We start from the raw sequence: 56,942 nt of genomic DNA on the forward strand, positions 1-56,942 counted from the left end.
GATCGTCGGCGCGTTGTTCGCCGGATTCGTCGCCGTGCTCATCGCCCTGGTCTCCAACGGCCTGACCGACGCCCTGATCGTGCTCGCGATCATCGTGGTGGTGCAGCAGCTGGAGGGGAACGTCTTCCAGCCCATGATCCAGAGCCGCGGTCTCGGACTGCACGCCGCCGTCGTCCTGCTCGCCGTCACCCTCGGCGGCAGCCTCGCCGGCATCGTCGGCAGCCTGCTCGCCGTGCCCGTCGCCGCCCTCGTCGCCGTGGTGTGGGGGTACGTGCGCGAGCAGCTCTCCGAACCGCCGCGGCACGACGCCGACGGTGGCACGAGGCCCGACCCCGACGATGCCCCCGAGTCCGTCGTCCCGGCGGAGACCCCGGCGTCCTGAGCGAACCGGCGCCGTCCGCGCCCGCGGGCATCCTCGCGCGACCGTCACCATGGCGAGGGCGGCGATCGGACGACCGCCGGCGACGCCGGCGGTCGTCGGTAGGGTTGGCCGGTCCGCCGACAAGTGCGAAGGAACGGTGCTCCATGCTCGACAGGATCGTGCGCTACCTCGCCTGCCCGCACTGCGGTGCGTCGCTGGCTCAGGGCGACCGCGCACTTCTCTGTCCCGCCGGACACTCCTTCGACATCGCGAAGCAGGGTTACGTGAATCTGCTTCCCAGGGCGACGAAACTACGGGCGGACACCAAGGAGATGGTGGAGGCCCGGGACGCGTTCCTGTCGGCGGGTCACTACGCCCCCGTGATGGACGCGCTGGTCGATCTGGCGCGGCGGACGGCCGATCCGGCCGTGCGCGGCTGTGTGGTCGACATCGGTGGGGGGACGGGCCACTACCAGGCCAGGGCCATGGACGCGTTCCTCGATGCCGAGGGACTGCTGCTGGACATCTCCAAGTACGCCGTGCGGCGTGCCGCGAAGGCGCATCCGCGGATCGCGGCCGCGGTCACCGACGCCTGGCAGACGCTTCCGCTGCGGGATGACGCGGCCGCCATGGTGATCAACACGTTCGCTCCCCGCAACGGTCCGGAACTGCGTCGCGTTCTCCATCCCCGTGGCGTCCTCCTCGTCGTCACTCCTCTGCCCGATCACCTTCGGGAGGTGATCGGCGCGCTCGGCCTGCTGCGGGTGGACGAAGGGAAGCAGTCGCGTCTCGCGGAGCAGCTCGCCCCGCACTTCTCGGCCGTCGCCACGGAGGAGCTGACCCAGACCATGGCCCTCGACCACCAGGCTCTGGCACACCTGGTCGGTATGGGACCCAATGCCTGGCACCGTGACGCGCAGCGGGACCTGGAGACGATCCGGGGGCTGCCGGTGCCGTCCCGGGTCACGCTCTCCGTGCGGCTCGCCGCCTACCGGCTGACGGCGTAGCGGCGCGGTCCCCGCCGGCCCGCCCGGGCCCTCCTGGGACGCACCGCGCTCTCCGCCGATGAGATGCGGACCCCGCCCCCTCCGGGCACAGTGGGAAGGACCTGTTCGTACCGAGGTGGTCCCCTGTGGTCCCGCGTGCTGGAGACGGGACGGAGTGATGCGAGGATTGTCGTGACGTCGGAGTGATCGATGTTCCGCAGACGGCCGGCCGACAGCAGCGAGGACCTTCTGGTCCGGCTCGGGTCGCTGACCGCCAGGGCGCGGGAGCTGGCCGAGACGCAACGGTCCCGTGTCGAGCTGGCCGTGGCCCTGCAGCGCGGCATGCTGCCCTCGGACCTGCCCAGCCTTCCGGGTGCCCGGCTGGCCGTGCGGTACGAGCCCGCCAACCACGGGCTCAACGTCGGCGGCGACTGGTACGACGCCTTCTCCCTGCCTGGCGGGCGGATCGGCATGTCCATCGGCGACGTGCAGGGACACAACATCGAGGCCGCCGCCTTCATGGGACAGGTCCGCGTGGCACTGCGTGCGCTGGCCTCCGTCACCGCGGACCCGGGAGAACTGCTCGGCCGCACCAACGACCTGTTCGTCTCCCTGGGCGCCGACCTCTTCGCCACCTGCACCTTCCTCCGGCTCGACCCCGCCGCCGGCACCCTGGAATGCGCCCGGGCCGGTCACATCCCCCACATCTGGGCCACCGCCGACGGCCGCTCCGGCATCGACGACAGCGAGGGCGGGCCTCCTCTCGGCGTGCTGAGCGGCGCCGACTACCCGGCCACGCGCCACCGGCTCACCGCCGACGGCGTCTTCGTCCTCCTGACCGACGGGGTCGTGGAGGGGCCCTCGCTCCACATCGACGAGGGTCTCGACCGGGTGACGAGACTCGCCGGGATCACGGCCGTCGCCGGGCTGGGCGTCGACGCGCTCGCCACCGCCGTCATGAAACTGGCCGCCACGGTGGGGCACGAGGACGACGCGGCCGTCCTGGTCGTCGGCCACGACGGCGGTCCGCCCCGGCCGGCGACCGGGGAGTGAGCGAGGGGACCCGCCTCGGGCCGGGTCTCCCCTCGGACCGCCCGGACCCGTGCCGGCCCGTGCCGGACGGCGGCGCCCGACACGCAGCGGGCCTTGCCAGGTCGTGGCAACCCGGCCGGTGTCTGATGGCAGACGTGTTGGATATTCGGCAGTACCGGTCCCCCGCGGCGACGGCTCTGATGTCGCTGGCCGTGGCGGTGCTCTACTACGCGGCCGGACGACTCGGCCTGATGAGCCGCCTCGTCGTCGAAGGCGTGGTGGTCACCCCCATCTGGCCTCCCACCGGCGTCGCCGTCGCCGCCCTGCTGCTGCTCGGCGCGCGGGTCTGGCCCGGGATCGCCCTCGGCTCCTTCCTCGTCATCGCCTCCCTCACCACTCCGGGGCCCACCACCGTGGTCACCGTGGTCAGCAACACCGTCGCGCCGCTCTGCGCCTTCCTGCTGCTGAGACGGTCCGGCTTCCGGCTCGACATGGCACGGCTGCGGGACGGACTCTCCCTGGTCTTCCTCGGCGGCTTCGGCGCCATGCTGATCAGCGCGACCGCGGGGGTCGGACTGCAGGTGGCGAAGAGCTCCCTGGACACGAGCGAGTTCTGGGCCGTCTGGCTGGCCTGGTGGGTGGGCGACACGATGGGGGTGCTGCTCGTCGCCCCGCTCCTGCTCGTCCTCGCGGGGCCGGCCGGACGGTTCCGCGTACGGCGCTGGAAGGAGGCGGCCCTGCTGGGTCTTGCGACCCTGATCCTCATGCCCATGGCCGTGCTCAGCCCGGTGGGCATGCTCTTCCTCGTCTTCCCCCTGCTGATCTGGGCGGCGCTCCGCTTCCAGCTCGCCGGAAGCATGCTCTGCGCGCTCTTCGCCTCCGTGCTCGCCACCTTCGAGGCGAACGCCGGACGGGGAGCGTTCCTCCACCTCTCGGACGTCGAGATCATGGCCAAGCTCCAGGCGTTCAACGGTTCCGCCGCACTGACCGCCCTGCTGCTCGCCTCCGTCATCACCGAGCAGCGTGCGACCCGCCGCTCGGTGCGCCGCGCCTGCCAGGAACTGGCCGAGGTCCTGGAGCACCTCACCGCGGGAGAGCCCGCACCCGGTCCCCCCGGCACCACCGAGAGCCGGTCAGCCCGGTCCGGCGGCCACCGGAATCCGTGATCCCCCGCGCCGCAGCCGCACGGGCGGAGGAACCGTACGGACCCCGGTGTTGATCGTGACGGCCCGGTGCCGCACTTCTTGCGCAGCGCCCAGCTTGTGCATGGTGCGGCGCACGTTCTCCTTCATGGTCGCCGCGCCCACCGCGCCGCCCGAGAAGCCCGAGCCGTCCGTGCTCTGGAACTCGGAGGACTCGAAGTGCGCGGTCGAGCCGTCGGAGCTCTCCAGCGCGTTGAGCCGACTGAAGGTCTGGGGGCCCGGCACTCCGTCGGCGGAGAGCCCGTACGCCGCCTGGAACAGGAGAAGCGGCCGACGCCCACCCCGGGCGCCGGGCGCACCAATCCTCCCGCCCGCCGCCCTGTCGGCAGCCGACCGCTGCTTCAGGTCCTCCACCTCCGCTTCCGGGGGTGCACCCGACGGCGCACCGACCGGTTCGCCGTCCGTTCATCCCCAGCGCGATACCGGCCGCGCCCCCGGCGACGGTAGAGGCACCTGTCCTGCGCACGTGCGCGCCCCCGGCTGGGCCTGTACCTGGCGGGGCTCGACCTTCACCCGTCCGCCGGCAGTCCTGTCCTACGCAGCTCACCCACCGTCCGTGCGGAGACGGCTCGGGGTGCCTGCGCCGCCAACGCCGACAGCAGCCCTTCCCAGGCGTGGGTGAGTCCCGCGTCCACGGCCGAACGGTAGGCGGCGCAGGCCTCTTTGGACCTTCCCTGTTCCAGACGCAGAGCGCCCAGCGCGGAGTACGCCTCTGTGTCACCTGCCTCGCAGCCACGTACGTAGGCACGTTCGGCGGCGGCCGTGTCACCGGTCTCCTCCCGCACGCGCCCCAGTGCGGTCCAGGCGTCGCGAGCTCCGAGGGCGGCTGCCCGTAGCACCGCTCGCCGCGATCCGTCGCGGTCCCCCACCCTTTCCCGCATCCGGGACAGGGCCGACCAGGCCGCAGGGGAGCCTCTTTCAGTGGCCTGATCTGCAGCGAGCTCCGCTCCCGCGCCGTTACCGACGCTCTCCCGGTACCGGGCCAGGCCGATCCATGCCTCCACGTCACCGGCGCGTGCCGCCTCCGTCGCGGCACGAGCGGCGCCAATGGCCTTCCCCCGTTCCGCTCGGACCTCGGCCAGTGCGCTCCAGACCTGCGGATCGCCGGTGCGAGCCGCCTGTGCGGCTGACTCGTCCGCGCCGTCGTCGTCACCGTCCGCTTCGGCGAGCAGGGCCAGCGCGCGCCAGGCCGCGCCGCTGCCCATGGCGGCCGCCTCACGATGGGCAGCGGCGGCCCCCGGCAGGTCTCCCTCCCGGTACCGCAACCGGGCGAGCACCGACCACCCCTCGGGGTTTCCCACGTCAGCGCCGCCGGCAGCCGCTGCCAGGGCCGACTCGCGTGCTCCGAGCGCCCAGTGCAGCCGCACCAGATGCGCCCAGGCCTCACCAACGCCCGTGTCGGCCGCCCGGGTGGCGTGCTCCACCGCGTCTGCCAGGCTGCCGACCCGTTCCGCCATCTGTGCAAGGCCGATGTGCCCCCAGCCGTCTCCAGCCCTCACCGCCTGCTCGAACGCCGTGGTCGCCGTGGATCCCTGGTTCGCGCGCATGCGACCGAGCGTCCGCCAGGCGTGCGTCTGCCCCGCCGACGCTGCCTGGGTGGCAATGCCGTCTGCGGCGGCCGAGTCCCCCTCGGCCTCGCGTATCCGGGCCATGGCCGACCATGCCCACACATCCCCCGAATCGGCTGCGCGGCGGTACGCGTCGAAAGCGGCGCCGACATCGCCGTCGGACTCGCGCGACACGGCAAGGGCCGCCCAGGCCACGGGGTCCGCCGCCGCCTTCTCCTCGGCGGCGGTCCTGCCGTCGGTGGTTTCGAGCAGCACGGCCAAGGAGGCCCGGGCCCGGCCGTGGCCCCTTTCGACGGCCTTCTCATACAGCTCGGCGGCACAGGCGTAGCGGCGCCGCTGCTCGGCGGCTGCCGCGAGGGCGTAGAGGTCGTCGGCGGTCCTGGCAGACACAGCGTCGCTCCAGAATGCGGCCGGTGGCACCAGATGAGCCCTGATCCGGCGTATGTGCTGCTCAAGGTAGTCGTCCGGGCGGTAGCTGTCCGGGTCGCCCACGTCCGTCGCATACCGCTCCGCGATCAGCGGCACCGGACCGCCTGTTGTTGTGGTCAGTGCGCTGATGGCAGCCGGGAACCACTCCTTGCCTGCTGCCGCCCGTGCCGTGGGGTCCATGAACCTGGTTGCGGCCTCCCTCAACAGCAGGGCCGGCACGGCGCCCGCGTGGCCGAGCCTGCGCGCTTCGACCGCCGCCGTGAGAACGGCGTGCTCGGAGGCCGTGAACCACAGGCCGGGGCCCATGTCCCAACGACGAACAAGCTCCGGGCCACCGGTGAGGTGTTGCAGCACCCGGTTGCCGGTCCCAGCGGCCCGGACAGCGGCGGCCATCCGCGGGTCGCGGGCCGCTGCCGCGGCGACGGCTGGGGCAGCGGCGGACAGGGTGTCGGGCACCATGATCCTCGGATGGCGGCCCGTGAGCAGAGCCCGAACGTGCGGGGCTTCATCCCCGCGGCCTTCCGTCAGTCGTCTCAGATGATCCGGCCACACGGTGCCCACCACGGCCAGTGGCGCGATCCGGTCCAGGAGCCGGCCCAGTTCCTTGGCTGCACGCTCGCCTTGGGCGCCGTCCAGGTACCGCTGAGCCTCGTCAAGCCACAGCACTGTGCGCGGGCCGACGAGCGACGCCTCGGCCCAGGCACACAGCTCTTCGGCGTCCGCCGGGCGCATCAGCGGCCAGTCGGGCAGGGCGACCGTCACCGCCTCATAGAGAGCGCGGGTCTTGCCGCTCGCGGAACTGCCCACCAGAAGGATGAACGAGGCCCCGGCCCTGGACGCCGTGCGGGCCAGTATCTGCCGCAGGGTCTGATCGTGGGGGCGAGGAAGGTACTCCGTCAGTGGCAGGTCGGCGATCTCGTCGGAGCCCAGCGCGGGGTGCACTCCCAAGCGTTCGGGGTCCCATCGGGCGGCGGGGCGGTGAGCATTCTCGCTTTCAGCCATGCGCGCGCAGGGCCTCCCGGCCGAGGAACTCGACGGCCCGGTCCACGGTGGGGAAGGTGGGGAACACCTTGAACAATCCTTTGATCCGGAGCTGTTTGAACACCTCGTCGGATCGTGCGACGAGCGCCAGCGCGCCCGAGTGAGCTCGGACCCGTTTCACTCCGCCAACGAGGACGCCCAAGCCTGTCGAATCGAAGAAGACGACGCCCGTCAGGTCAACCACCAGGAAGTACCGTCCCTGATCCACCAGATCGACCAGTATCTCTCGCATGGACGACGCGGAATAGACGTCTAGTTCCGGCGCCGAAGTCACCAGACTGATGGTCTCGGTCAGGTGCTCGAAGAAGAATCCGTCCTGCCCGAGGACACGTGTCTCGGCACCCATGGCTTTCCTGGCGAGCCGTTCACGGGACCGCAGTTCCAGGGCCGCGCGCCGCTGCTCGATGGGCTCTTCCTCGTAGTCCCTGAGTATCGTCTCGACGGCGCTGGGCACACTTTCATGGAAGCGGAAGATACCGGCCAGGCCGGCCCCGCCGAAGGCGGAGCGCACATCTGCGCTGGTGATGACCAACGAGATGGTTCCCCCCTGCCATTGCACAGTCTCCAGGGCATCGACCAGCGCGCTCGGGCCTCTCCTCCCAACACGGGACAGGCCACTGAAGTCGACGACCAGGAGCAGCCGCCCCTCCTGGAGAAGCCGGGCCAGCACTCCGCGCAGTTCCGGAGAGGAGTCGAGGTCAGGTACGCCCTCCGGCTCCTGGCTGTCGACCCGGACGACGGTGACGCCGTCCTCCCGGTCCTCGTACGAACCCGCAGCTGCACCAGGCCCCCCTTGGTCTCGAATTCTTCGGACCCTATCGACCGGCCCCCTCTACGAGGGAGTGAGCGCGACTCGGGCCGCGTCCAGGAACGCCCGCTGTGCCGACGCATGCTGAGTTCCTGCAGTGCTGGAGGCGAGGGAGCTCCGTAGGGCCTGCGCTGCCGCCGTCACGGTGTCCGGCCCCTCCAGGCACACGACGTTCAGCGCCTCCCCCACCGCCGCCATCGCCGAGTCGTACTCCCGGCGACGAGGCGACTCGTCCGTCGTTCCGATGGCACTCCGCCAGGCCGCCAAAGCCAGGTGAGCGCTATCGGTGCGCCCCAGGAACGTCACGTACGCGGCCCGCCGCACCGCCCTCTGGTTCGCCAGCGCCTGTTCCGTGAGCGTAGGTCCGTCATCCTGCCCAGCCGGATCCGCGGTAACCCGCGCTGCCTTCTAACGCGGGACGACTCGAACGCCCCCCTTCAACTCCTGTGACTCGCACTTGTCGGATGCAAGTGGTGACGCAGACCGTTCAGAGCCTCAGCCCGTATCGAGACACCAGGCTTCGGACGGTCCAGGGACGCCGTCGCACAAGTCGGGGCCACCGTCTGTTTGAAGGGACGGCCCGCCCTCGGTGGCCAACCGGACCGCAGTGTCACCGCGTTGATTTCGCTCGCCCTCCCGTGACACCGGGTTCGCACTCGCATTCAGGTGACGTCGGTCAGTCCTCAGCCTCCCGGTCCCGCTTCGCGGCCACGTGGCGGGCCGCCGCCACGGCGGCCTCGACGAGCGGTTCCCTGCGGTTCTCCCTCAGCCAGGCGAGGCCCGCCGTCGACGGAGGGAGGTCCGTCACCTCGACGTAGCGGATGCCGGGGCGCGGGAAGAGGTCGCGGGCGGCGGCCGGCAGGAAGCACATGCCCCGGCCCTGGGCCACGAGGTGCAGCAGGCCCTCCAGGTCGGAGGCGACGGGGCCGTAGCGGACCGGGGTGCCGTCGGGCCGCGGATCGGCGGCCCAGAAGTCCCACCAGAGCCGTGGCACCTGCGGCGGGACGTCGACCACCGGGTGGCGGGCCAGTTCGGCGAGGGTGATCCGGTCGCGGTCCACGAGCGGGTCGCCCGCCGCGAGGCAGGCCAACCGGGGTTCCGTGGCCAGGTGCTGCACCTCGACGCCGGGCGGGACCGGTGGGCGGAGGAAGACGACGTCGACGTCATGGCGGAACAGGGCGTCGAAGTGGTCGGCGAAGTGGAGGCTGCGCAGGTCGACCTCGACCAGCGGGTGCCGTTCGGTGAGGAGACGCAGCACGGCCTGGGTGTAGGGCATCGCCGCCTCCGCGCCGATGGTGCCGACGACGAGCCGTCCGGAGAGGCGGCGCGCCTGGGTCGAGGCGCTGCGGCTCAGCCGTTCCATCGCCGCCACGACACCGCGCGCGTCCGCCAGCAGCACCCGGCCCTGCGGGGTGAGCGTCACGGCGCGGCTGGAACGGTCGAACAGCTTGACCCCGAGGCGTCTTTCCAGGTCTCTGATCTGCTGGCTCAGCGCCGACTGCGTGATGAACAGCCGGGCGGCGGCGCGCGAGAAGTGGAGCTCCTCCGCGAGGGCGACGAACAGCCGGAGCTGATGGGCGCTGGGCGTCTTCGGGTCGGGACCCGTCGGCGCGGCGCCTCCAGCGGCCGCTTCGCCAGTAACCATGATGAATCCCTTATCGATCGTCTTCCATGTCGCATGGCCACACGCGATGACACGGACGGAGTGGGGGTGGAAGGCTCGGCTCTCAAGCGACGTCCCGTGCCTCCTCATCGGTTCCACGGGGCCGTCGCGACCATTGCTTTCTCGACAACGGGGGCCGAAACATGTCTGTGAGACGAGCGGTGGCGTTGCTCGCCGCCCTCCTGGCCGTACTGTTCGGCGCCGGCGCGGTCCAGGCGTCGACGCCGCAGGCCGGTACGACCGACCGCGCGGTGCTGAGCGCGTCTCCCACGGCGGGGGCCGCGCCCCTCGCGGTCCAGGCGTCGTGCACCGCGCGGAACGTCAGTCACTACGACGCGTACACGGGGCGCACCTGGACGCGTGACTGGGTGTGCGGCAACCGTGCCGGCGCCCCGCTGCGCGCCTGCGGCGGCTTCATCCCCGCGTGCTCGGTGATCGCCTGGCTCGACACGTCGCCGAGCTGGTTCGTGTGCTGGGCCAGCGGTCCCCCGCACAGCGGTGGGAACAACATCTGGTACTACACCATGGGCGACCGCATCGCTCCCGGTGGCGAGCGCAACCACGGGTGGGGCTTCATCCCCGCGGTCGACGTGTGGACGTCGACCGATCCCTGGCCCGGCATGACGGAGTGCAACATCCCGTAGTGCCGCCGGACGCCGCCCCGACCGCACCCGCGGAGCCCCTCGCGCATCGCCCGGGGCTCCGCGCCGCGGTCCCGGCACCCCGTGCCGGCACCCGGGCACCCCGCTCTCCTACCCAGCGAGGACCCCTCACGCCATGCTCCGTATCGCAAGGAACTCCCCCACCAGCGCTCGCCGTACGTCCCGGCGCCTGCTCGCCGCGACCGTGGCCCTCCTCTCCCTCTCCTTCGCCGGCACGGCGCTCCCGCACTCCGCCGCGGCCGCCGCGGAACCGTCGGGTGACGCCCCGCCGGTCACGGCCGCGAGCCCCCGGGTGCCCGCGGGGGTCACGGCGGGCGTGGCGGTGTTCGACCGGCAGACCGGGACGTTCACCGAACAGCTCGCCCCGGCCGCCACGTTCCGGTCCGCTTCGGTCGTCAAGCTCCTGATCGCCCTCGACTTCCTGTGGACCCGCAGCCCCGACACGATCCCCTCCGCCGACCGCACCCGGCTGGACGTCATGCTCCGCAGCAGTCAGGACGCCGCCGCGAGCCACTACTGGTCGGCGTACGGCGGCCCGGCGATCGTCGAGCGCATGGTCACGCGGCTCGGACTCGCGGACACCGCTCCCCCGCCGGCGGGTTACGAGGGGTACTGGGGCTACACGGCCATGTCGGCCCGCGACACCGTGAAGACCTACCGGCACATCCTGGAGTCCGCTCCCGCGCCGGTGCGTGACTTCGTCATGCAGCGTCTGCGGCAGTCGACCCGGTGCGCGTCGGACGCCTTCGACCAGCACTTCGGCATCGCGGCCGCGTTCGACCGCCCGTGGGCCGTGAAGCAGGGCTGGTCGGGGAGGTACGCGCAGGGGAGCTGCGGTTCCGCGAGCGCGGCCGCGGCCCATGGCGCCGGCACTCCGGCCGCCGCGCCCGCCGGCGCCGGCGACGCGAGCGTCGACCTGAGCCGACCGGCACTGCACACGACCGGCACCGTCGGGGCCGGCGACCGTTCGATCGTGGCCGTCCTCACCCTGCACCCGGACGGCACGTCGTACGGGAAGGCGTACACCGACCTCGGCCGGCTGACCCGCTCGCTGAACGTTCCCGGCGGAACGGCGCCGGCGGGGAAGTGGTACGGGACGTGGGGACAGGACGTCGCCGTCCGGACCGGGCCGGTCGTCGGGGACAACCTGGTGACCCGGCTCCCGGCCGGCGTGGAGGTGCTGGTGGGCTGCCAGAAGAAGGGGCAGCTCGTCTCCGTCCCGCCGTACAGCAACGACTGGTGGGCGTATCTGCCGCAGTACGGGGGCTACGTCACCAACATCTACCTCAGTCATCCGGACAACCAGCTGCCGGACGTACCGCTGTGCACGAGTCAGAAGTGATCCCGGGGACTCCCGGAGAAGGAGTGACGATGTCGCGTACCTGGCGTTCCGCCCCCGGTGTGGTCGGTGCCCTCCTGTGGGTGCTGCTGGCCGCCTTCGCGGCGGCCCCCGCCCAGGCGGCGGTCTCGGACGGGCCCCGCGGCGGTGGCGGCCACACCATGGTCATGCCGCCGGCACCCCGCGGCGAGGGGGCGTCCTCGCGTGCCGCGGCGGCCGTGTCGCCGACGGTCTCGCCGTGGGCGGACTACGTGCACACGTCGTCGGGCAGCCCCGTGTCGTGTGCGTCGGGGAACCTCTGCACCGGGGTCTGGGACCCGGTGGTGGGCAAGTACAAGGTCTTCTTCCTCTACCGGTGCCAGCAGTACTCCCTGTCCCACTGGAACGGCGTGGGCCAGGTGGTGAACAACCAGGTCGGCGCCGCCGCGTTCTTCTACGGCCAGAACGGCCAGGTGCTGGACGTCGTCCTGCCGGAGCCCACGCCCTTCAGGTACGACTGGACGCCCGTGTGGTCCATCCGGAACTGCTGAGCGGCCCCGCGCCGACACCGCCCGGTCACCGGGGTCGCCTCCGGCGGCCTCGGTCACCGGGCGGTCGGCGTGGTCGCGCGGAACGGCCGGGCGGTCCGCTCCTCCTCCGGGCCGGCCGGCCGGTCGTTCAGGCCCGTGGGAACACCGGCGCCGCCGGAGCGGGCCCCAGTGTCGTCGTGCCGGGAGCCGAACGGTGGCCCAGCCCCGTGCGGTAGGCGTCCAGGGCCGCCTCGGTGCGGCCGCCCCGGCGCAGCAGGTCGCCCAGGAGCCGGCACAGGTCGGCCAGGTCGCCGCTCGCTCCGCTGCGCTCCAGCAGCCCCAGGGCCGTGACGTAGTGTTCTTCGGCGGCCTCGGCGTCCCCCCGCTCCTCGGCGATCAGCCCGAGCAGCCGGTGCGCACCGCCCGCGTGCACCGCGCCGTGCCGGTCGCCCAGCTCGAGGAAGGCCGAGAGCAGCTCCGAGGCCTCGTCGTGCCGTCCGAGCCGCCGCAGGACGTCGGCCAGCTCCACTTCCACCTGTGCGGTGAACAGCGCCGCGCGCCGGTCGCTGAGCATGTCCCGGGCGGCGCGCAACTCCGTCTCGGCCGCGTCGAGTTCGCCGCTCTGGGCGAGGACGTAGCCGCGCATCCAGTGGCAGTGCGCCAGGTCGGTGCGCAGACTCAGCTGCTGGTAGACGGCCTGCGCCTTGGCCAGTGAGGCGTCCGCGTCGGCCGTGCGTCCCTCGGCGAGGAGGGTGCGGGCGACCTGCCGGTGCATGCCGGCCACCAGGGCCGGGTCGTCGACCTGTGGAGCGAGCGCCAGGGCGAGCTCGGCGGCGTGCGCGGCACGGGCATGGGCGCCCATGTCCATGTAGGGGCCGATCACGGCCGCGTACAGGACGACCAGCGCCTCCGGGTCGGTCAGCCCGCTCGTCCCGAGCTCGTCGATGGTGGATTCGAGGAGGTAGCAGGCGTAGCGCAGTTCTCCGGCCAGGAGGTGGGCGACGGCACGGCCGCGGATCGCGTGGACGCGGCGGGGCAGCGGCTCGTCGGCGAGGAGTCGCTCGGCGGCCTGGAAGTGGCGTCCGGCGTCGCCCAGTTGGCCGGTCTCCAGGGCGCAGTCGCCGAGTCCGAGCAGCGCTTCCGCCCGCTCGGGCACGAGGTCGAGGTGCTCCGCGTCGGTGAGGAGGCGCCGATAGTGCACGGCGGCCTCCTCCGCCGTCCCGGTGGCGAGCCGGCGGCGCGCCTCGACGAGGGCGAGCCGCAGCTCCGTGGCGAGGTGCGCGGGCCTTCCGGTGGTCAGCTCCTCGTACGTCGTGCCGAGCCGCTCCGCGAGGAAGCGCAGGGCGGTCTCCGAGGGTCTGACCCGGCCCGACTCCAGCGTCGAGACGTAGGCGGGGGTGTACGACGGTTCGGCCAACTGCCGCTGTGTCAGTCCGCGCCGGGTGCGCAGCTGCTGCACTCGGCGGCCGATCGCGGCCGGTTCGTCCATCAGGGCCCCCTGGTTCGTGAACTGCTCAGTATCCAGGCGCGGCAGGCATTGCGCACGCCCTCGCCCTCCCCCTAGGTTAAGCGACTCGTTGACTGTAGTTACTTTCGCGCTTAACTCGCCTGGCAAGGGGCTGATTTCATGCGTTCAGCACGACGAGCGGTCGTGGCGGTCGGAGCGGCGGCCGCCCTCGCGGCCGTTCTCGCCGCCGCACCCGGTGGCGCCGCCGCGGAGCCGCCCGCACCTCGTACGGCCGGGGTCGAGGTCGAGATACCGGGGCCCGAGGACGGGACGCTCGCCGGTTCCGGACACACGCACGTGCCGCCGGAGGGCCGGGACCGGCCGGCCTCCCGCCTGTCGGCGACCGAGGTGGCCGCCGACGGCGAGGTGGCCAAGATGGTCGACAACGGCTCCACCGCCGACCGGCTCGACATCGTCGTCGTCGGCGACGGGTACACCGTCTCCGAGCTGCCCCGCTTCCACGCCGACGCCCGGAGGAAGTGGGAGGAGCTGACGGCCGTCGAGCCGTACGCCACCTACCGCGGCCTCTTCAACGTGTGGACCGTGGACGCCGTCTCGAACCAGTCCGGGGTGTCCGGCGACCCGTCGGCCGACACCGTCCGCGACACGGCCCTCGGCTCGTACTTCTGGTGCGACCAGATCGAGCGGCTGCTCTGCGTCGACCAGGAGAAGGTCGACGCATACGTCGCGAAGGCGCCGGAGGCCGACCTGGTCCTCGTCCTCTCCCACAGCACCAAGTACGGCGGCGCCGGCTACAACGAGCGCAGCGAGACCCTCGGCTACGAGGGGATCTCGACGGCCTCGGCCGGCAACGAGAAGTCCGGTCAGGTCGCGATCCACGAGACCGGCCACTCCCTGGGCAAGCTCGCCGACGAGTACTTCTACGCCGACTACCCCGGCTACGAGCGGTACGTGGGCCCCGAGCCCGCCGACTCCAACATCACCACCCTCACCGCCGGCGAGCTGGCCGCCCGGGGCGCCAAGTGGCACCGCTGGCTCGGCGAGCCGTCCCCCGACGGCGGCGTCGTCGGCGCGTACGAAGGCGGCGGCTACTACGCCACCGGGCTGCGGCGGCCCACCGAGGACTCCCTGATGCGCTCCCTCGGCAAGCCCTTCAACCTGCCCGGAGTGGAGGCGATGATCGCCGGCTTCTACCGCGAGGCGCGCATCGCCTCCCCCGTCACGGCCACCGACCGCACGCTGCGCAGGGGCGACACCGTCAAGGCCCTGGTCCCCCGGCTGGCGGGGGCGGACGGCCGTCAGCTCACGGTCCGCTGGTACCTGGACGGGCGCGAGGTGAAGCCCCTCGCGGGGCGCACCCGGGTCCGGGTGTCCGACCTGTCCCTGCGGCTGCTCGACCTCCGGAAGCACACCCTGTCCCTCACCGCCGAGGACCGCAGCCCCTCGGTCCGGGACCGCGGCATCGCCCGGACGATGAGGTCCACGGTCAGCTGGACGATCCGGTTCTGACGGCCCCGGCGGGCGGAGGCCTCCCCCCTATGCGGTGGACTCGGGCGCCCGGCCTCCGCCCGTGGGCCGGTCACCGGCCGGCAGCGGGCGCTGGCCGGGCCCGTTGTACGCGCCCAGGGGGCGGATGAGGGCGTTGTGTTCGAGCTGCTCGGTGATGTGGGCCGTCCAGCCGGTGATGCGGCTCATCACGAAGAGGGGCGTGAACATGGGGATGTCGAATCCCATGAGGTGGTAGGCGAGGCCTGCCGGGTAGTCGAGGTTGGGGTGGATGCCCTTGCGGCTGATCATCGCGTGGCGGAGCGCCGCGTGCAGGGTCGCGAGGCGGGTGGTGTCCGGGTCGGCGGCGCGGGCGACGAGCCGTTCGGTGGCCTCCTGCATGATCGGTACGCGGGAGTCGCCGTGCTTGTAGACGCGGTGTCCGAAGCCCATGATCTTGCGCTTCGAGGCGAGTGTCTCGTCCAGCCACCGCTCCGCGCGGTCCGGGTCGCCGATCTCGTTCAGCATGTGCATGACGACCTCGTTGGCGCCGCCGTGGAGCGGCCCCTTGAGCGCGCCGATGGCCGCGGTGACGGCGCTGTAGAGGTCGGAGAGGGTCGAGGTGACGACGCGGGCCGTGAACGTCGAGGCGTTGAAGCTGTGCTCGGCGTAGAGGATGAGGGAGATCTCGAAGCAGCGGACCACGGCCGGGTCGGGGATCTCGCCGAAGCACATCTGGAAGAAGTTCTCGGCGTAGCCGAGGGACGGGTCGGGCCGGACGGGTGCCAGGCCGCGGCGGCGGCGGTGGTCGGCCGCGACGACGACGGGGAGCTTGGCCAGCAGGGACAGGGACTTGGCGCGGACGGCCGTGGTGCTGCCGTCGTCCTCGGCGGGGTCCTCCGAGCCGAAGAAGCTCACCGCCGTCCGCAGCACGTCCATCGGATGGCAGGTGTCGGGGAGGCGTGCGAGCACCTCGGCGGTGGTGCGGTCCAGGGGGCGCAGGGCGCGCTCCTGCGCCTGGAACTCGCGCAGCTGACCGGGGTCGGGGAGTTCGCCGTACCAGAGGAGGTAGGCCACCTCCTCGAAGGTGCAGCGGGCGGCGAGGTCCTGGACGGGGTAGCCGCGGTAGGTGAGGGAGTTGGTCTCCTCGATCACGGTGGAGACGGCGGTGGTGTCGACGACGACACCGGCCAGTCCCCGGTGGATCTCGGGAGCGGTGGCGGTCATGGTGGCCTCCGGTGCTGTCGGTCAGTTGCCGGGCGGGAGAGTGAAGTCGAAGACGGCCGAGTCGAACGTGCCGTACTCCTCGTAGCCGAGCACCTCGTACAGCCGGGAGCGGGTCTGCATCCGCGGCAGCAGGGACTCCTGGGTGCCTTCGGCGGCCAGGGTGCGCAGTCCGTCCTCGACCGCCCCCATGGCGAGGCGGAAGAAGGTGACGGGGTAGAGGGCGATGTTGTAGCCCAGGTTCTCCAGGGTCGCCGCGTCGAGCAGCCGGCTCTTGCCGAACTCCGTCATGTTGGCGAGCAGGGGGACGTCCACGGCCTTGCGGAACGCCTCGAACTCGGCCTCGTCGGCGAGGGCTTCGGGGAAGATCGCGTCGGCGCCGGCGTCCACGTAGGCCTTGGCCCGGTCGATGGCGGCGTCGAGTCCCTCGATCGAGCGGGCGTCGGTGCGGGCCATGAGGAGGAAGTCCGGGTCGCGGCGGGCGTCGACGGCCGCGCGGAGCCGCCGGACCATGTCCGTGGCGGGCACGACGGTCTTCCCGTCGAGGTGGCCGCAGCGCTTGGGGTTGATCTGGTCCTCCAGGTGGAGGCCGGCGAGTCCGGCGTCCTCCATGAGCTGGACGGTGCGGGCCGCGTTCATCGGCTCGCCGAAACCCGTGTCCGCGTCGATGAGGACGGGGAGGTCGGTGACGCGTGTGACCTGCTGGGCCCGTGCGGCGATCTCGGTGGACGTGGTCAGACCGATGTCGGGCAGGCCCAGGTCGGCGGCGAGAACGGCACCGGAGAGGTAGGCGGCGTCGAAGCCGGCCTCCTGGACGAGGCGCGCCGAGTACGGGTTGATCGCGCCCGGGATGCGGAGCAGTCGGCCCGACGCGAGCCGCTCACGGAACCCGCGGCGGCGGGCGGCGGGTGTGGTGGTGGTGTGCAGCATCAGAACAGGCCCTTCGGGAGGGTCGTGTCGTACGCGGCGACGGCGCCGGTGTCGACGACCGGGAAGAGGCCCGCGAGCCCCTCGGTGTCCAGCTCCGCGAGCCGGGCGGCGGACCGGAGGAAGGAGTCCTGGTCGGCGGGTGTGACGATGCCGTCGGTGAGGGTGCGGAACTTGGCGGTGTAGCCGGCCCGGTCGAAGGGGCGGGCGCCGGCGGGGTGGGCGTCGGCGACGGCGAGCTCGTCCTCGACGACGGTGCCGTCCTCCAGGGTGATGACGGCCCGCCCGCCGAAGGCCCGGCGGGCCGGGTCGGGGTCGTGGTAGCGGCGGGTCCACTCGGGGTCCTCGACGGTGGAGATCCTCCCCCACAGCGTCACCGTCTCCGGGCGCTGGGCGCGCTCGGGGGCGTAGGAGCGCTCGTGGTGCCATCCGCCGTCCTCCAGGGCGACGGCGAAGATGTACGGCACCGAGTGGTCGAGGGTCTCGCGGCTGGCGGTCGGATCGTACTTCTGCGGGTCGCCGGAGCCGGAGCCGATCACCTGGTGCGTGTGGTGGCTGGTGTGGAGCACGATCGAGCGGACCTTCTCCAGCGGTCCGGTCTTCTCGCGAAGTCCCCTGGCCAGGTCGATGATCGCCTGGGCCTGGTACTCGGCGGAGTGCTCCTTCGTGTACGTGTCGAGGATCGCGCGGCGCGCTTCGCCGGGCTCGGGCAGCGACACGGTGTACGAGGCCTCGGGTCCGTCGAGCATCCAGGCGAGGAACCCGTCCTCGCCCTCGTAGATCGGCGAGGGCGACCCCTCGCCGCGCATGGCCCGGTCCACGGCCTCGATGGCGGCCTTCCCGGCGAAGGCCGGGGCGAAGGCCTTCCAGCTGGAGATCTCGCCCTTGCGGGACTGCCGGGTCGCGGTCGTGGTGTGCACGGCCTGCTGGACGGCCTGGTACACGGTCTCCGTGTCCAGGCGGAGCAGGGCGCCGATGCCGCCGGCGGTGGCCGCGCCGAGGTGGGCGACGTGGTCGATGCGGTGGGCGTGCAGGCAGATGCCCTTGACCAGGGCGACGTGGATCTCGTAGGCGGCGGTGATGCCGCGCAGCAGGTCGGCCCCGGAGCGGCCGGTGTGCTGGGCGACGGCGAGCAGCGGCGGGATGTTGTCGCCGGGGTGGGAGTAGTCGGCGGCCAGATAGGTGTCGTGGAAGTCCAGCTCGCGCACGGCGGTGCCGTTGGCCCAGGCGGCCCACTCCGGCGAGAGCGTGGCCCCGGCCGGCAGTCCGAAGGCCGAGGCGCCGGGGACCGCCCGGTGGCCGGCGGCCTGGGCACGGGCGACGGCGACCGGGCGGCGGCGCAGCGAGGCCACGGCGACCGACGCGTTGTCGATGATCCGGTTGATCACCATCTCCGAGGCCTCGGCGTCGAGGTCGGGCGCGTCCTGGGTGCCGGTGGCGACGGCGGCCAGCTTCCAGGCGAGCTGCTCCTCACGGGGCAGGCGGTCGGCGCTGGGGTGGACGCGTACCTGGTGGTCGATCACGGGACTCCTCGCGGCGTGCGGTGGGAACGGCGTACGTCGGCGAGTCTTCCCCGCCGGCGGGGTGTGATCGAGGGAGCCACTGTGCGGAATCCATCCACGCCACGGCTGCGAAACTGCGAATCTTGCGAAATCTGCGGATGCTACCTTCACAGAACAGGGGGGGACGGAGAGGAGTCTGATCCGCATGGGACGGCCCGCCGGACCGAAGATCTACGCCCACGCGAAACTGCGCAGGCTGCGCCGCGAGCGCGGCATGAACCAGGTCGAGCTGGCCCGTGCCCTGGGGCTGTCCACCAGCTACCTCAACCAGATCGAGCACAGTCAGCGTCCGCTGACCGCTCCGGTGCTGCTGCGGATCGCCGAGGTGTTCGGCGTCGACCCGGAGTTCTTCTCCGAGGCCGGCGAGGAGCGGCTGGCGACGGATCTGCGGGCTGCGCTCGGGGACGAGGCCTGTGGCGCCCCGATAGCTCAGGACGAGATCGCGGACGTGGCCCGCGACCATCCGGAGGTGGCCCGGGCCCTCGTCACCCTGCACCAGCGCTACCGCGACGCCTCCGAGCGGGTGGCGGCCCTGGCGTCACCCGAGGAGACCGCGGGCCTCCTGCCCGCCGAACCCCACGACGAGGTACGGGACTTCTTCTACGCCCACCACAATCACTTCGCGGTTCTGGAGACCGAGGCCGAGGCGACCGCCGCCGCCCTGGACACCGGCCGGGCTGGCCGCGCGGCCGATGCCCTGACGGACCGCCTCAGGGCCGGACACGGCATCAAGATCCTTCGGGCGGGCCCCGAAAGGTCCGCCGACGCCCGGCGGTTCGACCCGGACAGCGGCCTGCTCATGCTGTCCCCCTGGCTCAGCGAGGGGCAGCGCGCGTTCCAGCTCGCCACGCAGCTGGCGTTCCTGGAGCACGGGCCGCTCCTCGACGCACTGGTCTCCGCCGCCGAGCTCACCTCCACCCAGGCGGAGGGGCTGGCCAGGATCGGGCTCGCCAACTACTTCGCCGGCGCGGTCCTCATGCCGTACACCGCCTTCCACACGGCCGCCGAGGAGCTCCGCTACGACGTCGAGCTCCTTCAGGCGCGCTTCGGCGTCGGATTCGAGACCGTCTGCCACCGGCTGAGCACGCTCCAGCGCACCGGCCGCCGCGGGGTGCCCTTCTCCTTCCTGCGGGCCGACCGCGCGGGCAACATCTCCAAACGGCAGTCCGCCACCGACTTCCACTTCTCACGCCTGGGCGGCACCTGCCCCCTGTGGACCGTGTACGAGGCGTTCTCCGCGCCCGGCCGGATCCTCACCCAGGTGGCGGAGATGCCGGACGGCAAGAAGTACTTCTGGATCGCCCGCACGGTGACCCGGGGAGGATTCGGCCACCACGCGGCACGCGCCGACTTCGCCGTCGCGCTGGGCTGCGAGCTGCGTCACGCGCCACGCCTCGTGTACGCGGAGGGCATCGCCCTCCACGACCCGCGGGCCGCCACCCCGATCGGTCTGGGCTGCCGGATCTGCGAACGCCAGGACTGCGCCCAGCGCGCCCGGCCGCCCGCCGGCGGTATCCTCTCCGTCGACCCCGACCGGCGCGCCCTGGTGCCGTACCCGGTGGTGTCCGAGCGTTGAATCCCGCGCGGCTCCCGGCCGGGACGTGCTGCTCCCGCTCGACCGGCCGTCTCATTTTCGCGTCCACATGGTGGACACCGACTCGCCGCCGAGGATCCCGCACCCTAGTCTGGCCCGGCAGCTGGTTCGCCCCGTCCGCCAGGCGGGATGCGTCGTAAGAGGGAACCCGGTGGGAATCCGGGACTGCCCCGCAGCGGTGAGCGGGAACGACCGCCGTCATACGCACTGGGACCGGACAACGGTCCTGGGAAGCGACGGCCAGTAGGTGCCCTCCGGTCGGACCGGAGAGCGTGCCCGTGAGTCCGAAGACCTGCCCGTTGCCCGCACGCGGACGATTCCGCGCGCGGACATCCCGGTGACCTCGTGGGCGGGTCGGCGTACACAGCGAGCGGCGACGCACGGTTCTCCCGTGACGTGGTCCGCACGTCCTGTCGTTCCCTTCGCGTCCGCGTCCCGTCGTCCGGGATGGCTCTGGACACATCTCGCGAAGGAGAGTTCCGTGACAGCGAAGCCCGCAGCCGCGGCAGCACGAGCCACCGTGTACGGCTACCCCCGCCAGGGTCGGAACCGTGAACTGAAGAAGGCCATCGAGGGCTACTGGAAGGGCCGGGTCTCCGCCGACGCCCTCCGGACCACCGCCGCCGAACTGCGCCGCTCCTACTGGCAGCAGCTGGCCGACGCCGGCATCGACGAGGTGCCGACCGGTGACTTCTCGTACTACGACCACGTTCTGGACACCAGTGTCATGGTCGGCGCTGTCCCCTCCCGCCACCGCGCCGCCGTCGACGCGGACGCGCTCGACGGCTACTTCGCCATGGCCCGCGGCACCCAGGACGTCGCGCCCCTGGAGATGACCAAGTGGTTCGACACCAACTACCACTACCTGGTCCCCGAGCTCGGCCCCGACACCGTCTTCACCGCCGACTCGGCGAAGCAGGTCTCCGAGCTGAAGGAAGCCGTCGCCCTCGGCCTGACGGCCCGCCCGGTCCTCGTCGGACCCGTCACCTACCTGCTGCTCGCCAAGCCTGCACCCGGCGTGGCCGAGGACTTCGACCCGCTCACCCTCCTCGACCGGCTGCTCCCGGTCTACGCCGAGGTCCTCGCCGACCTGCGCGCGGCGGGCGCCGAATGGGTCCAGCTGGACGAGCCCGCCCTCGTCCAGGACCGCACCCCGGCCGACCTGAACGCCGCCGCCCGCGCCTACCGCGACCTCGGCGCGCTCACCGACCGGCCCAAGCTGCTCGTCGCCTCCTACTTCGACCGCCTCGGCGACGCCCTCCAGGTGCTGGCCTCGGCACCGGTGGACGGTCTCGCCCTCGACTTCACCGAGCGCGCCGCCGGCAACCTCGACGACCTCGCCCGCGTCGGCGGACTGCCCGGCAAGCGCCTGGTCGCGGGCGTCGTCAACGGCCGCAACATCTGGATCAACGACTACCAGAAGTCCCTGGCCACGCTCGCCACCCTGCTCGGTCTCGCCGACCGGGTCGACGTGGCCGCGTCCTGCTCCCTCCTGCACGTCCCGCTGGACGCGGCTGCCGAGGTCGACATCGACCCGCAGGTCCGGCGCTGGCTCGCCTTCGCCCGGCAGAAGACCGCCGAGGTCGTCACCCTCGCCAAGGGCCTCGGGAACGGCACCGACGCGATCAGCGCCGAACTGGCGGCCAACCGGGCCGACCTGGCCTCCCGCGCCGACTCCGCCCTCACCCGTGACCCGGCCGTGCGCGCCCGCACCGCCGCCATCACCGACGCGGACGGCCGCCGCTCCCAGCCGTACGCCGAACGGACCGCCGCCCAGCGCGCGCACCTCGGTCTGCCCCTGCTGCCGACCACCACCATCGGCTCCTTCCCGCAGACCGACGAACTCCGCGTCGCCCGCGCGGACCTGCGCGCCGGCCGCATCGACACGGCCGGCTACGAGGAGCGCATCAAGGACGAGATCCGCGAGGTCCTCTCCTTCCAGGAGAAGACCGGCGTCGACGTGCTCGTGCACGGCGAGCCCGAGCGCAACGACATGGTGCAGTACTTCGCCGAGCAGCTCACCGGGTACTTCGCCACGCAGCACGGCTGGGTGCAGTCGTACGGCACCCGCTACGTCCGGCCCCCGGTCCTGGCCGGGGACATCTCCCGCCCCGAGCCGATGACGGTGCGCTGGACCACCTACGCGCAGGCGCAGACCCGCAAGCCGGTCAAGGGCATGCTGACCGGTCCCGTCACCATGCTCGCCTGGTCCTTCGTCCGCGACGACCAGCCGCTCGGCGACACGGCCCGGCAGGTGGCGCTCGCCCTGCGCGACGAGGTGAACGACCTGGAGGCGGCGGGCACCTCGGTCATCCAGGTCGACGAGCCCGCGCTCCGGGAGACCCTCCCGCTGCGCGCCGCGGACCACGCCGCCTACCTCGACTGGGCGACCGAGTCGTTCCGGCTCTCCACCAGCGGGGTCCGGCCCGACACCCAGATCCACACCCACATGTGCTACGCCGAGTTCGGCGACATCGTCCAGGCCATCGACGACCTCGACGCCGACGTCATCAGCCTGGAGGCCGCCCGCTCCCACATGCAGGTCGCCGGCGAACTCGCCGAGCACGGCTACCCGCGTGAGGCCGGTCCGGGCGTCTGGGACATCCACTCCCCCCGCGTGCCCAGCGCCGAGGAGGCCGCCGCACTGCTCCGCAAGGGCCTGGAGGCCATCCCGGCCGAGCGGCTCTGGGTCAACCCCGACTGCGGACTCAAGACCCGCGGCTGGACCGAGACCCGGGCCTCCCTGGACAACCTCGTCTCCGCCGCGCGCCAGGTCAGGACCGAGCTGAGCACCGACGAGGGCTGACGCCCCGCGGACCCGGGCCGGACGTCTCGACGTCCGGCCCGGGCGCCCACGACCAGACTGCAGCGCCCCGGCCTGGCGATCAGGAATCCCGGGTGACGAAGGGTCCTCCATCAGCATGTCCACCCACCAGACCACGCGGCACATCGAGGTCGTCGGCCCCCCGCGCGACCGCCACGGCGAGATCCTGACCCCCGAGGCCCTTGACTTCGTGGCGCGGCTCGACACCGCGTTCGCCCGCCGCCGCCGCGACCTCCTCGCGGCGCGCCGCCACCGCGCGGACAGCCTCGCCTCGGGCCACCCGCTGGACTTCCCCCGCGCCACCTCGGCCGTCCGCGACGATCCGCACTGGAGGGTTGCACCGCAGGCACCGGGCCCGGGCGACCGGCACCGGGCGAGCGTCCCCGGGCCGCCGCAGGCCGGAACGGCGGCGCACAGCCACGGCTCCGGTGCCGATCCGCGGGTCGTCGACTTCACCGAGGTCCCCTCACCGCTCTGGGAGAACGTCCTCGCCGGCCAGCTGGCCCTGACCGACGCCTGCCCGCACCCCGCCGGCAGCGGCGCACCGCACGGCCCGGAACCACGAGCCGGCGGCGGCGTCCCCGCGCTCGCCGTCCGCCCCCGCGGCTGGCACCTGGAGGAGGAGAACCTCCGGATCGACGGCCGTCCCGTCTCCGCCTCCCTCGTCGACTTCGGCCTGTACGTGTTCCACCGCGCCCGGCACCTGACCGGCGCCGGCTCCGGCCCCCGCCTGCACCTCGCCGGGCTGGAGAACCGGTTCGAGGCACGTCTGTGGAACGACGTGTTCCTGCTGGCCCAGGACCTCCTCGGCATGCCACGGGGGACGGTCCGTGCCACGGCCGTCATCGACACGGTCACGGCCGCGTTCGAGATGGAGGAGATCCTCTACGAGCTGCGCGAGCACGGTTCCGGGCTCGCCGCGGACCGTTGGCACTACCTCGTCAGCGTGATCGGCACGTTCGGCCACCGGACCCCGTTCCTGCTCCCGGACAGCACCGAGGACGCGGTCACCGCACCCTTCATACGGGCGTACTCCGAACTCCTCGTCCGCACGTGCCGACGCAGGAACGCTCCCGCGACCGGCGACCTCCCCCCGACCGCCCGTGGCCCGGAGGACACGCCGGTCCGCGCCGCCGACCTGCTGGCCGCGGGCCGGACGGGCCCGGCGCAGACGCCCACCAGGCAGCAGCTCCGGTCGGCCGTGGCCCTCGCCCTGCGCCACACCGAGACCTGGCTGCGCGACCGGGGAACGACCGCACCCGGACGTCTCGCCGGCGGGCAGGCCGCCGAACTCACGCGTGCCCGGCTCTGGCAGTGGCGCCGACAGCGCCTGGTCTCGCCGACCGACCTCCGCGCCCTCATCGACGTGGAATCGGCCGCGATGGCCCGCGAACACCCCGGCGCCGCGGTCGCCGCGGCCCGGGAGGTCCTCGAAGGAACCCTCCTGGAGGACGCGCTGCCGCCCCTGCTGACTCCGGACACCTACCGGCGTGGCCTGATCTGCGCCGCCGGGGGCTCGGCGTGACGCCGGGGCACGTCCGGACGGGCGCGGGCACGGTCGCCGGCCTTCCCCGGTGGGACCGGTGCGCCGTGATGGGGGTGGTGAACGTGACCCCCGACTCCTTCTCCGACGGCGGCCGCTGGTACGACCCGGCGGCGGCGGTGAAGCACGGTCTCGGCCTCGTCGCGGAAGGCGCCGACCTGGTCGACGTCGGCGGCGAGTCGACCCGGCCCGGCGCCTCCCGGGTCGACGAGGAGGAGGAGTTGCGGCGGGTCGTGCCGGTGGTCAGGGACCTGGTGGCCGAAGGGGCGCTCGTGTCCGTCGACACCATGCGCGCCTCGGTCGCGGCGCGGGCGATCGACGCCGGGGCGGTCCTCGTCAACGACGTCAGCGGGGGTCTCGCGGACCCCGGGATGGTCCCCGCCGTCGCGGCGGGCGGCGTCCCCTTCGTCGTCATGCACTGGCGGGGGTTCAGCCACGACATGAACCGCCGGGCGGTGTACGGGGACGTGGTGCGCGAGGTCGTGGCGGAACTCGGGGCCCGGGTCGAGGCCGTGGTGGCCGCGGGCATTCCTCCGGAGCGGCTGGTCGTCGATCCGGGGCTGGGCTTCGCCAAGCGGCCGGAGCACGACCTCCGGCTGGTCGCGGGACTGGCCGAGGTCCGCGCGCTGGGCCGCCCCGTGCTGGTCGCCGGCTCCCGCAAGCGGTTCCTGGGCCATGTGCTGGCCGGCGCGGACGGCACACCCCCCGGTGCCCGGGACCGGGATGCCGCGACGGCCGCCCTCTCAGCGATCGTCGCCCATCGAGGCGCCTGGGCCGTCAGGGTCCACGACGTACGTGCCACGGCGGACGCGGTCAGGGTCGCGCACGCTCTCGTGTCCGCGTCCTGACCGACGGCCGGGTACCCGACGGCCGCTTCCCCTCCGGGCGGGGGGAAGCGGCCGGGGCGGATCAGCGGTGGGTGAAGTCCGGGGCCCGCTTGTCGACGAAGGCCGCCATGCCCTCCTTCTGGTCGGCCGTGGCGAACACCGCGTGGAACAGGCGCCGTTCGAAACGGACGCCCTCGGCGAGCGTGGTCTCGAACGCACGGTTGACGGCCTCCTTGGCCATCATGGCGACCGGCTTCGACATCCCCGCCACGGTCTCGGCGACCGCGAGGGCCTCGGAGAGGAGGTCGTCGGCCGGGACGATCCGGGAGACCAGGCCCGCCCGTTCGGCCTCGATGGCGTCCATCGTCCGGCCCGTCAGGCAGAGTTCCATGGCCTTGGCCTTGCCGACGGCGCGGGTGAGGCGCTGGGAGCCGCCGATGCCGGGGATGACGCCGAGCTTGATCTCGGGCTGGCCGAAGACGGCGGTGTCGGAGGCCAGCAGGATGTCGCAGAGCATGGCCAGCTCGCAGCCGCCGCCCAGGGCGTACCCGGAGACGGCCGCGACGGTGGGGGTGCGCAGTTCGCCCAGCCGGTCCCAGGCGGTGAACCAGTCGGTGAGGTACATGTCCATGTACCCCTGGGGCTGCATCTCCTTGATGTCCGCGCCGGCGGCGAAGGCCTTGGAGGAGCCGGTGATCACGACGCAGCCGATGTCCGGGTCGCGGTCGAGGGCCCGGGTGGCCGCCACGACCTCCTCCATGACCTGGAGGTTCAGGGCGTTGAGCGCCTTGGGCCGGTTGAGGGTGAGCAGGGCGGTCCGGGCGCCCGTCCGCTCGACGGTGATCGTCTCGTAGTCGGTGGCGGTCATGCGGTGGTGGTTCCCTTCGGTGCTTCGGCTGCGGTGTCGCGCAGGACGTGGACGATCCCGGAGAAGTCCTGGGCCGCTCCCGTCCCCTCCGCGAACGCGGTGTACATCTCGGCGGCTCGCAGGCCGAGCCCCGCGTCGATGCCTCCGGCGCGCAGGGCGTTCGCGGCGAGGCCCAGGTCCTTGGCCATGAGCGGGGCGGCGAATCCGGGGCGGTAGTCGCGGTTGGCGGGGCTCGCCGGTACGGGGCCGGGGACGGGGCAGTTGGTGGTGAGGGCCCAGCACTGGCCGGAGGCGGTGGAGGCGACGTCGTAGAGCGCCTGGTGGGAGAGGCCGAGGCTCTCGCCGAGGACGAAGGCCTCGCTCACCGCGATCATCGAGATGCCGAGGATCATGTTGTTGCAGATCTTCGCGGCCTGCCCGGCGCCCGCGCCGCCGCAGTGCACGGCGCGCTTCCCCATGGCCGCGAGCAGTGGCTCGGCTTCGGTGAACTCGGCCTCCGCTCCTCCGGCCATGAAGGTGAGGGTGGCGGCCTCGGCTCCGACGACGCCGCCCGACACGGGGGCGTCCAGGGCGCGGTGGCCGGCGGCCGTGGCGGCGTCGTGGGCGGCGCGGGCGTCGGCGACGTCGATGGTGGAGCAGTCGATGAACAGGGTGCCGGGGCGGGCGGCCGCGAGGAGGCCCTCCTCCTGGTAGAGGGCGAGGACGTGGCGGCCCGTCGGCAGCATCGTGATCACGACGTCCGCCCCGGCGGCGGCCGCCCGTGCCGAGCCGACGGTCTCCACTCCGGCCGCGGCGGCGGTCGCCAGGGCCTCGGGGGCGAGGTCGAAGCCGAGGACGCGGTGGCCCGCGGCCGCGAGGTTGGCGGCCATGGGGCCGCCCATGTGGCCGAGGCCGACGAAGCCGATGACGGGGGTCACCAGGGCACCTCCTGAAGCGGGTGGGGAGAGGTGAGCCGCAGCTCGCGGTCGGCTCCCAGCGGGGTGAAGTAGCGGGCCACGTCCTCGTCGGTGACGCCCGCGAGGGCGGGCGGGGACCAGCGGGGGGTGCGGTCCTTGTCGATGACCTGGGCCCGGATGCCCTCGACCAGGTCGGGCGAGGTCAGCGCCGCGCACGAGACGCGGTACTCCTGTTCCAGGACGCGCTCCAGCGGTCCGAGGCCCCGGGCGCGGCGCAGCGAGGTCAGGGTCACCTTGAGCGCGGTCGGAGACTTGGCGGACAGGGTGGTGGCGGCCTCCTTGGCGGCCGGTACACCGCTCGCGACGAGGCGGTCGACGATCTCCTCGACGGTGCCCGCGGCGTAGCAGTGGTCGATCCACTGCCGGTGGGCGGCCAGGTCACCGGGGGGTGCCTGGGCGACGTGCTCGGCCAGCGCGTCGCGCACGGAGGTTCGCGCCAGGTCGTCCCCCAGCCCGTCGAGTCGTTCGGACGGTACGAAGTGGTCGGCGAGCCCGCACAGCAGGGCGTCGGCGGCGCCGACGGGCGCGCCCGTGAGGGCGAGGTGGGTGCCGAGCTCGCCGGGCGCCAGGGCCAGGAGGTAGGTGCCGCCGACGTCGGGGACGAAGCCGATGCCGGTCTCGGGCATGGCGACGCGGGAGCGTTCGGTGACGACGCGGACCGAGCCGTGGGCGGAGAGGCCGACGCCGCCGCCCATCACGATGCCGTCCATGAGGGCGACGTACGGCTTGGGGTAGCGGGCGATGAGGGCGTTGAGCCGGTACTCGTCCCGCCAGAAGGCGGCGGAGGCCGTGCCGCCCGCCCGTGCGTCCTCGTGGATGGCCCGGATGTCGCCGCCCGCGCAGAGTCCGCGCTCCCCCGCGCCGGAGATCACCACCGCGTCGACGGCGGGATCGTCCCGCCAGGCGGTGAGCGCCTCCTCGATGCGCAGCACCATGGGGTGGGTGAGGGCGTTCAGCGCCCGGGGGCGGTTGAGGACCAGCCGGCCCGTGCGGCCCTCGGTGCGGACGAGCACGTCCTCGGTCATCGGAGACTCTCCGTCAGGCCGCGGGCGACGATGACGTTCATGATCTCGTTGGTCCCTTCCAGGATCCGGTGGACCCGCAGGTCCCGGACGATCTTCTCGATCCCGTACTCGCTCAGGTAGCCGTAGCCGCCGTGTAGCTGGAGGGCGCGGTCGGCGACGGAGAAGCCGGTGTCGGTGGCGAACCGTTTGGCCATGGCGCAGAGCTGCACCGCCTGCGGGTCCCCGCGGTCGAGGGCCTCGGCGGCCTGCCGTACCAGGGCGCGGGCGGCGGTGAGTTCGGTGGCCATGTCGGCGAGGCGGAACTGCAGGGCCTGGGCGTCGAGCAGGCGTGCGCCGAAGGCCTCGCGGTCGGCGAGGTGGGCGAGGCTGCGGTCGAGGGCGCTCTGGGCGCCGCCGAGGGAGCAGGCGGCGATGCCGAGGCGGCCGCCGTTGAGGCCGTGCATGGCGATGCGGAAGCCGTCGCCCTCGGCGCCGAGGCGCCGGTCGGCGGGGATCCGCACGCCGTCGAGGACGACCTGCCGGGTGGGCTGCGCGTTCCAGCCCATCTTGCGTTCGTTCGCGCCGAAGGAGACGCCCGGGTCGCCGCGTTCGACGACGAAGGCGGAGATCCCGCCGGGGCCGCCTCCCCCGGTGCGGGCCAGCACGATGTACAGGTCGGAGGATCCGGCACCGGAGATGAACTGTTTCACTCCGCTGAGGACGTAGTGGTCGCCGTCCGGTTCGGCGCGGGTGCGCAGGGCCGCGGCGTCCGATCCGGCGCCCGGCTCGGTGAGGCAGTAGCTGCCCAGGGTCTCGGCGGAGCAGAGGCCGGGGAGCCACCGGGCCCGCTGGGCCGGGTCGCCGTAGCGGTCGATCATCCAGGCGACCATGTTGTGGATGGAGAGGTAGCCGGCGATGGAGGGGCAGCCGGTCGCCAGGGTCTCGAAGACGAGGACGCCGTCGGCCCGGTCCAGTCCGCTGCCGCCGTGCTCCTCCCGTACGTAGACGCCTCCGAGGCCGAGCGCGGCGGCCCTGCGGATGACGTCGACGGGGAAGTGCTTGTCCTGGTCCCAGGCCACCGCGTACGGGGCGAGCTGTTCCTGGGCGAAGTCCAGGGTGACTTCGGCGAGGGCCAGTTGGTCCTCGGTGAGGGTGGTCACGGCGCTCATCCCATCGTCGGCATGGTGAAGCTCGCGCCCTCCTTGACCCCGGAGGGCCAGCGGGAGGTCACGGTCTTGGTGCGGGTGTAGAAGCGGATCGAGTCGGGGCCGTGCTGGTTGAGGTCGCCGAAGCCGGAGCGCTTCCAGCCGCCGAAGGTGTGGTAGGCCACAGGGACCGGGATGGGGACGTTCACGCCGACCATGCCGGTGTTGACACGCCGGGTGAAGTCGCGGGCGGTGTCGCCGTCCCGGGTGAAGATCGCCACGCCGTTGCCGTACGCGTGCTCGCTCGGCAGCCGGAGCGCGCTCTCGTAGTCGGCGGCCCGCGCGACGCACAGCACCGGGCCGAAGATCTCCTCCTGGTAGATCCGCATGGACGGGGTGACGCGGTCGAAGAGCGAGGCGCCGGCGAAGAAGCCGTTCTCATGGCCGGGGAGGGTGAACCCCCGTCCGTCGACGACGAGTTCCGCACCCTCCTCGACCCCGATCCCGACGTAGCGGTCGACCCGCTCCAGGGCGTCCCGGCTGACGAGGGGCCCGAAGTCGGCGTCGGGGTCGTCGGAGGTCCCGATGCGCAGGGAGGCGATGCGCTCCTTCAGCTTCGCCACCAGGGCGTCGGCCGTCTCCTCGCTGACGGGGACGGCGACGGAGATCGCCATGCAGCGCTCGCCGGCGGAGCCGTAGCCCGCCCCGATGAGGGCTTCGGCGGCCTGGTCGAGGTCCGCGTCCGGCATCACGATCATGTGGTTCTTGGCTCCGCCGAAGCACTGGGCACGCTTGCCGTGGGCGGCGGCGGTGGCATAGATGTGCGCGGCGATCGGGGTCGACCCGACGAAGCCCAGGGCCTGCACGCGGGGGTCTTCGAGGAGGGTGTCGACGGCCTCCTTGCCGCCGTTCACGACGTTCAGCACGCCGGGCGGGAGACCGGCCTCCAGGAACAGCTCGGCGAGCCGCAGCGGTACGGAGGGGTCGCGCTCGGACGGCTTGAGGATGAACGCGTTTCCGCAGGCCAGCGCGGGGGCCGCCTTCCAGAGCGGGATCATCGCCGGGAAGTTGAAGGGGGTGATGCCGGCGACGACGCCCAGCGGGCTGCGGAGCGAGTGGACGTCGATGCCGGTGCCGGCGTTGTCGGTGTACTCCCCCTTGAGCAGATGGGGGATCCCGGCGGCGAACTCGACCACTTCCAGACCGCGTTGCAGGTCGCCGTGGGCGTCGGCGACGGTCTTGCCGTGTTCGGCGGAGAGCAGCCGGGCGAGGGATTCCCGTTCGCCTTCGACGAGCTGGAGGAACCGCAGCAGGACGCGCGCGCGGCGCTGCGGGTTCCACCGGCCCCACTCCTGCTGGGCCGTCTCGGCGTCGGCGATCGCCGCCTCGGTGTCGGCGCGTCCGGCCAGGGGCACCCTGGCCTGGACGGCGCCGGTGTTGGGGTCGTACACGTCGGCGAAGAGACCGGACGTGCCGGCGGTGTGCTTTCCGCCGATGAAATGGGTGAGCTCGCGGACCATCGAAGCCTGCTCTCGTCAGGTACGGATCCGAGGAAGGCGCGGCGAGGACGGCGAGGACGGCACCGATCGGGGTGCGCGCACGCGCGTCCGTCCGCGGGACAGGGGAAGGCGGGGACGCCTTCGTCGAGTCACGAACGCGGGGACAGGGCCTCGTGGTTCGGGTACTCCGCCGGATCACCAGGGTCGTGGTCACGTACCGGTGCCATGCGTGTCTGCTCCATCCTCGTGGACAACACGGAACACCCCACGGCCGGTATCCTGACTCCCGGATCAACGCATGCTCTCCGGCCTTCCCGACGGATGGTTTCCGTCAGTGGCCTGACCTGCTGGAAGAGCACACTCCCCGGTCACAGTGGCGGGACCGCGCCGGATTCACACCGGCTTCCCTGCACCGCGGGCTTCGTCACGAAGATATAGTTGGACGTCCTAGTAAGTCCACCCCCGCCCGCGGCGCGGCGGCGCGATCCGGACGGCCGACGGGCGCGGTGTGGGTCCTCGACGGGCCCGCCTACTTCAACCGGCCGGGCCCCCGGGTGGTGCGCGGCGCGGAGGTGCTGGCGCACGTCCTGCACGGGGTGGGGGCGGGAGACCCGGTGTCGGCGGCCGAGGCGTTCCCCCTGCTCTGATCCCCGGCTCAGGCCGACGGGTCGGCGACGGGGTACGGGACGAAGGTGCTGGCGTTCTGGTCGATCAGGAGCGGGCGCCCGAGGGGCGGTGCCGCGCGCTGGGGGCAGTCGAGGCGTTCGCAGACGCGGCAGCCCATGCCGATCGGGGTGGCGGCGGCCGCGTTGTCGAGGTCGAGCCCGTCCGAGTACACGAGCCGGTGCGCGTGGCGGATCTCGCAGCCGAGGCCGATCGCGAAGGTCTTCCCGGGCTCGCCCCAGCCGCCCCGGTGCCGGGTGACGGCGCGGGCCGTCCACAGATGGCGCTGCCCGTCGGGCATGGCGGCGATCTGGACGTGGATGCGTCCGGGCGAGGCGAAGGCCTCGTACACGTTCCACAGGGGGCAGGTGCCGCCGGCCCGGGAGAAGTGGAACCCGGTGGCGGACTGCCGCTTGGACATGTTTCCCGCCCGGTCGACGCGGACGAACGAGAAGGGGACACCGCGCAGCCTGGGACGTTGCAGGGTGCTGAGGCGGTGGCAGACCGTCTCGTAGCCGAGCCCGAAGCGGTCGGTGAGCCGTTCGATGTCGTACCGGAACTCCTCGGCCGCCGTGTGGAAGGCCTCGTAGGGGAGGATCAGCGCGGCGGCGAAGTAGTTGGCGATGCCGATCCGCGCCAGCCGGTGGGCCGGACCTCCCGGCGGGAAGTCCTCGGCGGCCTGGCGGTCCAGGCCGTCTCCGTATTCCAGGAGCGCCAGCTGTGTCGCCATGCGGAAGGCGCGCTGACCGGGGCGGAGACGGGTGGACAGCCGCAGGGTCCGGGTCCGCTCGTCGTAGGAGTGCAGCCGGTCCCCCGTGTCGGTGGAGAAGCGGACGCCGTGCCGGTCGGAGAGCCGGGCGCTCAGGGCGCTGATGATGTCGCCGGGCCGGATGGCGATCTCCGCCGCGAGCGCCTCCGCCGCGAGGTCGGTCTCGTGGAGGTAGTTCTGCCTGCGGTAGAAGAAGTCGCGGATCTCCTCGTGCGGGGAGCGCGGCAGCTCGGGGTCCGATCCCCGCAGGTCCGCCGCGTCGGCGATCCGCTCGGCGAGACGCTGGTTGCGCCGCCCCAGGTCGACCAGGACATGGGCGACCGCCGGACTCCGCGAGGCCAGCTCGGCGAGGTCGGACGAGGAGACCCGGGCCGCGGCGAGCTCCCCCGCCAGTGCTTCACGGAGGTCCGCGACGAGACGGCCGGTGTCCCGCTCCGAGAAGAAGCCGGGATCGACCCCGAACGCCTCGGTGAGACGCAGCAGCACCGGCACGGTGAGCGGTCGGGCGTCGTGCTCCATCTGGTTGAGGTAGCTGGGCGAGATGGCCAGGGTGCGCGCCAGCTCGGCCTGGCTCATGCCGCGGTCCTCGCGCAGTCGCCGCAGTCGCGCCCCCGCGTACGTCTTGCTCACCGTCGCCCTCCCGCTCGTCCCGGACCTGGGCGCCAGCCTATGCCAGGCGCGCACGCTCGCACCCTTCGCAAACTTGGCAAACCGCGGCGGAATGATTCGCAGAACTTGGCATGCGTCCACGCTTGATGGCACTGGGTGCCAGTGCCAGAGTCTGAGGTGCGGCCCGCCGGACCCGACAAGGTCCAGGGCGAGATCGGGACCCGGTTCACGCCCTGACATCGACAATCCCGGCCTGGCAGCACCCCGGATCGGCACAGATTGCTCATCTCCGCCCGTCCGGGCGCCGGCGGGCCGCACCCCTCAGGAAGACACTTAGTGCCAGGCCGCAGAGGAACATGGCGGCATTGGCAAGAGCACGACCCAAGGAGACGGTGACGGTCATGGCAGACACGAAGACGACGGCGGCGGAGCTGGCCGAGCGCTGGGCGACGGACCCCCGCTGGAAGGGCATCGAGCGCACGTACTCCGCCGAGGACGTGGTGCGGCTCTCCGGCAGCGTCCGGGAGGAGCACACGCTCGCCCGCCGGGGCGCCGAGCGGCTGTGGCGGCAGCTGCACGACCTGGACTACGTGCACGCCCTCGGCGCGCTGACCGGCGGCCAGGCGGTGCAGCAGGTCCGCGCGGGCCTCCAGGCGATCTACCTGTCCGGCTGGCAGGTGGCCGCCGACGCCAACCAGGCCGGGCACACCTACCCCGACCAGTCCCTGTACCCGGTCAACTCCGTCCCGCAGGTCGTCCGCCGGATCAACAACGCGCTGCTGCGCGCCGACCAGATCGCCACCGCCGAGGGCGGCACGGACACCACGGACTGGCTGGCCCCGATCGTCGCCGACGCCGAAGCCGGCTTCGGCGGCCCCCTCAACGCCTTCGAGCTGACCAAGGCGATGATCGCGGCGGGCGCGGCCGGCATCCACTACGAGGACCAGCTCGCCTCCGAGAAGAAGTGCGGCCACCTCGGCGGCAAGGTCCTCGTCCCCACCTCGCAGCACATCCGCACCCTGAACGCGGCCCGCCTCGCCGCCGACATCGCGGACACCCCCACCCTCGTCATCGCCCGCACCGACGCGCTGGCCGCCACCCTGCTCACCAGCGACATCGACGAGCGCGACGCGCCGTTCGTCACCGGCGAGCGCACCTCCGAGGGCTTCTACCACGTCCAGAACGGCATGGGCCCCGTGATCGCCCGCGGCCTCGCCTACGCCCCGTACGCCGACCTCATCTGGGTCGAGACCGGCACCCCGGACCTCGCCCAGGCCCGCGAGTTCGCCGAGGCGATCCACGCGCAGTACCCGGACCAGATGCTCGCGTACAACTGCTCGCCGTCCTTCAACTGGAAGGCCGCCCTCGACGACGACCAGATCGCCAAGTTCCAGCGGGAGCTCGGTGCCATGGGCTACAAGTTCCAGTTCATCACGCTGGCCGGCTTCCACTCCCTCAACCACGGCATGTTCGACCTCGCCCGCGGCTACGCCGAGCACGGCATGACCGCCTACGTCGACCTCCAGGAGCGGGAGTTCGCCGCGCAGGCCCAGGGATTCACCGCCGTCAAGCACCAGCGCGAGGTCGGCACCGGCTACTTCGACCTGGTCTCCACCGCGGTCAACCCGGCCTCCTCGACCACCGCGCTGAGCGGCTCCACCGAGGAAGAGCAGTTCCACTAGGCACCAACCGGACAGTTCGCGTCCCGGCCGAACGGGGGCGAGCGACCGTCTCCGCCCGCCCCCGTTCCCCTCGCAGCTCAGGAGAGTCCGATGACCACCAGCGCCCCGCCCCGTCAGGTCCGTGTCCTGGCCGCCTCCGGCGACCGCCACGACGAGATCCTCACCCCCGCCGCCCTCGACTTCGTCGGCACGCTGGCCGCCGCCTTCGGCGAGCGCCGGCAGTGGCTGCTCAAGGAGCGCCGCCGCCAGGCCATCCGGCTCGCGACCGGCTCCCCGCTCGACTTGCCCGTCACCACCGCGGCCGTCCGCGCCGACCAGCGGTGGAAGGTGGCCGCTCCGGCGCCGGGCCTCACCGACCGCCGCGTCGAGATCACCGGACCGCCCGAGCGCCGCATGGCCGTGAACGCGCTCAACTCCGGGGCCCGCGTGTGGATGGCGGACTTCGAGGACGCCACCGCACCCACCTGGGACAACGTCGTCGGCGGCCAGCTGGTCCTGCTCGACGCCATCGAGCGGCGCATCGACTTCACCACGCCGGAGGGCAAGGAGTACCGCCTCGGCGACAAGCCCGCCACCATCATGGTCCGCCCACGCGGCTGGCACCTCGACGAGGCGCACCTGGAGCTCGACGGCCGCCCGGTCCCGGCCTCGCTGGTCGACTTCGGCCTGTACTTCTTCCACTGCGCCCAGCGGCAGATCGACGCCGGCCACGGCCCGTACTTCTACCTCCCCAAGCTGGAGAACCACTACGAGGCCCGGCTGTGGAACGACGTGTTCCTCCTGGCCCAGGAGCTCCTCGGCATCCCGCGGGGCACGATCCGCGCCACCGTCCTCATCGAGACGATCACCGCCGCCTTCCAGATGGAGGAGATCCTCCACGAACTGCGCGAGCACAGCGCGGGCCTCAACGCCGGCCGCTGGGACTACCTCTTCAGCCTGATCAAGACCTTCGGCCACCGCACCGACTTCCTGCTCCCCGACCGGGCGAAGGTCACCATGACCGCCCCGTTCATGCGCGCCTACACCGAACTCCTCGTCCGGACCTGCCACCGGCGCGGCGCCCACGCCATCGGCGGCATGGCCGCCCAGGTCCCCAGCAAGGACCCGGCGGCGAACGAGGCGGCCCTCGCCAAGGTCAGGCTCGACAAGGAGCGGGAGGCCGAGGACGGCTTCGACGGCTCCTGGGTCGCCCACCCGGGCCTCGTCCCCGTCTGCCGGGAGGTCTTCGACGGCGTCCTGGGCGACCTTCCGGAGCAGATCCACCGGACCCGTGACGATGTGGAGACCACGGCGGCGGACCTGCTCTCCGTGCGCCGGATCAGCGGCCCGCCCACGGCCGAGGGGGTGCGCACCAACATCGCCGTGACCCTGCGCTACTTCGACGCCTGGCTGCGCGGCCAGGGCGCCGTCGCCATCGACGGGCTGATGGAGGACGCCGCCACCGCCGAGATCGCGCGCGTCCAGATCTGGCAGTGGCTGCGGCACCGGGTCACCGACCGGGAGGACGTGCTCCTCGTGCTCGACGAGGAACTGGCACGGCTCGGCGCGGAGTACCCGTGGGCCGCGCTCGACGAGATCCGCGCCCTGTTCGAGAAGACCGCGCTCGCACCGGAACTGCCGCTGTTCTTCACCCCCGAGGCCTACACGCGGCACCTCGTCCGGACCGCCACCGCGGAGGCGACGGCATGAGTGCCGCCGACATCCGCCGCGTGGGGATCGTCGGGGGCGGCCAGATGGGCGCCGGCATCGCCGAGGTGTGTGCGCGCGCCGGTCTCCACACGCTGCTCTGCGAAGCGACCGGCCCCGCCGCCGACGCCGCCCGCGAGCGCATCGCCGTCTCCCTCGAACGAGCCGTCCAGCGGGGCAAGCTCGACCGCCCCTCGGCCGAGGCCGCCCTCGCACGGATCACGACCACGGCGGAACTCACCGACCTGGCCGACCGGCAGCTCGTCGTCGAGGCCGTCACCGAGGACGCCGACGTCAAGACCTCGTTGTTCACGGCCCTCGACAAGATCGTCGAGGACCCGGCGGCCATCCTGGCCACCAACACCTCCTCGCTGCCCGTCATGCGCCTGGGCATGACCACCGGCCGGGCCGACCGGGTCGTCGGGCTGCACTTCTTCAACCCCGTCCCCGTGCTCCCCCTCGTCGAGGTCGTCACCACCCTGCACACCTCGGCCGAGGTGACCGCCGACGTGACGGACTTCGCCACGGACGTGCTCGGCAAGACCGTCATCCGGTCGCACGACCGGGCCGGCTTCGTGGTCAACGCCCTCCTCGTCCCCTACCTGCTCGCCGCGATCCGGATGACCGAGTCGGGCTTCGCCACCGCCACGGACGTGGACCGCGGCATGGAACTCGGCTGCGCCCACCCGATGGGCCCGCTCCGGCTCGCCGACCTGATCGGACTCGACACCGTCGCCTCCATCGCCGCGTCGTTGTACGACGAGTTCAAGGAACCCCTGTACGCCCCGCCGCCGCTGCTCCTGCGCATGGTCGAGGCGGGGCTGCTCGGCCGGAAGGCGGGGCGCGGGTTCCACACGTACGACCGGGAGGAGAGACCCGGTAGCCCGGGCTGAGGACCCGGGCGGCGCGGCGGCACCGGGTGAGGGCCCGGTGTCACGCGCGCGGGGAGGGCGGGCGGCGTGGAGGCCGCCCGCCCTCCCGCGTGTCCCCTCCCCCGTGTCCCCTCCCCCGTGTCCCCTCCCGCAGAGCGCCCACCGCCCGGGCGGCCGTCGCGGGCACTCCGTAACCTGGGGACCGGTGACGTCGAAGGGAACGGCAGTGCGGGACGGTACGAGGCACATCGCGGTGATCGGCATCGGGTCCGGAGATCCGGACCAGCTGACGCTGGGTGCCGTGAAGGCGATGCGGAGGACGGACGTCTTCTTCGTCCTGGAGAAGGGGGAGGAGAAGTCGTCCCTCACCGGCCTCCGACGGGCCATGCTCACCGAGCACGCGTCCCCCGGGCATCGCGTGGTCGACGCCGAGGATCCGTGGCGCGACCGCGCACAGGGCGCCCGGGGCGGCTACACCGACGCCGTCCACGACTGGCGGCGACGGCGCGCCGACGTCTGCGAGCGGCTGATCCGCGAGGAGCTCGCTCCCGGGCAACGCGGAGCGTTCCTGGTGTGGGGTGATCCCTCGCTGTACGACAGCACGCTGGCCGTCCTGGAGGAGATCACCGCACGCGGGAACGTGGCCTTCACCTGCGACGTCGTCCCGGGCGTCAGCAGCGTGTCCACGCTCGCGGCACACCATCGCGTCGGCCTCAACCGGGTGGGGCGCCCGATCCACATCACCCCCGGACGGCGGCTGGCCGAGACCGTGGGCAACGACGACGGGGACATCGTCGTCATGCTGGACGCCCACGAGTCGTTCCGGCAGTTCGCCGGCGGGGGTACGTGGATCTACTGGGGTGCCTACCTCGGCACCCCGGACGAGATCCTGATCTCCGGCCCGCTCGACGAGGTCGCCGACGACATCAGCAGGACGCGGGCCGCGGCCCGGGCGGAGCACGGCTGGATCATGGACACCTACCTGCTCCGGACCAGCCCCGACGACACCGCCGGCTGACCGCCCGGCCGTTCGGGGAGAGGCCGGCGGCGCGCGCTACTGCTCCCGGGCGGGGTCCGCCGTCGTCTCGGGCTCGCTCCTGGCAGCCATTCCTTCTCCGTTCTCCCTGCCGCACTCTCGCGGGGCTCAGAGGCACCCACGACCCGGCCCGCGGCGAGGTGAGGGCCCGGCAGCGGCCCTCACCCCGCCGGCTGCTCAGGCTCCCCAGCGCAGCGCGATGGTGTCGCCCACGTTGATCGTCTTCTCGCGGAGGGCACCGGCGAAGGCGGAGCCGTCGACGCTGACCTTCCAGGTGTTCGAGCCGCTGTTGGCCTTGCCGTTGACCGCGGTGATCGTGCCGGTTCCCGAGGCGGGGGTGACCGAGGTGACGCATCCGGACGGGGTCGCGGCGCTCGTCGCGGCGGCGAGGACGTCGCCGAGCGTCGTGGTCGTCCCCGTGGGCGTGAACGAGACCGAGCACACCTTGAGGTTCCCGGCGCCGTCGTCGACGGTCAGGGCCAGCTTGGTCGCGGTGCCCGCCGTGAAGGTGGGCTGGGCGACCCACTGGGGGGCGCCCGGGGTCGTCGGGACCGGCGGCGCGGCGGTGAAGCCGCCGCCGGCGACCGCGCGCAGGGCGTCGATCGAGGAGTAGGCGGAGGGCGTGGTGTCGGCGGGCTTGTACTTGAAGCCGCCAGCCGGGTTGTACTGGTTGGCGAGGAGGAAGTCGACCGGCGTCTTGCCGGGGACCGTGGTGAAGTCGGCCGACTGCGGGTTGATGCCGCAGGCGTTCAGGCCCGCGACGGCCCAGCCGTTGGAGCTGGTGTTGACGCCGTACAGGGAGTTGAAGGCGCCGGAGGAGGCGACCAGCTTGCCCTTGAGGAAGTTCTTGGCCTGCACGACGTCGGTGTCGGTGTTGGGGACGCCGGAGACGCACAGCGCGGCCATCGCCGCGCCGGTCATGTCGATGTCCCCGGCCGAGGCGAGGCCCGTGGGGTTGTCCTCGACCTTCTGGTAGGTCCAGCCGCCGTCGTTGTGCTGGTTGGCGCGGAGGCGGGTGACGATCGTGTCGGTGAGGGCCTGGGGGATGCGGGCGGCGCCGGCCTGGGTCTTCGCGCCGCGCAGCGCGAGGGCGGCGAAGACGGTGCCGTTGAAGTTCGCGGACGGGCCGAAGTAGCCGGGCTCGGCGGTCTGCCAGTACGCGTAGACGTCCGCGACGAGGTTGCGCGAGGCGGAGACGCGGGCCGGGTCGATGCCCGCGGCGTAGGCGTTGAGCGTGCCGCGCTCGTAGTCCGTGACCACCGGGGTCGCCGACGGCCAGCCGGCCGTCGACAGCAGGTTCCGGTAGACGGTTCTCGCGTTCTTGGTGGTGTCGCCGCCGGGGGCCACGTCGACGACGGCCGTACCGGCGGCCGCGAACGCGCTGAAGGCCCATTCGTTGGAGAGACCGGAGCCGGCGTACGAACCGTCGGCGGCCTGGAGGGACTTGAGGTAGGCGACGCCGTTGGTCTTAGACGTGGCTATCTGCGCGGGCGTGGAGGTCGCGAAGGCGGGCAGCGTGCCGAGGGCGAGGGCGCCGAGCGCCGCGGGCACCGCGAGCGCGAGACGGCGGGAGGGACGGGGAAGGGACATGGGCCTGCTCCTGGAGGTCGGCGGACGCCGGCCGCTCGGCACATGCCCCGCGTCGCCCCGACGGGGCACGGCCGGGGATCTCCGGGGAGCCGCCGTCCGGAACGCGTGGTACGGCTTCTGTACTGCGTCGCCGTATGGGCATTCGGGCTCCGAGACGGCCCCCGCCGCCTCGACACCGTTGCGCGTCAGCTCCGGATTCGCACCGGATTCCCCCACTTGGCAGCCCAGGACGCTACCCGAACGATCACCGTACCGCCAGCAGGACCACGGCAGACGGCCCCGGAGACGCGGCTCCGGATCCCGGTGAGACGGACGGCATATTGACGGCCCTGACGGATCCGTGTTGCACTCCGTCCGATAAGCAGTCAGCACCAGGGGAAGCCGGTCGAATTCCGGCACTGACCCGCAACCGTAGACCCGGATCGTCCCGGGTGAGTCGGAATGCCTGGGGCTGGAACTCAGTACGAGGAACGCCGTCGCGGACTACGGTGTGGTCGTCGCCGCCTCTCCACGGCACCAGAGCCGTGTGGGGGCGCATCGCCACGCACGCGGGCCGCCCGGCAGAGACGAGGGCCGCGGTGGGGACCGAACAGCAGGCGAGACGGTGGTCGAGGGCGAGACGGCGGCTCTTGTCGACCCTGACCGCTTCCCTTCTGACGCTCGGCGCGGGTCTGACCCACCTCACGGCGGCCTCGCCGGCGAGCGCCGACCCGATCGCGAAGTGCACCCGCACCAAGGGCGCCATCGTCGCCGTGGACTTCGGCAAGTGGGGCGGGCCGGTCGTCCGCGGCTGCGACACCACCCCCACCACCGGCTACGAGCTCCTGCAGACGGGCGGGTTCACCACCGAGGGCACCGGCCACGACGGCCCCGCCTTCATCTGCCGCATCGGCAACCGCGCGTTCAACGCCGGGAAGAAGTACCCCACTCCGGCTCAGGAGGACTGCGTCCTCACCCCGCAGGCCACCGCCTACTGGTCGTACTGGATCGCGTCCCCCGGCCAGAGGAAGTGGACGTACAGCCCGCTGGGCGCCATGTCGCGCACGCTCAAGCCGGGCGACGTGGACGCCTGGGTCTTCGGCGGCACGGACATCGGCGGCACCAAGGGCAGGCCGTCGTTCACGCCCGACGACGTCCGCGCGGACGGGGGCGACCCGCCGAACCCCAGCGACCCGCCGGCGCCGAACGTGCCCCCGGGCACCATCGACCTGCCCGCCGCGACCCGCTGGCTCACCGACCGGCTGACCAACGGGCAGCGCGTCGTCAACGACGGCGACACGACGCCCAACTACCTCGCCACCACCGAGGTGTCCTACGCCCTGGCCGCCACCGACAGCGAGCACCCCACCGCCCGCCGGATCGCGGCCTTCCTCGGCCGGCCCGAGCACACCGACGCGTACGCCTACCCGGCCGGCAAGGACGAGGCGCCGGACGCCACCGCCGCCGCCCGCCTCGCCCTCGTCGCCGAGGCCACCGGGAAGGACCCCCGCGACTTCGGCGGCCACGACCTCCTCGGCGACCTGACGGCGAACGTCTGCCTCAGCGGCTCGGACGCGCCCCAGCCCGTGCCCGGCTGCACGACCAAGGGCGACTTCCGCACGACCGGACAGACCGAGGGCCAGGCCCTGGCCGTCATCGCGCTGCTGAACGGAGGCGTCACCCCGCCCGCCGAGTCGGTGACGCGACTGGCTCAACTGCAGTGCGACGACGGCGGTTTCCCCAGCTTCCTGATCCTGGACGGCCAGGTCTGCGAGAGCGAGGCACCGTCCACCGCCCTCGTCGCGCTCGCCCTCCAGCGCGCCGGCGGCCACACCCCGGTGGTCACCAAGGCCCGCTCCTCCCTCAAGAAGGCCCAGTTCAAGACGGGGGCCTGGCCGGCCGCCTCGTACAGCGTCCCGGGCAGCGCCTACGCCACCGGCTGGGTGGCCCAGACCCTGCGCGCCCTGGGCGACCGCGGCCACGCGGACGCGGGGGTCTCCTGGATCTCCCGCCAGCAGTTCCCCGGCGGCGGCTTCGCCTTCGAGGAGGGGACCACGGACCCGCTGCTGTACGCCACGACCGCGGCGGTGATCGCCGGCGCGAAGAGCGACCTGGTGACGCTCACGACGAAGGAGCCCGTCCCGCCGACGACACCGCCGACGACGCCTCCGACCACCCCGCCCACCACGCCTCCCACGACGGGGCCCACCGCTCCCCCGGCCGGTGACGGACCGGACCTGAAGAAGGGCTCGGCCTACCTCGCCGACCACAAGCGGCTGATCCAGGGCCGGTACTACGAGGGCAGCCCCCGCTTCGCGGACTACGGCATGACCATCGACGGCGCCTACGCGCTCGCCGCCACCGGACACGACAACGCCACCCTGCGCAACATCGTCGACTTCCTCGACAAGGGCGGCAAGGACGCCTCGGGCCGCGGAGTCCACGACTGGACGAAGATCGGCACGAAGTACGCGGGCGGCGGGTTCATCGGCAAGACCGCGGTGCTCGCCCAGTCCGTGGGCCGTGATCCCCGCGCCTTCGGCGGCAAGGACCTGATCGGCGCGCTCGCCAAGGGCACCTGCGCGGCCGCGACCCCCGCCGAGCCCCGGAAGTGCGCGGGCAAGGGCAACTACACGTACGCGACCTCGGTCTTCTCCCAGTCCCTCGGCGTCATCGCCCAGATCCGCGCGGGCGAGAGCGGCGCGGCGGCCCAGCCGGTCGCGTACCTGAAGAGTCTCCGCGACCCGTCGACCGGCGCCTGGCCCAGCCTCATCGGCGAGCCGAGCGACATCGAGGTCGACTCCACGGCGATGGCCGCGATGGCACTGGATCTGCTGCCCGACGCCGACTCGCAGGCCGCCGTGGACCGGTCCCTGGTCTGGCTGGCCGGCCGGCAGCTCTCCGACGGGGGCTTCCCCGGCGCCTCCGGCAACTCGGTGAACTCGGCCGCGCTCGCCGTCCAGGGCCTGTCGCTGGACGCCGTGAAGTACAAGGACGAGATCGCGAAGGCCCGGAAGTTCCTGGCCTCGCAGCAGAACAAGGACGGCGGCTTCAACGTCAGCAAGGGCGGCCAGGCGGGCTCGGACGTCCGCGCCTCCGCCCAGGCCGTCGGCGGCGCCACCGGCATCTCCTTCGGCGTGCTGACCCGTGACATGAGCGGTACCACCCCGGAACCGGTCCCGAGCATCTCCGGCCAGTCCGGCACCTCCACCCCGGTGATCATCACCGAGGGGGAGAACGGCGGAGCCTCCGGGGGCCAGGCCGCCGGCACCGGCGGGGGCAGCATCGCCGCGACCGGATCCCAGGTCACCGGGCTCGCCGTCGCCGCGGTCCTCCTCGTCCTCGCGGGCTGGGGCACGACCCATGCCGCCCGCAGGCGCCGCGCGGGCGACGGCGGGGCGGCGTGACCGCCCGTCAGGGCGCCCGCGCCCTCACCCGTACGACGGCCGCGCTGGGACTCACCGTGGCGGTCTTCGCCGGTACGGCGGCCCCGGCCGGAGCCGCCCCTCAGCCGATGGGGCAGTGCACCACCTCGTCCGGTGCCGTGCTGGCCGTGGACTTCAGCCACTGGGGCGGGCCGATCTACCGCTCCTGCGGGACGACGCCCACCACCGGGTACGAGCTGCTGAACCAGGGCGGCTGGCGGACGACCGGCACCGGCCACGACGGCCCCGCCTTCATCTGCCGCATCGGCTACAGCGGTCACCAGGGCGGCAAGCAGTATCCGACTCCCCAGCAGGACGACTGTGTGCTGACCCCGCCCGCCTCCGCGTACTGGTCGTACTGGCACGCCGACCCGGGACAGAACACCTGGACGTACAGCCAGCTCGGCGCCATGCTCTACAAGCCGAGGCCCGGCAGCGTCGACCTGTGGATCTTCGGTGGCACCGACATCGAGGGAACGGAGGGGCGCCCGACCGTCACGCCGGACCAGCTGCGCGCGAAGAACGCGAAGCCCACCGGCGGCGGGGCCGTGCCCCGCGACACCCGGACGGCGGCTCCGCTGCCGCCGGGCGTCGACACCGGGCCGGCGCCGGAGAACCCGCCCCCGGCCGACCCGACCACGCCTCCCCCGCCGTCCCCCTCCCGCTCGGTCACGGCGAGCCCGAGCCCGTCGAAGAGCCCTTCGCCGACTCCGTCGAAGAGCGTCTCCCCGACGCCGTCCGCGACGCCCTCGGCGACGACCGGTTCTCCGGCGGTGGCCGCGTCCGGCCCGACGGTGGTCGACGCCGCACCGGCGGCGGACGCGGCCCATGACACGGGCTCCTGGGTTCCGGCCGTCGTCACCGGTGTCCTGGGCCTGCTGATCGGTGCCGCCGCCGTGTTCGCGGCCAAGCGCCGCCGTCGTACGGAGTAGCCGCGTGTCCCGCACCACTGCGGCGACCGCCCGGTCGTCCGCGTCCGGCCTCATGCCGGACGCGGGCGGCCGGCGGCTGCCCCGCACCCTGCATCCCGTCGCCTGGTGGATCTGGGCCCTGGCCCTGGCCACCGCGGTCAGCCGCACCAACAACCCGCTGCTGCTCTTCCTGGTCCTCGCCGTGCTCGGCTACGTCATCACCATGCGCCGCACCGAGGCCCCCTGGGCGCGCGGCTTCAAGTACTACCTCTACCTGGCGCTCACCGTCGTCGCGATCCGGGTGGTGTTCCGCGCGGTCTTCGCCACCGGGATCACCCCCCACGACCACTTCCTCTTCTCCCTCCCCCACCTGCCCACCCCGGACTGGTACGCGGGCATCCAGATCGGCGGGCCGGTCTCGCTGGAGGCCCTGCTCTCCGCGGCCACCGACGGGCTCCGGCTGGCGTGCATGCTCTGCTGCATCGGCGCGGCCAACACCCTCGCCAACCCCAAGCGGGCCCTGCGTGTGCTGCCCGGGGCGCTGTACGAACTCGGCGTCGCCGTCACCGTCTCCATCAGCGTGGCACCCCAACTCGTCCAGAGCGTGCAGCGCGTGCACCGGGCCCGGCGCCTGCGCGCCGGACGGTCGAAGGGGCTGCGCGCCCTGCGCGGCATCATCGTCCCCGTCCTCGAAGACGCGCTGGAGCGCTCCCTGCGCCTCGCCGCGGCGATGGACTCCCGCGGCTACGGCCGGGCCGGAACCGCCACCCGCCGGTCGCGCCGGGCCACGGGCGCGCTGATGCTGCTCGGCATGTGCGGCCTGTGCGCCGGCGCGTACGGACTGCTCGACGCCACGGCCCCCGTGCTGCTCGGCTTCCCGGCCCTCGTGGCCGGCGGACTGCTGTGCGTGGCGGGGCTGCGCCTCGGCGGGCGCAGGATCACCCGGACCACTTACCGGCCGGACCCCTGGAAGGCGGCCGAGTGGGCCGTCGCGGGCTGCGGCGTGGTGTCCGCCGTGCTCCTCTTCAGCAACGCGGGTTTCGACGCGGCCGAGCTCAACCCGTCCATCTACCCGCTCAGCTGGCCCACGCTCCCACTGGTTCCGGCCGCCGCGATCCTCCTCGCGGGGACCGCCGGATTCCTGGCCCCGCCTCCGAGCCCGCCGGTCCGTCCGGCCGTCCCCGCGCAGCGCACCGAGGAAGTCACGTGATCACCTTCGACCAGGTCACCGTCCACTACGAGGACTCGGCCGAGCCCGTCCTGCGGGATGTCGACCTGACGGTCGAGGAGGGCGAGCTCTGCCTCGTCGTCGGCCACACCGGCGTCGGGAAGTCGACCCTGCTCGGCGCCGTCAACGGTCTCGTCCCGCACTTCACCGGCGGCACCCTGTACGGCAGGGTCACCGTCGACGGGCGGGACACCGCCGACCATCCGCCGCGCGAACTCGCCGACGTCGTGGGCGTCGTGGGGCAGGACCCCCTCGACGGATTCGTCACCGACACCGTCGAGGAGGAACTCGCCTACGCGATGGAGCAGTTGGCAGTCCCTCCGGCCACCATGCGCAAGCGCGTCGAGGAGACCCTCGACCTGCTGGGCCTCGCCGATCTGCGCCACCGGGCCCTCCACGAACTCTCGGGGGGCCAGCAGCAGCGCGTCGCGATCGGCTCCGTCCTCACCGCGCACCCGCGCGTCCTGGTCCTCGACGAACCCACCTCCGCGCTCGACCCGACGGCCGCCGAGGAGGTCCTGGCCGCCGTGACCCGGCTGGTCCACGACCTGGGCGTCACCGTCCTGCTCGCCGAGCACCGTCTGGAGCGGGTCGTCCAGTACGCCGACCGCGTCCTTCACCTGCCCGGCGACGGGCGCGTGGTCTCCGGCCCGCCCGCGGACGTCTTCCGTACGTCGTCCATCGCCCCGCCCGTCGTCGAGCTCGGCCGCGCCGCCGGCTGGTCGCCGCTGCCCCTCTCGATCCGCGACGCCCGACGGGCGGCGGCGCCCCTGCGGACCCGGCTGGACGGTGCCGTGCCCCCGCCGGTACGCCCGGCACCCGGTGCGGACCGGCCCCGGCTCCTGGACGCGCGCGGCATCACCGTGACGTACCAGGGCGTGCCCGCCGTCCGCGAGGTCGACCTCGGCCTCCGCGGCGGGGAGGTCACCGCGCTGATGGGCCGCAACGGCTCCGGCAAGTCCTCCCTGCTCTGGGCGCTCCAGGGCTCCGGCCCCCGCAAGGCCGGTTCGGTCGCCGTAGGGGAGCCCGACGGCCCGGGGACGCGAGACCCCCGGAAGGTCTCGGCGACCGAGGCCCGCCGCCTCGTCGGTCTGGTGCCGCAGACGCCCACCGACCTGCTCTACCTGGAGAGCGTCAAGCAGGAACTCGACCAGGCCGACTCCGAGTCCGCGGTACGGGCCGACGGCGTCCCGGCCCGCACCCTGCTGGACCGGCTCGCTCCCGGCATCCCCGACACCACCCACCCCCGCGATCTGTCCGAGGGCCAGAAACTCGCCCTCGTCCTCGCGATCCAACTCGCCGCCGCCCCCCGGGTCGTGCTCCTCGACGAGCCCACCCGCGGGCTCGACTACCGGGCCAAGGGGGAACTGATCGACATCGTGGACGGGCTGGCGGCAGAAGGCCGCACGGTCGTCATCTCGACGCACGACGTGGAGTTCGTCGCCCGCGCCGCCGACCGGGTGGTGGTCATGGCGGAGGGGGACATCGTGGCGGACGGCCCCACCTCCGAAGTCATCGTCGCCTCCCCCGTGTTCGCCCCGCAGACGGCGAAGATCCTCGCTCCGCTGCCCTACCTCACCGTGGACCAGCTGGCCTCGGTCCTGGACACCGACGGAACGGATCAGAGCGCGTGAGCACCTCCCCCGCCGCGATCCGCATCCGCCCCCGAGCCGGGATCGTGATCGCCATGGCGGCCTTCCTCGGCGTCGTGGCGTTCTTCTGGCCGTTCCTCGTCGCCCCGGGGAAGTTCGGCTCGAACTACGCGCCGCCCCTGATCTTCGGCGTCCTGCTGGTGATCGTGCTGAGTGTCGTGATCTCCGAGATCGCCGAGGGCGGCATCAACTCCAAGGCCCTGGCCATGCTGGGCGTGCTGTCCGCGGTCAACGCCGCGATCCGCCCGCTCGGGGCGGGTACCGCCGGCATCGAGACGGTGTTCTTCATCCTCGTGCTCGCGGGCCGCGTGTACGGCCCCGGGTTCGGGTTCACCCTGGGCTGCACCTCGCTCTTCGCCTCGGCGCTGATCACCGGGGGCGTCGGCCCCTGGATGCCGTACCAGATGTTCGGCTGCGCCTTCGTGGGCATGCTCGCCGGCTTCCTCCCCAAGGCCACGGGACGACGGGAGGTCGCCCTCCTCGCGGTGTACGGCTCGCTCTCCGGCTACCTGTTCGGCTTCCTGCTCAATCTCTCCTTCTGGCCCTTCTCGCTCGACCCGAACAGCTCCATCGCCTACCTGCCCGGGCTCCCGTTCACCGAGCAGTTCCAGCGGTACCTCGCCTTCGACCTGGCGACCTCGCTCGGCTGGGACACCGGCCGCGCCGTCACGAACCTCGTCGCCATCACCCTGGCCGGGCCCGCCGTCCTCACCGTCTTCCGCCGTGCCGCCCGCAAGGCCCGCTTCCAGGCCCCGATCAGGTTCGCCGGTCGGGGCGGGGCCGCCCCGGACACCACGGCCGGATGAACACGCACCACCCACCTCGTCACCGACCGAAAGGCACACCATGCGTACGACCCCGCTCCGCCGCGCCGCCGTGACCACCGCGGTCCTCGGTCTCGCCCTGACCACCGCGCCCGCGGTCGCGCAGGCCGAGACCACGGCCTCGTTCACGAACGCGCCGGTGAGAGTGACCGTCACCGTCCAGGGCCCGGACGGTCTGCTCTTCCAGAAGAAGATCTTCACCTGGGGCCACGACGTCACCACCGCCACCGGCGGCACGCACAAGTGCGACGGCACCAACGGCAGCGCGCACGCGACCAAGGTGCCGACCCCGACGGCCGCCCTCGACCACGCTGCCAAGCGCAACGGCTTCACCTGGGACGGCACCTGGTACGCGTCGTTCGACGACTTCTCCGTCGACACGGTGAAGGGCGTCAGCGGCGGCGGCTCGGCGTACTGGAGCATCGCGGTGAACGGCGTCCCGACCCCCGTCGGCGGCTGCCAGTTCGAGATAGAGAACGGCGACCAGGTCGCGTTCACCTGGACGTCGTTCTGACGGCAGGCGTTCCCGGAAGGGCGGTCCGGACCTCCGAGGTCCGGGCCGCCGCGCCCTGCCGCGCCGAAGCCCCGGTGGGCCGGGGCTGTTCCGCCCCCGGAAGGGAACGGCGATCGGGTGGGGTGCCCGTCCCGGGCAGGGCGTCCGGCCGACCGTCAGGCCGTGTCGCCTCCGGGCGCGAGCAGCCAGCGCCGGACCACCTGGAGGCACACCGTCCCGCCGACCACGAGACGACGCCGCTCGCCCCGGGCCCGCCGGTCGAACTCCACGCGGTAGCCCTGGAGGCCGTCCAGGGAGCGGACGGTCGAGACCGTCACCCGGGCGACGACTCCGTCGCCGTCGTCCGTCACGTGCCACACCCGGCCCAGCGGTGCGCTTCGGGTGAACCGCAGCGCACCGTGACCGGCCGTGGTCACGTCGAGCCGCCGGGTGCGGTGGAGACGGCCGGGGGAACGGACCTCACCGACCGGATCACCCCCGGGCCCGGTCACCAGGAACTCCGGTCGGGCGAATCCACGCCGCCCGGCCACCAGGTCGACACCCAGGACCGGTCGCCCGTCGAGGTCGTGGAGCACGTACCCGAAGGCGCCGTGTTCCCGCAGGTGGGCCAGGACGGTGCCGTCCTCCGCCGTCATCCGCATCCGCGGCCCCGTGTACCGGCGCAGGAGCGAACGCCCCGGCTCGGCGAGGATCACCGTGTCGGGGCCGAACAGCCGGTGAACCGGTTCCCTGCCGTCGCCCCCGCGCATCGCGCACCCTCCCGCCGGCGCCGCTCCGTCGGCCCGATTATGACCGCGCCGGGAGGCGGGGAACAGGGGCGGGCGCCCGGCCGGCGAAGGCCGGTCGCCGGGTCGGAGCATGGGAGGAGCCCCCTGGGGTCCAGGGGGCTCCTCCCATGCTCCGAGAGCGGGTCCGGGTCAGGCCCGGAGCAGGCGCTCCGTCACCTCGCGGTAGGTCCGCAGGGTGAGCCGGAGCTGCTCGGTGTCCTGAGCCGCGCGCCCCTGGTCACCGTCCTTCTGCCAGCCCGCCCGCAGGGCGGTCCGCCGGTCCCGCAGAGCGGCCACCAGCTGCCGCTCGGTCTCCTCCAGGAGGTCGGCCGCCTCGGCAACCGAGTCGTGGGGGGAGTCGACGAAGCCGGCGAGGGCGTGGTGCAGGCGTTCGCCGAGCCGGTCGCGTTCACCGGCGTCGAGCAGCTGCCCCGCGGGGCCGTCCTCGGATCCGTCGGCCGCCGGCCGGTGGTGCGTGCCCGGCAGGTCGCCGGTGCCTCCGACCGTGGGGTCGTGCCGGTCTCCGGGGCTCCGGCCGTCGGCCGGCCGCTCCGTCGCCGTCCGTCCGCGCGGTGCGGCGGGGGGCGCGACGGGAGCGTCCGTGCGGCTCCCCTCGTTCCGGCCCGTGGCACCGGGGTCGTCGGACGGAAGGCCGGACCGCCGGGCCCCGGTCGGCGCCGTCCCGGATTCCGCACCGGACGGCGCGGCCGCCGGTGGTCTCGGGGCGGGCGGAGCCGCGGGGGGCGGCGGCGTGGCGTCACCGTCCCGCTGGGCGGGAACGGCCGCGTGGAGCGTCCCGTCGTCGGGGGCGGCGTGGACGGAGCGCTGGGTGGGAACGGCCCCGACGGGGGTCCCCTCCCGGCCGGCGGGCGTCGGCGCCGCGGAGCCGGCCGGTTCGCCGGGGGTCCTCAGGGGCGGCGGCGGCTTCGGGGGCGGCGGGGGCGCGGATTCGCTCCGCGCGTCGCCGTCCGTGCTTCCCGCTGCCCACCGCTCCTGCTTGTCGCGTGCCATCAGGCACCACTTCCCTTCGGCTTGAGGACGGGTCCACGGCCCCGGACGGGCATCGGCACCGGGTGTCGTCGGGCGTCGGTGCCCGCGGTGGACCCGGTGACGGTCAGGTCCTCGAACAGGGCGCGCGCGTGCACCAGCGCCTCGCGCAGTTCCTCGGTGGAGGCGGAGCCGGAGCGCGTCGTCCGGTGGATCGTGCGCAGGCCCTCCACGTGGTGCGGATGGTGCACCGACAGGGCGGCGAGCTGCTCGTCGCGCCGGTCGGCGTCCGGGAAGCCCCGGACCGCGGCGACCCGGGTGAGGAGCTGCTCGGCGTCGGCGACGGCCTGCGCCGGGGCGTCGACGAAGCGCTCCTGGAGGGTGGTCCACTGGGCGGTGTACTGCTCGCGGACCGCCGGTTCGAGCGGCAGCGGGCGGATGCCGCCGTAGCGCTCGGTCCGCTCGCGCAGGTCACGGTGGGTCGCTTCGACGTCGCCACCGTGCTGTTCGAGGCTACGGTCGTACTCGGGGCCGAAGCTGCGCTTCAGGGAGCGCGTGCCGCTGCCCGGGCCCGTGCGGGCCCGGATCAGGACACCGGCCACCAGTACCACCGCGACCAGCGCCACGATGATGAGAACTGTGGTCAGGGTCGACATGGCTGCCTTCCTGGACGGGGACTCCTGGCTGGCTGTTCGGTACTGCTTGCTGAGCGCGCCTAGGACCCGGCTTGCCGCTTCTGGGACTGCCAAACCAACGGGACGGCACCGTCACCGGTCCGGCGGGCACGCGGGCGGTCCCCGGGCGACCGGGCTCCGGCGTGCCGGCGTGCCGGCGGAAGACCTCGTCCACTATGTGGAATGCGCTCTGAGACGGCTCCGGGCGGTGCTAGCGTGCACGTCATGCAGCACACCGCCACCCTCGCCATGATGCGAATGATGCCCCCGCCCCCGGAGGCGCTTCGCTAGCGAAGCCGTGTGCGCGCAGGACGCGACGGACCCTCCGGAAACGGAGGGTCCGTTTTTTCGTGTCCCGGCCCGGTGCCGAGCCCGTCGGCACCCGCACCACCAGCCTCCTCCACCCCATCTCCTCCACCCCGTCTCCTCCCTCGTCAGAAGGGCGAAGTACCGCCATGTCCCTTCCTCCGGTCGTCTCCCTCACGGACTGCGCCGACCCCAACGCGCTCGCCCGCCAGTCCACCCGGATCGCCGCCCTGTTCGGCTCCACGCCGACCGTCCTGCCGCTCGGCGGACCCGACCCGGAGGGCGCCGCCGCCCTCACCCTGCTGGACCTCCTCCGCTCCACGGACCTGATCGGGGGCCCGAGCCGGCCGGTCGTGGTCCTCGTCAACATCGCGCCGAGGGACGGGCACTGGCCCAACGGCGTGCCGTTCTGCTCCTTCCGCCACGGGAACCACCTGGTGGTCAGCACGCTCAACCACCGGGTCCTGGCTCCGCTGGCGAGCTACCTGGGGCTCACGGAGGTCCAGGTCACCGACGTCCGCGAGGTGCTGGAAGCCGCCGCCGCCGACTGGGCCGACCTGGCGCCGGCCGAGATCGAGGAGATGGTGCGGACCCAGTTCCGGAGCCTCTGGTACGCGCCCCTGCTGGCCCGCTGGCTGGTGGACGGCCACCCCGTCCCCGCGCAGCCGGCGGCGGTGGCTCCGGCCGCCGCCGAGGACGTGCGGATCGCCGTGGTCGACAACTTCGGCAACTGCAAGCTGGACCGCCCGGCCGCCGAACTGCCCGGCTACGCAGCCGCCGAGAGCCTCCTCGTACGCAACCGGCGCGACGGCCGGGACATCCGGGTGCGCTGTTACGACCGCCTGCCGGACGTCCCGCTCGGCGAGCCCGGCATCACCGTCGGGAGTTCCGGCGTCGGATTCGCCGAACTGGTGGTCCGCGGCGGTTCCGCGGCGGAGGCCTTCGGGCTGCGCCAGGGCGACCGGGTATTCGATCTCACCAGCTGACATGTTATCAACGCGTTATCACGGCAGGGGACTTCCCGATTGACGCCGGTCTCCGCGAGCCGGAATGCTGAAAAGCATGTCCGGAACTCCCCCGCTGGTACGCCGCCGCCACGTGGACCACGTGCGCTGTGCGGCCGATCTGTGTCGCTGAGCGCACAGCACCGGCCTCCTACTCTCGCCTTTCCCGGACTTCTCCCTAAGGACCTCCGATGTCCCGTACCCGCACGTCCCTCGCGGCCTCGGCCGCCGCCCTCGTCGCGCTCGCGGCGGCCGGCTGCGCACCGCAGCCGAACAGCACGCCCGAAGCCTCCGGCGCCAAGGAATCCGCCCGCTGCACGACCGACCACCCGAGTCTGCACGAGCGCGGCCGGCTCACCGTCGCGACCGACTCGCCGGCCTACGAGCCGTGGTTCGACAGCAACACCCCGTCGAACGGAAAGGGATTCGAAAGCGCCGTCGCCTATGCGGTGGCCGAAAAGCTGGGCTTCGAACGCAGTCAGGTGAAATGGGTCGTCGAACCCTTCTCCCATTCGTACGCCCCCGGCGCCAAGTCTTTCGACTTCGACATCAACCAGATCTCCATCACGCCGCAGCGCGCGAAAGCCGTGGATTTCTCGACCAGTTACTACACGGCCAATCAGGCCGTCCTGGCGCTCGACGGATCCCGGTTCGCGAAGGCCGCGTCCCTGACCGCCCTCAAGGACGCCAGGATCGGCGTGCAGGTCGCGACGACCAGCTACCAGGCCGTGCTCGACCAGATCAAGCCGGTGAAGCAGCCGCGCGTCTTCAGCACCACCAAGGACGAGGTGACCGCGCTGCGGAACGGTCAGATCGACGCGATCGTCACCGACCTGCCCACCGTCTTCTACCTGGCCGGGGCAGAGCTCGACAACGGCGAGATCGTCGGCCAGTTCGGCTACGCGGGCGGCACCCCCGAGAAGTTCGGTCTGCTGCTGCCGAAGAACAGCGGGTACACCTCCTGCGTCAACCAGGCCCTCGACGAGCTCCGGACCGACGGCACGCTCGCCCGGCTCACCACTCAGTGGCTCTCCGCCTCGGCGGACGTCCCCGAGCTGAAGCGATAACGGGTCGGCTGTGGACATCGGCAAGACGGCCGCGCCGGACCGGTCGGCCACCGTTCCGGAGACGCCCGACACGGGCTACCGGCCCAGCGAGCACGAACAGGAGCGGCAGCGGTACCGCCGCTCCCGCAAGCGGCGCCACACCTGGGTCTCCACCCTCTGCACCGTGCTCGGCCTGGTGGTCGTGGGCGCGGCAGCGGTGGCCTCACCGGGCTGGGAGCGCGTCGACAGTCTGTTCTTCGACGGCGCGGAGCTGCGCGCCGCCCTCCCCGACCTCCTCCGGGGCTTCTGGCTCAACATCCAGATGTTCCTCGTCGCCGAGGTGCTGATCCTCGTGCTGGGCCTGCTGATCGCCCTGGTGCGGGTGACCCGCGCGCCGGGTCTCCAGCCGCTGCGGCTCGCGGCCACGGTCTACGTGGACGTCTTCCGCGGCGTACCGACCCTGCTGCTGGTCTTCCTCGTCGGCTTCGGACTGCCCGCGCTGCAACTGCAGGGCACACCCTCCGAGCCCTGGGTCCTCGGCGTGATCGCCCTGACCCTCTCCTACACCGCGTACGTCGCCGAGGTGTTCCGGGCGGGACTGAACTCGGTCCACCCCGCGCAGCGGAACGCGGCCCGGGCCCTGGGCCTCAACGAGCGGCAGGCCGTACGTCACGTCGTGCTGCCGCAGGCCGTGCGCAACGTGCTGCCGCCCCTGCTCAACGACTTCATCTCGCTGCAGAAGGACACGGCGCTGGTCGCCGTCCTCGGTCCGCTCGAAGCCCTGCGGGCCGCGCAGATCAAGGCGGACTACGACTTCAACTACACCCCGTACCTGGGAGCGGCCCTCTTGTTCATCGCGGTGACCATCCCGCTGACCCGCTTCGCCGACCGGCTCCAGCGGCGGGCGGCCCGGCGCACCTGGGCGGGGGCGGCGGGATGAGCGAGTCGCTGCTGCGCATCCGCGGCCTCCGCAAGCAGTACGGCGAGCGGCTGGTGCTGCGTTCGATCGACCTGGACGTCGCCGAGCACCAGGTGGTCTGCCTGATCGGCGGCTCGGGCTCGGGCAAGTCGACCCTGCTGCGCTGTGTCGACCTGCTCGAGGTCGTCGACGACGGGACCGTCCACCTGAGCGGGACGGAACTGACCGACCCGCGGCTCGACCCCGACGTCGCCCGCCGCCGGATCGGCATCGTCTTCCAGGCGTACAACCTCTTCCCGCACCTGAGCGTGCTGGACAACATCACGCTCGCACCCCGCCGCGTCCACGGCGTCCCGCGCCGGAAGGCGGAGGCCTCGGCCCGCGAGCTGCTCGACCGCCTCGGGCTCGGGGACAAGGCCCACGAGCACCCCGACCGGCTCTCGGGCGGACAGCAGCAGCGGGCGGCGATCGCCCGCGCCCTGGCCACCGAGCCGGAGCTGCTACTCTTCGACGAGATCACCTCGGCCCTCGACCCCGAGCTGGTCGGCGAGGTCCTGGACGTCGTCGCCGACCTCAAGCGGCGCGGCCTGACCATCCTGATGGCCACCCACGAGATGGACTTCGCCCGGCGGGTCGCGGACCGGGTCTGCTTCCTGGAGGACGGCGTGATCGTGGAGCAGGGCACCGCCGAGCAGGTGCTGACCGCTCCGCGGGAGCAGGCCACGCGCCGCTTCCTCGCCCGCGCGCTCGACCGTTCCTAGGCCGGCCGGTCCGGCCGATCGCGGAAGCCGGTCCCTCCCCCGCTGTGGGGAGGGACCGGCTTCCTCCCTGTCCGGGGGTTCCGGCGTACGCCCCCGGTCCCCGTCCGGCCCGTCGCGCACCTTCCCGGTGAGCGGGAACCGCCCCCTGCGCCGGCCCCGGTCTCCCTGCCAGGCTCCGAACCGCCGTGGTTCCACCACCCGCGCCCCGGCCGAGGGGCGGGGCCGCAGGGAGGACGTGACAGGTCATGAAGGGCCCGCAGACCATCGCCCGGCTCGCGGACTGGGCCGCTGAGAGGTACGGGGACGAGGAGGCCCTCGTCTTCGGCGAGGAGCGCTGGACGTTCGCGGAGTTGCGCGACCGGGTCGACCGGGTGGCCCGCGCGGTGATCGCGCAGGGGATCGGTCCGGGCGACCGGGTCGCCGTGTGGGCGCCCAACGGCGCGCGCTGGGTGGTGGCCGCGCTGGGCGCCGTCGCGGCCGGCGGGGTGCTGGTCCCGGTGAACACCCGCTACAAGGCGGCCGAGGCGGCGGACATCCTGCGTAGGTCCGGTGCCCGGCTGCTGTTCACCGAGCACGGCTTCCTCGGTACGGACTACCGGGCGCTGCTCGCCGCCTCGGGCGAGGAACTCCCGCTCCTGGACCGGACGGTGACCCTGCACTCGGGGGACTGGCCGCGCTTCCTCGCGGGGGCGGACCGGGTGTCCGGGCGGGAGCGCCTCGCCCGTACCGCCGCCGTGCGGCCCGCCGACACCGCCGATGTCCTCTTCACTTCCGGCACCTCCGGCCGCCCCAAGGGCGTGCCGAGCACCCACGGACAGAACCTGCGGGTGTACGACGCCTGGGCGCGTACGGTGACCCTGCGGCGCGGGGACCGCCACCTCCTGGTCAACCCGTTCTTCCACACCTTCGGCTACAAGGCGGGTGTCCTGGCCTGCCTGCTGCGCGGGGCCACGATCGTCCCGGAGCGGGTGTTCGACGCGGGGACCGTCCTCGGGCGCATCCGGGACGAGCGCATCTCCGTGCTGACCGGCGCGCCCACCCTCTTCACCTCGCTCGTCCACCATCCCGGGCGGGAGACGTACGACCTCACGTCGATGCGGATGGCGGTCACCGGGGCGGCGAACATCCCGACCGCGCTGATCGAGCAGATCCGGAGCTGTCTGGGCGCCCGGAGCGTCAGCACCGCGTACGGACTGACCGAGTCGACGGGCGTGGTCGCGATCTGCCCGCCGGACGAGTCGCCGGAGACGCTGGCCCGCACCTCCGGAACCGCCCTGGAGGGAACCGAGTTGCGCGTGGACGGGCCGCCCGGCGAGCCGGGCGAGATCCTGACGCGCGGGTACCACGTGATGCGCGGCTACCTCGACGCCCCGGAGGAGACCGCCGGGGCCGTCGACGCGGACGGCTGGCTGCACACCGGGGACGTCGGGGTGCTCGACGAGCGCGGCTTCCTGCGGATCACCGACCGGCTGAAGGACATGGTGGTCGTGGGCGGCTTCAACGTGTACCCGGCGGAGGTGGAGCAGGTGCTGCGCGGCCACCCGGCCGTTCTGGACGTGGCCGTCGTCGGCGCGCCGGACGCGCGGCTCGGGGAGGTCGGCGTCGCGTACTGCGTGCCCGCCGCCGGGGCGCTGATCGACGCGGCGGACCTGACCGCGTACACCCGGGAGCGGCTGGCCAACTTCAAGGTCCCGCGGGCCTTCCGCTCCGTACCGGACCTGCCGCACAACGCGGCGGGGAAGGTCGACAAGAACGCCCTGCGGCGGCGGGCGGGGACCACCACCATCCGATGAGGAGCACGAACGTGAAGGAAAGCATCACCGGATCCCCCGGCCCCGCGGCACGGACCCGGGCCGTGGCGGACGCGTCCCCCGACGCGTCCCCCGACGCGGACGTGGACGTGGTGGTCGTCGGGGCGGGCGTCACCGGTCTCTACGCGGTGCACAGGCTGCGCGGCCTCGGCCACCGCGTGCGCGGCTTCGAGCGCGGGGACGACGTGGGCGGCGTCTGGTACTGGAACCGCTACCCGGGGGCCCGCTGCGACGTGGAGTCCGTGGACTACTCGTACTCCTTCGACGAGGAACTCCAGCAGGAATGGGACTGGAGCGAGAAGTACGCCGCCCAGCCGGAGATCGTCCGCTACCTGCGTCACGTCGCCGACCGCTTCGACCTGCGCCCCGCTTACACCTTCTCGACCTCGGTGGCCTCGGCGGAGCTGGACGAGGAGACGCTCCGCTGGACGGTGCGCACGGACGGCGGCGAGGTGCTGACGGCCCGTTTCGTCGTGTTCGCCGTGGGGTGCCTCTCCAGCACCCACGTCCCGGACATCGCGGGGGCCGGGGACTTCCTCGGCCCCGTCTGCCACACCGGCGACTGGCCCCGCGAGGGCGTGGACTTCGGCGGGCTGCGGGTGGGGGTGATCGGCACCGGCTCGTCGGGCATCCAGGCGATCCCGCTCATCGCGGAGCAGGCGGCCCACCTCACCGTCTTCCAGCGCAGCGCCAACTTCAGC

47 protein-coding genes, 1 pseudogene and 4 riboswitches (2 of these 52 only partly in view) are annotated in these 56,942 nt (G+C 72.9%); of the genes and pseudogenes, 29 read left to right on the plus strand and 19 right to left on the minus strand.

Going from position 1 to position 56,942, the window contains the following annotated elements; translation table 11 throughout:
* The 4 genes from ACF09E_RS14420 to ACF09E_RS14435 form a co-directional block, all read left to right on the plus strand.
* Positions 1-382: the 3' end of an AI-2E family transporter gene (locus tag ACF09E_RS14420; RefSeq protein WP_392205473.1), read on the plus strand. It extends 767 nt beyond the left edge of the window; only the last 382 of its 1,149 coding nucleotides appear in the window; its start codon lies off the left edge, out of view; the stop codon is at positions 380-382.
* A 143-nt stretch (positions 383-525) separates the two neighbouring features.
* Positions 526-1,368, plus strand: coding sequence for a putative RNA methyltransferase (locus ACF09E_RS14425; RefSeq protein ID WP_392205474.1), 843 nt, complete (start codon positions 526-528; stop codon positions 1,366-1,368).
* A gap of 189 nt (positions 1,369-1,557) precedes the next feature.
* Positions 1,558-2,400 (plus strand): PP2C family protein-serine/threonine phosphatase, encoded by an 843-nt coding sequence (locus tag ACF09E_RS14430; RefSeq protein WP_392205475.1) that lies wholly within the window; start codon positions 1,558-1,560, stop codon positions 2,398-2,400.
* 125 nt (positions 2,401-2,525) lie between these two features.
* Entirely contained in the window at positions 2,526-3,545 is a 1,020-nt protein-coding gene (locus ACF09E_RS14435) for an MASE1 domain-containing protein (RefSeq protein ID WP_392205476.1), read from the plus strand.
* Here ACF09E_RS14435 and ACF09E_RS14440 read toward each other — a convergent pair.
* The 5 genes and pseudogenes from ACF09E_RS14440 to ACF09E_RS14460 form a co-directional block, all read right to left on the minus strand.
* Positions 3,513-3,806 carry a hypothetical protein gene (locus ACF09E_RS14440; RefSeq protein WP_392205477.1) on the minus strand — a complete coding sequence of 98 codons (294 nt, stop codon included), beginning with the start codon at positions 3,804-3,806 and terminating at the stop codon, positions 3,513-3,515. The genes ACF09E_RS14435 and ACF09E_RS14440 overlap by 33 nt on opposite strands.
* Before the next feature lie 284 nt (positions 3,807-4,090).
* Positions 4,091-6,580, minus strand: a complete 2,490-nt coding sequence (locus ACF09E_RS14445) for a hypothetical protein (RefSeq protein ID WP_392205478.1) — start codon at positions 6,578-6,580, stop codon at positions 4,091-4,093.
* On the minus strand, positions 6,573-6,965 hold the full coding sequence (locus ACF09E_RS14450; RefSeq protein ID WP_392205660.1) for an anti-sigma factor antagonist: 393 nt from the start codon (positions 6,963-6,965) through the stop codon (positions 6,573-6,575). Before ACF09E_RS14450 ends, ACF09E_RS14445 begins: the two co-directional genes overlap by 8 nt.
* Positions 6,966-7,073: 108 nt before the next feature.
* Positions 7,074-7,424: pseudogene (locus ACF09E_RS14455) on the minus strand (STAS domain-containing protein); the annotation flags it as partial.
* Between the two features lie 679 nt (positions 7,425-8,103).
* The gene (locus ACF09E_RS14460; protein ID WP_392205479.1) at positions 8,104-9,072 is read right to left on the minus strand and encodes a LysR family transcriptional regulator; all 969 of its coding nucleotides are present in this window, start codon (positions 9,070-9,072) and stop codon (positions 8,104-8,106) included.
* Between the two features lie 161 nt (positions 9,073-9,233).
* Here ACF09E_RS14460 and ACF09E_RS14465 point away from each other — a divergent pair, with 161 nt between their 5' ends.
* From ACF09E_RS14465 to ACF09E_RS14475, 3 genes are all read left to right on the plus strand, one after another.
* Positions 9,234-9,734: a hypothetical protein gene (locus ACF09E_RS14465; RefSeq protein WP_392205480.1), complete on the plus strand. Its 501-nt coding sequence runs from the start codon at positions 9,234-9,236 to the stop codon at positions 9,732-9,734.
* A gap of 133 nt (positions 9,735-9,867) precedes the next feature.
* On the plus strand, positions 9,868-11,094 hold the full coding sequence (locus ACF09E_RS14470) for a hypothetical protein (protein ID WP_392205481.1): 1,227 nt from the start codon (positions 9,868-9,870) through the stop codon (positions 11,092-11,094).
* A 29-nt stretch (positions 11,095-11,123) separates the two neighbouring features.
* Positions 11,124-11,621 (plus strand): hypothetical protein, encoded by a 498-nt coding sequence (locus ACF09E_RS14475; protein ID WP_392205482.1) that lies wholly within the window; start codon positions 11,124-11,126, stop codon positions 11,619-11,621.
* A gap of 127 nt (positions 11,622-11,748) precedes the next feature.
* On the opposite strand, the gene ACF09E_RS14480 is transcribed toward ACF09E_RS14475, so the two are convergent.
* Positions 11,749-13,089, minus strand: a complete 1,341-nt coding sequence (locus ACF09E_RS14480) for a tetratricopeptide repeat protein (protein WP_392205483.1) — start codon at positions 13,087-13,089, stop codon at positions 11,749-11,751.
* A gap of 138 nt (positions 13,090-13,227) precedes the next feature.
* Between ACF09E_RS14480 and ACF09E_RS14485 the strand changes: the two genes are divergently transcribed.
* Positions 13,228-14,577, plus strand: a complete 1,350-nt coding sequence (locus ACF09E_RS14485) for a M64 family metallopeptidase (RefSeq protein WP_392205484.1) — start codon at positions 13,228-13,230, stop codon at positions 14,575-14,577.
* A 27-nt stretch (positions 14,578-14,604) separates the two neighbouring features.
* Here the strand turns inward: ACF09E_RS14485 and ACF09E_RS14490 are convergent, their stop codons facing one another.
* The 3 genes from ACF09E_RS14490 to ACF09E_RS14500 are packed head-to-tail and all read right to left on the minus strand — an operon-like array spanning position 14,605 to position 18,227.
* Positions 14,605-15,780: a bifunctional 2-methylcitrate synthase/citrate synthase gene (locus ACF09E_RS14490; RefSeq protein ID WP_392205485.1), complete on the minus strand. Its 1,176-nt coding sequence runs from the start codon at positions 15,778-15,780 to the stop codon at positions 14,605-14,607.
* A gap of 21 nt (positions 15,781-15,801) precedes the next feature.
* Positions 15,802-16,707, minus strand: a complete 906-nt coding sequence (gene prpB / locus ACF09E_RS14495) for a methylisocitrate lyase (RefSeq protein ID WP_392205486.1) — start codon at positions 16,705-16,707, stop codon at positions 15,802-15,804.
* On the minus strand, positions 16,707-18,227 hold the full coding sequence (locus ACF09E_RS14500; protein WP_392205487.1) for an MmgE/PrpD family protein: 1,521 nt from the start codon (positions 18,225-18,227) through the stop codon (positions 16,707-16,709). Before ACF09E_RS14500 ends, prpB begins: the two co-directional genes overlap by 1 nt.
* 184 nt (positions 18,228-18,411) lie before the next feature.
* Between ACF09E_RS14500 and ACF09E_RS14505 the strand changes: the two genes are divergently transcribed.
* From ACF09E_RS14505 to folP, 4 genes are all read left to right on the plus strand, one after another.
* Entirely contained in the window at positions 18,412-19,842 is a 1,431-nt protein-coding gene (locus ACF09E_RS14505; protein WP_392205488.1) for a short-chain fatty acyl-CoA regulator family protein, read from the plus strand.
* A gap of 105 nt (positions 19,843-19,947) precedes the next feature.
* A riboswitch (cobalamin riboswitch) is annotated at positions 19,948-20,175 on the plus strand.
* 166 nt (positions 20,176-20,341) lie between these two features.
* Positions 20,342-22,666 (plus strand): 5-methyltetrahydropteroyltriglutamate--homocysteine S-methyltransferase, encoded by a 2,325-nt coding sequence (metE, locus tag ACF09E_RS14510; RefSeq protein ID WP_392205489.1) that lies wholly within the window; start codon positions 20,342-20,344, stop codon positions 22,664-22,666.
* A 115-nt stretch (positions 22,667-22,781) separates the two neighbouring features.
* On the plus strand, positions 22,782-24,209 hold the full coding sequence (locus ACF09E_RS14515; protein WP_392205490.1) for a malate synthase A: 1,428 nt from the start codon (positions 22,782-22,784) through the stop codon (positions 24,207-24,209).
* Between the two features lie 68 nt (positions 24,210-24,277).
* Positions 24,278-25,075, plus strand: a complete 798-nt coding sequence (folP, locus tag ACF09E_RS14520; RefSeq protein WP_392205491.1) for a dihydropteroate synthase — start codon at positions 24,278-24,280, stop codon at positions 25,073-25,075.
* Positions 25,076-25,136: 61 nt separating this feature from the next.
* Here the strand turns inward: folP and ACF09E_RS14525 are convergent, their stop codons facing one another.
* Genes ACF09E_RS14525 through ACF09E_RS14545 form a run of 5 tightly spaced genes read right to left on the minus strand, consistent with a single transcriptional unit; the run spans position 25,137 to position 30,547 of the window.
* Positions 25,137-25,922 carry an enoyl-CoA hydratase gene (locus ACF09E_RS14525; protein ID WP_392205492.1) on the minus strand — a complete coding sequence of 262 codons (786 nt, stop codon included), beginning with the start codon at positions 25,920-25,922 and terminating at the stop codon, positions 25,137-25,139.
* Positions 25,919-26,839, minus strand: coding sequence for a 3-hydroxyisobutyrate dehydrogenase (mmsB, locus tag ACF09E_RS14530; RefSeq protein WP_392205493.1), 921 nt, complete (start codon positions 26,837-26,839; stop codon positions 25,919-25,921). The genes ACF09E_RS14525 and mmsB overlap by 4 nt, the downstream gene beginning before the upstream one ends.
* Positions 26,836-27,903, minus strand: coding sequence for an enoyl-CoA hydratase/isomerase family protein (locus ACF09E_RS14535; RefSeq protein ID WP_392205494.1), 1,068 nt, complete (start codon positions 27,901-27,903; stop codon positions 26,836-26,838). Before ACF09E_RS14535 ends, mmsB begins: the two co-directional genes overlap by 4 nt.
* Positions 27,900-29,051 carry an acyl-CoA dehydrogenase family protein gene (locus ACF09E_RS14540; RefSeq protein ID WP_392205495.1) on the minus strand — a complete coding sequence of 384 codons (1,152 nt, stop codon included), beginning with the start codon at positions 29,049-29,051 and terminating at the stop codon, positions 27,900-27,902. The genes ACF09E_RS14535 and ACF09E_RS14540 overlap by 4 nt, the downstream gene beginning before the upstream one ends.
* Complete coding sequence (locus ACF09E_RS14545) at positions 29,048-30,547, minus strand: CoA-acylating methylmalonate-semialdehyde dehydrogenase (protein ID WP_392205496.1); 1,500 nt, start codon at positions 30,545-30,547, stop codon at positions 29,048-29,050. The genes ACF09E_RS14540 and ACF09E_RS14545 overlap by 4 nt, the downstream gene beginning before the upstream one ends.
* 230 nt (positions 30,548-30,777) lie before the next feature.
* A riboswitch (cobalamin riboswitch) is annotated at positions 30,778-30,958 on the minus strand.
* 74 nt (positions 30,959-31,032) lie between these two features.
* Between ACF09E_RS14545 and ACF09E_RS14550 the strand changes: the two genes are divergently transcribed.
* A complete protein-coding gene (locus ACF09E_RS14550; protein ID WP_392205497.1) occupies positions 31,033-31,173 on the plus strand; it encodes a hypothetical protein in 141 nt (46 codons plus the stop codon).
* An 8-nt stretch (positions 31,174-31,181) separates the two neighbouring features.
* Here the strand turns inward: ACF09E_RS14550 and ACF09E_RS14555 are convergent, their stop codons facing one another.
* Positions 31,182-32,588, minus strand: a complete 1,407-nt coding sequence (locus tag ACF09E_RS14555) for a short-chain fatty acyl-CoA regulator family protein (RefSeq protein ID WP_392205498.1) — start codon at positions 32,586-32,588, stop codon at positions 31,182-31,184.
* 380 nt (positions 32,589-32,968) lie between these two features.
* Between ACF09E_RS14555 and aceA the strand changes: the two genes are divergently transcribed.
* The 4 genes from aceA to cobF all read left to right on the plus strand — a co-directional run bounded on the left by aceA (position 32,969) and on the right by cobF (position 37,825).
* Positions 32,969-34,249 (plus strand): isocitrate lyase, encoded by a 1,281-nt coding sequence (aceA, locus tag ACF09E_RS14560; protein WP_392205499.1) that lies wholly within the window; start codon positions 32,969-32,971, stop codon positions 34,247-34,249.
* Between the two features lie 90 nt (positions 34,250-34,339).
* Complete coding sequence (gene aceB / locus ACF09E_RS14565; RefSeq protein WP_392205500.1) at positions 34,340-35,938, plus strand: malate synthase A; 1,599 nt, start codon at positions 34,340-34,342, stop codon at positions 35,936-35,938.
* A complete protein-coding gene (locus tag ACF09E_RS14570; RefSeq protein ID WP_392205501.1) occupies positions 35,935-36,828 on the plus strand; it encodes a 3-hydroxybutyryl-CoA dehydrogenase in 894 nt (297 codons plus the stop codon). Before aceB ends, ACF09E_RS14570 begins: the two co-directional genes overlap by 4 nt.
* 205 nt (positions 36,829-37,033) lie before the next feature.
* Positions 37,034-37,825, plus strand: coding sequence for a precorrin-6A synthase (deacetylating) (cobF, locus tag ACF09E_RS14575; RefSeq protein ID WP_392205502.1), 792 nt, complete (start codon positions 37,034-37,036; stop codon positions 37,823-37,825).
* A gap of 195 nt (positions 37,826-38,020) precedes the next feature.
* Here the strand turns inward: cobF and ACF09E_RS14580 are convergent, their stop codons facing one another.
* A complete protein-coding gene (locus tag ACF09E_RS14580) occupies positions 38,021-39,433 on the minus strand; it encodes a hypothetical protein (RefSeq protein ID WP_392205503.1) in 1,413 nt (470 codons plus the stop codon).
* A gap of 136 nt (positions 39,434-39,569) precedes the next feature.
* A riboswitch (cobalamin riboswitch) is annotated at positions 39,570-39,646 on the minus strand.
* A 116-nt stretch (positions 39,647-39,762) separates the two neighbouring features.
* Positions 39,763-39,901, plus strand: a riboswitch (cobalamin riboswitch).
* Between the two features lie 110 nt (positions 39,902-40,011).
* Here ACF09E_RS14580 and ACF09E_RS14585 point away from each other — a divergent pair.
* From ACF09E_RS14585 to ACF09E_RS14610, 6 genes are read left to right on the plus strand one after another with little or no spacing between them, the layout of a single operon-like run.
* The gene (locus ACF09E_RS14585) at positions 40,012-42,819 is read left to right on the plus strand and encodes a prenyltransferase/squalene oxidase repeat-containing protein (protein WP_392205504.1); all 2,808 of its coding nucleotides are present in this window, start codon (positions 40,012-40,014) and stop codon (positions 42,817-42,819) included.
* On the plus strand, positions 42,816-43,769 hold the full coding sequence (locus tag ACF09E_RS14590) for a hypothetical protein (RefSeq protein ID WP_392205505.1): 954 nt from the start codon (positions 42,816-42,818) through the stop codon (positions 43,767-43,769). Before ACF09E_RS14585 ends, ACF09E_RS14590 begins: the two co-directional genes overlap by 4 nt.
* A 4-nt stretch (positions 43,770-43,773) precedes the next feature.
* Complete coding sequence (locus tag ACF09E_RS14595) at positions 43,774-44,958, plus strand: energy-coupling factor transporter transmembrane component T (protein WP_392205506.1); 1,185 nt, start codon at positions 43,774-43,776, stop codon at positions 44,956-44,958.
* On the plus strand, positions 44,955-46,610 hold the full coding sequence (locus tag ACF09E_RS14600) for an ABC transporter ATP-binding protein (protein ID WP_392205507.1): 1,656 nt from the start codon (positions 44,955-44,957) through the stop codon (positions 46,608-46,610). The genes ACF09E_RS14595 and ACF09E_RS14600 overlap by 4 nt, the downstream gene beginning before the upstream one ends.
* Positions 46,607-47,434 carry an ECF transporter S component gene (locus ACF09E_RS14605; RefSeq protein ID WP_392205508.1) on the plus strand — a complete coding sequence of 276 codons (828 nt, stop codon included), beginning with the start codon at positions 46,607-46,609 and terminating at the stop codon, positions 47,432-47,434. Before ACF09E_RS14600 ends, ACF09E_RS14605 begins: the two co-directional genes overlap by 4 nt.
* A gap of 40 nt (positions 47,435-47,474) precedes the next feature.
* Positions 47,475-47,966, plus strand: coding sequence for a DUF4430 domain-containing protein (locus ACF09E_RS14610; RefSeq protein ID WP_392205509.1), 492 nt, complete (start codon positions 47,475-47,477; stop codon positions 47,964-47,966).
* 155 nt (positions 47,967-48,121) lie between these two features.
* Here the strand turns inward: ACF09E_RS14610 and ACF09E_RS14615 are convergent, their stop codons facing one another.
* The 3 genes from ACF09E_RS14615 to ACF09E_RS14625 form a co-directional block, all read right to left on the minus strand.
* Positions 48,122-48,715 carry a hypothetical protein gene (locus ACF09E_RS14615; protein WP_392205510.1) on the minus strand — a complete coding sequence of 198 codons (594 nt, stop codon included), beginning with the start codon at positions 48,713-48,715 and terminating at the stop codon, positions 48,122-48,124.
* A 168-nt stretch (positions 48,716-48,883) separates the two neighbouring features.
* Positions 48,884-49,744, minus strand: a complete 861-nt coding sequence (locus ACF09E_RS14620; protein ID WP_392205511.1) for a hypothetical protein — start codon at positions 49,742-49,744, stop codon at positions 48,884-48,886.
* Positions 49,744-50,376, minus strand: a complete 633-nt coding sequence (locus ACF09E_RS14625) for a hypothetical protein (RefSeq protein ID WP_392205512.1) — start codon at positions 50,374-50,376, stop codon at positions 49,744-49,746. The genes ACF09E_RS14620 and ACF09E_RS14625 overlap by 1 nt, the downstream gene beginning before the upstream one ends.
* A 473-nt stretch (positions 50,377-50,849) precedes the next feature.
* On the opposite strand from ACF09E_RS14625, the gene ACF09E_RS14630 reads away from it, so the two are divergent.
* From ACF09E_RS14630 to ACF09E_RS14655, 6 genes are all read left to right on the plus strand, one after another.
* Positions 50,850-51,686: an SAM hydroxide adenosyltransferase gene (locus ACF09E_RS14630; protein WP_392205513.1), complete on the plus strand. Its 837-nt coding sequence runs from the start codon at positions 50,850-50,852 to the stop codon at positions 51,684-51,686.
* A gap of 209 nt (positions 51,687-51,895) precedes the next feature.
* Positions 51,896-52,771, plus strand: a complete 876-nt coding sequence (locus tag ACF09E_RS14635) for an ABC transporter substrate-binding protein (protein WP_392205514.1) — start codon at positions 51,896-51,898, stop codon at positions 52,769-52,771.
* 10 nt (positions 52,772-52,781) lie between these two features.
* Complete coding sequence (locus ACF09E_RS14640; protein ID WP_392205515.1) at positions 52,782-53,690, plus strand: amino acid ABC transporter permease; 909 nt, start codon at positions 52,782-52,784, stop codon at positions 53,688-53,690.
* Positions 53,687-54,430, plus strand: coding sequence for an amino acid ABC transporter ATP-binding protein (locus ACF09E_RS14645; RefSeq protein WP_388794294.1), 744 nt, complete (start codon positions 53,687-53,689; stop codon positions 54,428-54,430). The genes ACF09E_RS14640 and ACF09E_RS14645 overlap by 4 nt, the downstream gene beginning before the upstream one ends.
* Before the next feature lie 245 nt (positions 54,431-54,675).
* Positions 54,676-56,223, plus strand: a complete 1,548-nt coding sequence (locus tag ACF09E_RS14650) for a FadD3 family acyl-CoA ligase (RefSeq protein WP_392205516.1) — start codon at positions 54,676-54,678, stop codon at positions 56,221-56,223.
* A gap of 11 nt (positions 56,224-56,234) precedes the next feature.
* Positions 56,235-56,942, plus strand: partial view of a flavin-containing monooxygenase gene (locus ACF09E_RS14655; RefSeq protein WP_392205517.1) — the 5' portion only. Its footprint extends 972 nt past the window's final position; the window shows 708 of its 1,680 coding nt (coding positions 1-708); the start codon lies at positions 56,235-56,237; its stop codon lies beyond the right edge, outside the window.

Source organism: Streptomyces sp. NPDC014891, assembly GCF_043081085.1.
GTDB lineage: Bacteria > Actinomycetota > Actinomycetes > Streptomycetales > Streptomycetaceae > Streptomyces.

Excerpts from the sequence above, each read along its gene's own strand:
- ACF09E_RS14580 (WP_392205503.1), bottom strand. The coding sequence starts at position 39,433 with ATGTCCCTTCCCCGTCCCTCCCGCCGTCTCGCGCTCGCGGTGCCCGCG.
- ACF09E_RS14425 (WP_392205474.1), top strand. The coding sequence starts at position 526 with ATGCTCGACAGGATCGTGCGCTACCTCGCCTGCCCGCACTGCGGTGCG.
- ACF09E_RS14630 (WP_392205513.1), top strand. The coding sequence starts at position 50,850 with ATGTCCCTTCCTCCGGTCGTCTCCCTCACGGACTGCGCCGACCCCAAC.
- ACF09E_RS14465 (WP_392205480.1), top strand. The coding sequence starts at position 9,234 with ATGTCTGTGAGACGAGCGGTGGCGTTGCTCGCCGCCCTCCTGGCCGTA.
- ACF09E_RS14485 (WP_392205484.1), top strand. The coding sequence starts at position 13,228 with ATGCGTTCAGCACGACGAGCGGTCGTGGCGGTCGGAGCGGCGGCCGCC.
- ACF09E_RS14525 (WP_392205492.1), bottom strand. The coding sequence starts at position 25,922 with ATGACCGCCACCGACTACGAGACGATCACCGTCGAGCGGACGGGCGCC.
- ACF09E_RS14480 (WP_392205483.1), bottom strand. The coding sequence starts at position 13,089 with ATGGACGAACCGGCCGCGATCGGCCGCCGAGTGCAGCAGCTGCGCACC.
- ACF09E_RS14450 (WP_392205660.1), bottom strand. The coding sequence starts at position 6,965 with ATGGGTGCCGAGACACGTGTCCTCGGGCAGGACGGATTCTTCTTCGAG.
- ACF09E_RS14535 (WP_392205494.1), bottom strand. The coding sequence starts at position 27,903 with ATGACCGAGGACGTGCTCGTCCGCACCGAGGGCCGCACGGGCCGGCTG.
- ACF09E_RS14540 (WP_392205495.1), bottom strand. The coding sequence starts at position 29,051 with ATGAGCGCCGTGACCACCCTCACCGAGGACCAACTGGCCCTCGCCGAA.
- ACF09E_RS14650 (WP_392205516.1), top strand. The coding sequence starts at position 54,676 with ATGAAGGGCCCGCAGACCATCGCCCGGCTCGCGGACTGGGCCGCTGAG.
- ACF09E_RS14430 (WP_392205475.1), top strand. The coding sequence starts at position 1,558 with ATGTTCCGCAGACGGCCGGCCGACAGCAGCGAGGACCTTCTGGTCCGG.
- ACF09E_RS14615 (WP_392205510.1), bottom strand. The coding sequence starts at position 48,715 with ATGCGCGGGGGCGACGGCAGGGAACCGGTTCACCGGCTGTTCGGCCCC.
- ACF09E_RS14435 (WP_392205476.1), top strand. The coding sequence starts at position 2,526 with ATGGCAGACGTGTTGGATATTCGGCAGTACCGGTCCCCCGCGGCGACG.
- ACF09E_RS14625 (WP_392205512.1), bottom strand. The coding sequence starts at position 50,376 with ATGTCGACCCTGACCACAGTTCTCATCATCGTGGCGCTGGTCGCGGTG.
- ACF09E_RS14490 (WP_392205485.1), bottom strand. The coding sequence starts at position 15,780 with ATGACCGCCACCGCTCCCGAGATCCACCGGGGACTGGCCGGTGTCGTC.
- folP (WP_392205491.1), top strand. The coding sequence starts at position 24,278 with ATGGGGGTGGTGAACGTGACCCCCGACTCCTTCTCCGACGGCGGCCGC.
- prpB (WP_392205486.1), bottom strand. The coding sequence starts at position 16,707 with ATGCTGCACACCACCACCACACCCGCCGCCCGCCGCCGCGGGTTCCGT.
- ACF09E_RS14515 (WP_392205490.1), top strand. The coding sequence starts at position 22,782 with ATGTCCACCCACCAGACCACGCGGCACATCGAGGTCGTCGGCCCCCCG.
- ACF09E_RS14570 (WP_392205501.1), top strand. The coding sequence starts at position 35,935 with ATGAGTGCCGCCGACATCCGCCGCGTGGGGATCGTCGGGGGCGGCCAG.
- ACF09E_RS14505 (WP_392205488.1), top strand. The coding sequence starts at position 18,412 with ATGGGACGGCCCGCCGGACCGAAGATCTACGCCCACGCGAAACTGCGC.
- ACF09E_RS14635 (WP_392205514.1), top strand. The coding sequence starts at position 51,896 with ATGTCCCGTACCCGCACGTCCCTCGCGGCCTCGGCCGCCGCCCTCGTC.
- ACF09E_RS14620 (WP_392205511.1), bottom strand. The coding sequence starts at position 49,744 with ATGGCACGCGACAAGCAGGAGCGGTGGGCAGCGGGAAGCACGGACGGC.
- aceB (WP_392205500.1), top strand. The coding sequence starts at position 34,340 with ATGACCACCAGCGCCCCGCCCCGTCAGGTCCGTGTCCTGGCCGCCTCC.
- ACF09E_RS14610 (WP_392205509.1), top strand. The coding sequence starts at position 47,475 with ATGCGTACGACCCCGCTCCGCCGCGCCGCCGTGACCACCGCGGTCCTC.
- ACF09E_RS14545 (WP_392205496.1), bottom strand. The coding sequence starts at position 30,547 with ATGGTCCGCGAGCTCACCCATTTCATCGGCGGAAAGCACACCGCCGGC.
- ACF09E_RS14475 (WP_392205482.1), top strand. The coding sequence starts at position 11,124 with ATGTCGCGTACCTGGCGTTCCGCCCCCGGTGTGGTCGGTGCCCTCCTG.
- ACF09E_RS14645 (WP_388794294.1), top strand. The coding sequence starts at position 53,687 with ATGAGCGAGTCGCTGCTGCGCATCCGCGGCCTCCGCAAGCAGTACGGC.
- ACF09E_RS14460 (WP_392205479.1), bottom strand. The coding sequence starts at position 9,072 with ATGGTTACTGGCGAAGCGGCCGCTGGAGGCGCCGCGCCGACGGGTCCC.
- ACF09E_RS14445 (WP_392205478.1), bottom strand. The coding sequence starts at position 6,580 with ATGGCTGAAAGCGAGAATGCTCACCGCCCCGCCGCCCGATGGGACCCC.
- aceA (WP_392205499.1), top strand. The coding sequence starts at position 32,969 with ATGGCAGACACGAAGACGACGGCGGCGGAGCTGGCCGAGCGCTGGGCG.
- ACF09E_RS14470 (WP_392205481.1), top strand. The coding sequence starts at position 9,868 with ATGCTCCGTATCGCAAGGAACTCCCCCACCAGCGCTCGCCGTACGTCC.